At 53.6% G+C, this 55747-nt stretch carries 59 protein-coding genes (2 of these 59 running past the window's edge); 33 read left to right on the forward strand and 26 right to left on the reverse strand.

The window, feature by feature from the left end; all coding sequences use genetic code 11:
• The 3 genes in view from B5D61_RS04310 to B5D61_RS04320 are tightly spaced (at most 51 nt apart) and all read left to right on the forward strand, a layout consistent with a single transcriptional unit that may run on beyond the window.
• Positions 1-141: the end of a response regulator gene (locus B5D61_RS04310; RefSeq protein ID WP_281251746.1), read on the forward strand. It extends 264 nt beyond the left edge of the window; the window shows 141 of its 405 coding nt (coding positions 265-405); the start codon falls outside the window, past its left edge; the stop codon is at positions 139-141.
• A 17-nt stretch (positions 142-158) separates the two neighbouring features.
• Positions 159-560: a PGPGW domain-containing protein gene (locus tag B5D61_RS04315; RefSeq protein WP_078812065.1), complete on the forward strand. Its 402-nt coding sequence runs from the start codon at positions 159-161 to the stop codon at positions 558-560.
• Positions 561-611: 51 nt separating this feature from the next.
• Positions 612-1697 (forward strand): DNA topoisomerase IB, encoded by a 1086-nt coding sequence (locus B5D61_RS04320; protein WP_078812066.1) that lies wholly within the window; start codon positions 612-614, stop codon positions 1695-1697.
• An 18-nt stretch (positions 1698-1715) separates the two neighbouring features.
• On the opposite strand, the gene B5D61_RS04325 is transcribed toward B5D61_RS04320, so the two are convergent.
• Positions 1716-3374, reverse strand: coding sequence for an ABC1 kinase family protein (locus B5D61_RS04325; RefSeq protein WP_078812175.1), 1659 nt, complete (start codon positions 3372-3374; stop codon positions 1716-1718).
• A 95-nt stretch (positions 3375-3469) separates the two neighbouring features.
• Here B5D61_RS04325 and B5D61_RS04330 point away from each other — a divergent pair, with 95 nt between their 5' ends.
• Entirely contained in the window at positions 3470-3796 is a 327-nt protein-coding gene (locus tag B5D61_RS04330) for a cupin domain-containing protein (protein WP_078812067.1), read from the forward strand.
• Positions 3759-5075 carry a phospholipase D-like domain-containing protein gene (locus B5D61_RS04335; protein WP_078812068.1) on the forward strand — a complete coding sequence of 439 codons (1317 nt, stop codon included), beginning with the start codon at positions 3759-3761 and terminating at the stop codon, positions 5073-5075. Before B5D61_RS04330 ends, B5D61_RS04335 begins: the two co-directional genes overlap by 38 nt.
• A gap of 12 nt (positions 5076-5087) precedes the next feature.
• Here the strand turns inward: B5D61_RS04335 and B5D61_RS04340 are convergent, their stop codons facing one another.
• Positions 5088-5816: an endonuclease/exonuclease/phosphatase family protein gene (locus tag B5D61_RS04340; RefSeq protein WP_176159217.1), complete on the reverse strand. Its 729-nt coding sequence runs from the start codon at positions 5814-5816 to the stop codon at positions 5088-5090.
• 53 nt (positions 5817-5869) lie between these two features.
• A complete protein-coding gene (locus B5D61_RS04345) occupies positions 5870-6106 on the reverse strand; it encodes a hypothetical protein (RefSeq protein ID WP_078812070.1) in 237 nt (78 codons plus the stop codon).
• A gap of 192 nt (positions 6107-6298) precedes the next feature.
• Between B5D61_RS04345 and B5D61_RS04350 the strand changes: the two genes are divergently transcribed.
• From B5D61_RS04350 to B5D61_RS04360, 3 genes are all read left to right on the forward strand, one after another.
• A complete protein-coding gene (locus B5D61_RS04350; RefSeq protein WP_078812071.1) occupies positions 6299-6823 on the forward strand; it encodes a DUF4142 domain-containing protein in 525 nt (174 codons plus the stop codon).
• Positions 6824-6932: 109 nt separating this feature from the next.
• A complete protein-coding gene (locus B5D61_RS04355; RefSeq protein ID WP_078812072.1) occupies positions 6933-8624 on the forward strand; it encodes a 4-alpha-glucanotransferase in 1692 nt (563 codons plus the stop codon).
• Positions 8625-8760: 136 nt separating this feature from the next.
• Positions 8761-9987 carry a hybrid sensor histidine kinase/response regulator gene (locus B5D61_RS04360; RefSeq protein WP_078812073.1) on the forward strand — a complete coding sequence of 409 codons (1227 nt, stop codon included), beginning with the start codon at positions 8761-8763 and terminating at the stop codon, positions 9985-9987.
• A 22-nt stretch (positions 9988-10009) separates the two neighbouring features.
• Here B5D61_RS04360 and B5D61_RS04365 read toward each other — a convergent pair whose 3' ends face one another.
• Positions 10010-10978 carry a glutathione S-transferase family protein gene (locus B5D61_RS04365; RefSeq protein ID WP_078812074.1) on the reverse strand — a complete coding sequence of 323 codons (969 nt, stop codon included), beginning with the start codon at positions 10976-10978 and terminating at the stop codon, positions 10010-10012.
• A gap of 18 nt (positions 10979-10996) precedes the next feature.
• Positions 10997-11455: a hypothetical protein gene (locus B5D61_RS04370; protein ID WP_078812075.1), complete on the reverse strand. Its 459-nt coding sequence runs from the start codon at positions 11453-11455 to the stop codon at positions 10997-10999.
• 301 nt (positions 11456-11756) lie between these two features.
• On the opposite strand from B5D61_RS04370, the gene B5D61_RS04375 reads away from it, so the two are divergent.
• Positions 11757-12353 (forward strand): RNA polymerase sigma factor, encoded by a 597-nt coding sequence (locus tag B5D61_RS04375; RefSeq protein ID WP_078812076.1) that lies wholly within the window; start codon positions 11757-11759, stop codon positions 12351-12353.
• Positions 12354-12414: 61 nt separating this feature from the next.
• On the opposite strand, the gene B5D61_RS04380 is transcribed toward B5D61_RS04375, so the two are convergent.
• A complete protein-coding gene (locus tag B5D61_RS04380) occupies positions 12415-13251 on the reverse strand; it encodes a sugar phosphate isomerase/epimerase family protein (protein WP_078812077.1) in 837 nt (278 codons plus the stop codon).
• Complete coding sequence (locus B5D61_RS04385) at positions 13248-14648, reverse strand: hypothetical protein (RefSeq protein WP_078812078.1); 1401 nt, start codon at positions 14646-14648, stop codon at positions 13248-13250. The genes B5D61_RS04380 and B5D61_RS04385 overlap by 4 nt, the downstream gene beginning before the upstream one ends.
• A gap of 297 nt (positions 14649-14945) precedes the next feature.
• Here B5D61_RS04385 and B5D61_RS04390 point away from each other — a divergent pair, with 297 nt between their 5' ends.
• Both B5D61_RS04390 and B5D61_RS04395 read left to right on the forward strand, forming a co-directional pair.
• Positions 14946-16100 carry a hybrid sensor histidine kinase/response regulator gene (locus B5D61_RS04390; protein ID WP_078812079.1) on the forward strand — a complete coding sequence of 385 codons (1155 nt, stop codon included), beginning with the start codon at positions 14946-14948 and terminating at the stop codon, positions 16098-16100.
• An 8-nt stretch (positions 16101-16108) separates the two neighbouring features.
• Entirely contained in the window at positions 16109-17518 is a 1410-nt protein-coding gene (locus B5D61_RS04395) for a sigma-54-dependent transcriptional regulator (protein ID WP_078812080.1), read from the forward strand.
• 61 nt (positions 17519-17579) lie between these two features.
• On the opposite strand, the gene B5D61_RS04400 is transcribed toward B5D61_RS04395, so the two are convergent.
• Positions 17580-18143 carry a DUF892 family protein gene (locus tag B5D61_RS04400; RefSeq protein ID WP_078812081.1) on the reverse strand — a complete coding sequence of 188 codons (564 nt, stop codon included), beginning with the start codon at positions 18141-18143 and terminating at the stop codon, positions 17580-17582.
• Between the two features lie 20 nt (positions 18144-18163).
• Positions 18164-18385 carry a CsbD family protein gene (locus B5D61_RS27050; RefSeq protein WP_425440057.1) on the reverse strand — a complete coding sequence of 74 codons (222 nt, stop codon included), beginning with the start codon at positions 18383-18385 and terminating at the stop codon, positions 18164-18166.
• Between the two features lie 412 nt (positions 18386-18797).
• On the opposite strand from B5D61_RS27050, the gene B5D61_RS04410 reads away from it, so the two are divergent.
• Positions 18798-19361, forward strand: coding sequence for a PA2169 family four-helix-bundle protein (locus B5D61_RS04410; protein WP_176159219.1), 564 nt, complete (start codon positions 18798-18800; stop codon positions 19359-19361).
• 44 nt (positions 19362-19405) lie between these two features.
• Here B5D61_RS04410 and rpoN read toward each other — a convergent pair whose 3' ends face one another.
• Complete coding sequence (gene rpoN, locus B5D61_RS04415; RefSeq protein ID WP_176159220.1) at positions 19406-20809, reverse strand: RNA polymerase factor sigma-54; 1404 nt, start codon at positions 20807-20809, stop codon at positions 19406-19408.
• Positions 20810-21065: 256 nt separating this feature from the next.
• Between rpoN and B5D61_RS04420 the strand changes: the two genes are divergently transcribed.
• The gene (locus B5D61_RS04420; RefSeq protein ID WP_078812085.1) at positions 21066-21911 is read left to right on the forward strand and encodes a transglutaminase-like domain-containing protein; all 846 of its coding nucleotides are present in this window, start codon (positions 21066-21068) and stop codon (positions 21909-21911) included.
• A 32-nt stretch (positions 21912-21943) separates the two neighbouring features.
• A complete protein-coding gene (locus B5D61_RS04425; RefSeq protein ID WP_078812086.1) occupies positions 21944-22864 on the forward strand; it encodes a transglutaminase family protein in 921 nt (306 codons plus the stop codon).
• Between the two features lie 114 nt (positions 22865-22978).
• Here the strand turns inward: B5D61_RS04425 and B5D61_RS04430 are convergent, their stop codons facing one another.
• The 4 genes from B5D61_RS04430 to B5D61_RS04445 all read right to left on the reverse strand — a co-directional run bounded on the left by B5D61_RS04430 (position 22979) and on the right by B5D61_RS04445 (position 27353).
• On the reverse strand, positions 22979-23164 hold the full coding sequence (locus B5D61_RS04430) for a CsbD family protein (RefSeq protein ID WP_078812087.1): 186 nt from the start codon (positions 23162-23164) through the stop codon (positions 22979-22981).
• A gap of 174 nt (positions 23165-23338) precedes the next feature.
• Positions 23339-24652 (reverse strand): hypothetical protein, encoded by a 1314-nt coding sequence (locus B5D61_RS04435; protein ID WP_078812088.1) that lies wholly within the window; start codon positions 24650-24652, stop codon positions 23339-23341.
• A gap of 88 nt (positions 24653-24740) precedes the next feature.
• Positions 24741-25565: a hypothetical protein gene (locus B5D61_RS04440; protein WP_139373058.1), complete on the reverse strand. Its 825-nt coding sequence runs from the start codon at positions 25563-25565 to the stop codon at positions 24741-24743.
• A gap of 210 nt (positions 25566-25775) precedes the next feature.
• Entirely contained in the window at positions 25776-27353 is a 1578-nt protein-coding gene (locus B5D61_RS04445; RefSeq protein WP_078812176.1) for an alkaline phosphatase D family protein, read from the reverse strand.
• A 601-nt stretch (positions 27354-27954) separates the two neighbouring features.
• On the opposite strand from B5D61_RS04445, the gene B5D61_RS04450 reads away from it, so the two are divergent.
• From B5D61_RS04450 to B5D61_RS04510, 13 genes are all read left to right on the forward strand, one after another.
• Entirely contained in the window at positions 27955-28395 is a 441-nt protein-coding gene (locus tag B5D61_RS04450) for a type II secretion system protein (protein ID WP_078812090.1), read from the forward strand.
• Between the two features lie 63 nt (positions 28396-28458).
• Positions 28459-30312, forward strand: coding sequence for a hypothetical protein (locus tag B5D61_RS04455; RefSeq protein WP_078812091.1), 1854 nt, complete (start codon positions 28459-28461; stop codon positions 30310-30312).
• A gap of 9 nt (positions 30313-30321) precedes the next feature.
• Entirely contained in the window at positions 30322-30885 is a 564-nt protein-coding gene (locus B5D61_RS04460; protein WP_078812092.1) for a hypothetical protein, read from the forward strand.
• Positions 30886-30908: 23 nt separating this feature from the next.
• Positions 30909-31505 carry a hypothetical protein gene (locus B5D61_RS04465; protein ID WP_176159221.1) on the forward strand — a complete coding sequence of 199 codons (597 nt, stop codon included), beginning with the start codon at positions 30909-30911 and terminating at the stop codon, positions 31503-31505.
• The gene (locus B5D61_RS04470) at positions 31502-33256 is read left to right on the forward strand and encodes a type II secretion system protein GspD (protein ID WP_078812094.1); all 1755 of its coding nucleotides are present in this window, start codon (positions 31502-31504) and stop codon (positions 33254-33256) included. Before B5D61_RS04465 ends, B5D61_RS04470 begins: the two co-directional genes overlap by 4 nt.
• Positions 33257-33288: 32 nt before the next feature.
• Positions 33289-33873 (forward strand): hypothetical protein, encoded by a 585-nt coding sequence (locus B5D61_RS04475; protein ID WP_078812095.1) that lies wholly within the window; start codon positions 33289-33291, stop codon positions 33871-33873.
• Entirely contained in the window at positions 33870-35561 is a 1692-nt protein-coding gene (locus B5D61_RS04480; protein WP_078812096.1) for a GspE/PulE family protein, read from the forward strand. Before B5D61_RS04475 ends, B5D61_RS04480 begins: the two co-directional genes overlap by 4 nt.
• A gap of 3 nt (positions 35562-35564) precedes the next feature.
• A complete protein-coding gene (locus B5D61_RS04485) occupies positions 35565-36782 on the forward strand; it encodes a type II secretion system F family protein (protein ID WP_078812097.1) in 1218 nt (405 codons plus the stop codon).
• A 22-nt stretch (positions 36783-36804) separates the two neighbouring features.
• Positions 36805-37182: a hypothetical protein gene (locus B5D61_RS04490; RefSeq protein ID WP_139373059.1), complete on the forward strand. Its 378-nt coding sequence runs from the start codon at positions 36805-36807 to the stop codon at positions 37180-37182.
• A 10-nt stretch (positions 37183-37192) separates the two neighbouring features.
• Complete coding sequence (locus B5D61_RS04495) at positions 37193-37615, forward strand: type II secretion system protein (RefSeq protein WP_078812099.1); 423 nt, start codon at positions 37193-37195, stop codon at positions 37613-37615.
• An 18-nt stretch (positions 37616-37633) separates the two neighbouring features.
• Entirely contained in the window at positions 37634-38317 is a 684-nt protein-coding gene (locus B5D61_RS04500) for an ABC transporter ATP-binding protein (RefSeq protein ID WP_078812100.1), read from the forward strand.
• Entirely contained in the window at positions 38314-39093 is a 780-nt protein-coding gene (locus B5D61_RS04505; RefSeq protein WP_078812101.1) for a hypothetical protein, read from the forward strand. Before B5D61_RS04500 ends, B5D61_RS04505 begins: the two co-directional genes overlap by 4 nt.
• Positions 39069-39989, forward strand: a complete 921-nt coding sequence (locus tag B5D61_RS04510; protein WP_139373060.1) for a hypothetical protein — start codon at positions 39069-39071, stop codon at positions 39987-39989. The genes B5D61_RS04505 and B5D61_RS04510 overlap by 25 nt, the downstream gene beginning before the upstream one ends.
• 5 nt (positions 39990-39994) lie before the next feature.
• On the opposite strand, the gene B5D61_RS04515 is transcribed toward B5D61_RS04510, so the two are convergent.
• The 9 genes from B5D61_RS04515 to glpQ form a co-directional block, all read right to left on the reverse strand.
• Positions 39995-41152 carry a type IV pilus twitching motility protein PilT gene (locus tag B5D61_RS04515; protein ID WP_078812103.1) on the reverse strand — a complete coding sequence of 386 codons (1158 nt, stop codon included), beginning with the start codon at positions 41150-41152 and terminating at the stop codon, positions 39995-39997.
• A gap of 19 nt (positions 41153-41171) precedes the next feature.
• On the reverse strand, positions 41172-43130 hold the full coding sequence (locus B5D61_RS04520) for a hypothetical protein (RefSeq protein WP_078812104.1): 1959 nt from the start codon (positions 43128-43130) through the stop codon (positions 41172-41174).
• Positions 43127-43660: a hypothetical protein gene (locus tag B5D61_RS04525; RefSeq protein ID WP_078812105.1), complete on the reverse strand. Its 534-nt coding sequence runs from the start codon at positions 43658-43660 to the stop codon at positions 43127-43129. Before B5D61_RS04525 ends, B5D61_RS04520 begins: the two co-directional genes overlap by 4 nt.
• Positions 43657-44115: a hypothetical protein gene (locus B5D61_RS04530; RefSeq protein WP_078812106.1), complete on the reverse strand. Its 459-nt coding sequence runs from the start codon at positions 44113-44115 to the stop codon at positions 43657-43659. The genes B5D61_RS04525 and B5D61_RS04530 overlap by 4 nt, the downstream gene beginning before the upstream one ends.
• Entirely contained in the window at positions 44112-45200 is a 1089-nt protein-coding gene (locus B5D61_RS04535; RefSeq protein WP_078812107.1) for a hypothetical protein, read from the reverse strand. The genes B5D61_RS04530 and B5D61_RS04535 overlap by 4 nt, the downstream gene beginning before the upstream one ends.
• Positions 45197-45763, reverse strand: a complete 567-nt coding sequence (locus B5D61_RS04540) for a hypothetical protein (protein ID WP_078812108.1) — start codon at positions 45761-45763, stop codon at positions 45197-45199. The genes B5D61_RS04535 and B5D61_RS04540 overlap by 4 nt, the downstream gene beginning before the upstream one ends.
• Positions 45764-45799: 36 nt before the next feature.
• Positions 45800-46372, reverse strand: a complete 573-nt coding sequence (locus B5D61_RS04545; protein ID WP_139373061.1) for a hypothetical protein — start codon at positions 46370-46372, stop codon at positions 45800-45802.
• Between the two features lie 246 nt (positions 46373-46618).
• On the reverse strand, positions 46619-47926 hold the full coding sequence (gene dacB, locus B5D61_RS04550; RefSeq protein ID WP_176159222.1) for a D-alanyl-D-alanine carboxypeptidase/D-alanyl-D-alanine endopeptidase: 1308 nt from the start codon (positions 47924-47926) through the stop codon (positions 46619-46621).
• 121 nt (positions 47927-48047) lie between these two features.
• On the reverse strand, positions 48048-48989 hold the full coding sequence (gene glpQ, locus B5D61_RS04555; protein WP_217698908.1) for a glycerophosphodiester phosphodiesterase: 942 nt from the start codon (positions 48987-48989) through the stop codon (positions 48048-48050).
• Between the two features lie 144 nt (positions 48990-49133).
• Between glpQ and B5D61_RS04560 the strand changes: the two genes are divergently transcribed.
• The 3 genes from B5D61_RS04560 (at position 49134) to B5D61_RS04570 (ending at position 50632) form a co-directional block, all read left to right on the forward strand.
• A complete protein-coding gene (locus B5D61_RS04560) occupies positions 49134-49760 on the forward strand; it encodes a carbohydrate-binding family 9-like protein (protein WP_176159223.1) in 627 nt (208 codons plus the stop codon).
• A gap of 91 nt (positions 49761-49851) precedes the next feature.
• Positions 49852-50328, forward strand: a complete 477-nt coding sequence (locus B5D61_RS04565) for an SRPBCC family protein (RefSeq protein ID WP_078812112.1) — start codon at positions 49852-49854, stop codon at positions 50326-50328.
• Between the two features lie 28 nt (positions 50329-50356).
• Positions 50357-50632, forward strand: coding sequence for a heavy metal-associated domain-containing protein (locus tag B5D61_RS04570; RefSeq protein ID WP_078812113.1), 276 nt, complete (start codon positions 50357-50359; stop codon positions 50630-50632).
• A gap of 12 nt (positions 50633-50644) precedes the next feature.
• Here B5D61_RS04570 and B5D61_RS04575 read toward each other — a convergent pair whose 3' ends face one another.
• Positions 50645-51730, reverse strand: coding sequence for a right-handed parallel beta-helix repeat-containing protein (locus B5D61_RS04575; RefSeq protein WP_176159224.1), 1086 nt, complete (start codon positions 51728-51730; stop codon positions 50645-50647).
• 122 nt (positions 51731-51852) lie between these two features.
• Between B5D61_RS04575 and trpS the strand changes: the two genes are divergently transcribed.
• Genes trpS through B5D61_RS04590 form a run of 3 tightly spaced genes read left to right on the forward strand, consistent with a single transcriptional unit; the run spans position 51853 to position 54671 of the window.
• On the forward strand, positions 51853-52821 hold the full coding sequence (gene trpS, locus B5D61_RS04580) for a tryptophan--tRNA ligase (protein ID WP_078812115.1): 969 nt from the start codon (positions 51853-51855) through the stop codon (positions 52819-52821).
• An 11-nt stretch (positions 52822-52832) separates the two neighbouring features.
• On the forward strand, positions 52833-53678 hold the full coding sequence (locus tag B5D61_RS04585) for a class I SAM-dependent methyltransferase (protein ID WP_078812116.1): 846 nt from the start codon (positions 52833-52835) through the stop codon (positions 53676-53678).
• A gap of 39 nt (positions 53679-53717) precedes the next feature.
• Positions 53718-54671, forward strand: coding sequence for a YheT family hydrolase (locus tag B5D61_RS04590; protein WP_078812117.1), 954 nt, complete (start codon positions 53718-53720; stop codon positions 54669-54671).
• On the opposite strand, the gene B5D61_RS04595 is transcribed toward B5D61_RS04590, so the two are convergent.
• Positions 54649-55362, reverse strand: coding sequence for a hypothetical protein (locus B5D61_RS04595; protein ID WP_078812118.1), 714 nt, complete (start codon positions 55360-55362; stop codon positions 54649-54651). The two genes, B5D61_RS04590 and B5D61_RS04595, sit on opposite strands and share 23 nt — an antisense overlap.
• Positions 55363-55428: 66 nt before the next feature.
• Positions 55429-55747: the 3' portion of a hypothetical protein gene (locus B5D61_RS04600; RefSeq protein ID WP_139373063.1), read on the reverse strand. Its footprint extends 542 nt past the window's final position; the window shows 319 of its 861 coding nt (coding positions 543-861); its start codon lies off the right edge, out of view — the gene reads right to left on this strand; its stop codon occupies positions 55429-55431.

The following is a 55747-nucleotide window of genomic DNA, read 5'->3' on the forward strand; positions in this document are numbered from 1 at the left end:
TATGCCGAGCAAGCTGCTGAATGCGGTGCCAAGGGATATCTCGTCAAAGACTCCTCTCCTGCTGAACTCATGGATGCTTTGGAAACAGTCATCAGTGGAGAGGTTTACTTCAAGCCTTCTCTCAATGCCCAGCAGGGTTGATTCAAAAACTGTTCCCCATGTCCCTCCAATCTCACTGGAATCAACTGAAGAACGGCAGACCGGGGAAGAGGTTCGAGAATTTTTATCAAACACGCCAAAAAGACCGGTGTGATGGCGATACTTGGCGGCGTGTACTTTACGTCACCCTCGGCATTGCTCTCACACTGGTGGGCATCATCATGCTCGGCATGCCCGGGCCCGGTCTTTTAGTCGTGGCATTCGGTTTAGCCTTAGTGGCCAGCGAGTTCCTTTTCATGGCCCGATTACTCGACCGAGCCGAGGTTCTCATCCGTGGATCCGTTCAGGCATTGAAACAGTGGTGGCACAATTGCCTCCCCTACCAGCGTAGCCTGGGCGTAATGGCGGTGGTCATACTGCTCATCGGAATGGTTGGATGTGCTTATAAACTCTGGGTGTAATGGCTCCCTAGCTGGGGACCGTCTTCGCCCAAGCCTCGGTTTGATGGACCCATGAATTCGACCCCGTCAGATGCTATCACGGCAGCTCGCGCAGCCGGTCTCCGATACAGCCAAGATACCCAGCCTGGACTGACGCGACAATCGCGTGATTCAGGTTTCATTTATCTGGATACCCACGGCCACCGATTGAAGGATCAAGAAGCGCTAGAAAGGATTCAGGCCTTGGTGATTCCACCCGCCTGGACCTCTGTATGGATCTGCCCTTATCCAAACGGCCATCTCCAAGCGACTGGCCGCGACTCTCGTGGGCGAAAGCAATACCGTTACCACTCCCAATGGGCCGAACATCGTGATGAAAGTAAGTTCACTCACATGATCGCCTTCGCACGTGCGCTTCCTCGTATTAGAAAACGTGTGGAGAAGGATTTGAGGCAACCAGGGCTCCCCCGCACGAAAGTCTTAGCCGCTATCCTGCAACTTCTTGAGGCCACCCTCATCCGTGTCGGCAACGACGAATATGCTCGGACTAACCGATCCTACGGTCTAACAACTCTTCACAATCATCACGTCAAAGTGAATAGTGGGACCGTGCGGTTCAGTTTCCGCGGAAAAAGTGGCAAGTATCATCAAGTCACTCTAAAGGAACGAAGGCTGGCCGGCATTGTAAAACGGTGTCAAGACATGCCGGGGCAGGAGCTTCTCGCTTATGTGGATGATACCGGACAAGTCCACGATGTCGGTTCTCAAGACGTTAACGATTACCTTCGCGACATTTCAAGGGGCGATTTCTCGGCAAAAGACTATCGGACCTGGGCGGGCACGGTTCTCGCCGCGATAGCACTCCAAGAATTTGAAGAAGTGACGTCTGAGAGTCAGGCCAAGAAAAACATCGTCTCCGCCGTGGAAGCGGTAGCGAAGATGCTAGGTAACACACCTTCTGTTTGTCGAAAATGCTATGTGCACCCAATCATCTTAGAATCGTACTTCGAGGGTCAAACCATCGCCACTCTGAAAGAAACCGTGTCTGGGAAAATCGACCGGTCTCTCTCCAAGCTGAAGCCTGAAGAAGCCGCTGTCCTCGTACTCCTTCAAAAGCGCCTCAAGGCCCACAGGCGTCGCCTGTCTCCTAGGAAATGAATATTCCCCTTAGCCATTTCAGGATTTCATATCTCCTTTCATGATTTGCCATGCCAAGGAAATCCCACCACCACAGGCTAACAAAAAGAGCAGCATGGCAAATCCGGGATAGCCAAAAAGACGGAAACTGGTTTCGACTCTCATCAACATCGAGGCACCCACAATCAATGACGCCAAGATCAGCCCCAGAGTGATCCGGTTAGCCACTTTTTGCAGGCCTGTCATGACAACTTTTTCATCGATCGTGTCCAGATGGATCTTCAGTTTGTTACCGGCCACGACCTCAAGAAATTGATTCAAACGACTGGGCAATTTTTCAATGAGCTCCTTGGCATCCAGCAGCGAATTGAGCAAGTTGCCCAACGACAAACTCTTGAGCGTTTTGGCCTCCATGAGTTGGCTCGCGTTTCTCCGGATAGACTCGTTGGGATCGAAATGTGGATCGAGCGTTCGGCCTACCAAATCGAGATTTAGCAGAGTCTTTCCAAGCATGGTCAACTCTTCGGGAAGGCTTAGTCCCGTGCGAGCTGCCACTTGTGTAACATTCATCACGATTTTACCCACTTGCAGTTCCCGAACCGTGGCTCCCTGTTGCTGGCTCACCAATTCCGATATCTCACGTCGAAATGTGATCTCATCGAAATGCTCTTTCTCCACCCCCATGCCCTGAGCCACTTCTGCAGCGCGATCACTCTGCCCCTCGCTGATCGCTAACAAGAGCTTCAGCAACTGATCCTGCATCTGCGGCCCGATACGAGCGACCATCCCGAAATCGAGCAGAGCCACCTTGCTATTGTCCGCCGTCAGAAAAACATTTCCGGGATGCGGATCTGCGTGAAAGACCCCAACGATCAGAATCTGATGCAGATAAGATCGAAAGACCTCTTCCGCCAGTGCGGTGCCATCCACTTCAAGTCTGACAATCGGATGCAGCTTGGTGATTTTGGTGCCATCAATGTATTCCATCGTCAGCACACGCCCCGTCGAATAATCATCCACAGGAGCCGGGATGACCAAGCGATGAAATTCGGAGAGCTTCTCTCTCATCAAACGCATGGTCTGAGCTTCCAAACGATAATCCAATTCTCGGAGCATCGCTTTACGCAGCTCATTCACGATCTTGGTGAATTCGAAGCGCTTTCCAACTTCTGTATGTTTGTCCAGGAACTCAGCAATCTCAGAAATGGCTTCCAAGTCCGCCGCCACTTGCTCTCTCACGTCCGGTCTTTGAATCTTGACCGCTACTTCTTGCCCACTGCGCAAAACAGCATAATGGACTTGCCCCAGAGAGGCTGCCGCCATCGGTACCGGTTCAAATGAACGAAATGCTTTCGACAGCCGTGCACCGATCTCGACATTGACGATGGCCTCCACCTTCTCAAAAGCAAAAGGCTGGATGTCATCTTGGAGCATGCTTAAAGCCTCCATATAAGAAAGCGGAACGAAATCGCCACGCGTTGAAAGCAGCTGCCCCAGCTTAATAAAAGTGGGTCCCAAAGCCTCCAAGTCCTTGGCCAGTTCTTTGGCACCAGGCGGCACTGGGGGAGGCGGAGCGAAGTCCAGTGGATCATCCACGATGGGCGCGCTTTTGACCAAATCTCCATGGCCATGTTTTATCATCAAAGCGATCACTTGTTTGTATCGCTTAAGGTGTTCGGGATTGAGAGAGAGGATCATGAGAATGGGTTCAGGCATTTAGCAATCGTCTTCGACCCTTTGAATGGACGTGCTGCCGATACGCGCGCCCTCGCAGCGCCTAGCGAATTGTGTGGATGAAACCTCAAAGCATACACCACTTTCAGGATTGGTTCGAGGCACTCCATACCACCGATCTCACCCAAGTCGCCATGATGCGTCTCGATCCCGGCTCAGAGTCTGGCCCAGACTTAGACAGCCATCCGAGCAGTGACCAAGTCCTGCTCGTTATTGAAGGAAGTATCAAAGGAAAAGTCGGAGAGGAGTCCATCATCCTATCGAAAGGCGAATTCATCACGATACCTGCCGACATCCCGCATCGCTTTTACAATGATTCGGATAGTACGGCGCTAACTTTTAACGTGTATGCTCCACCCGCCTATCCCCCTAACAGCCGAGGATGAATCTCTCCACCATCGGCATGGCTTTGCTAAATTCGTCGCTACAGCAGCAATCAGCAGCTTCGTCGCGGTGATCTTCAGTCGTAACTTTTTAGAAACCGAGAAGAAGATCACGCATAACATCGAGACCGACTACAGCGTCAGTGATGGTGCCTTTGTCAGAGCCATGAGCCATCTCTTGGGTCCACCGCTGCTTGAAGGGAATAAAATCACGATTCTTCAAAACGGAGCGGAGGTATTTCCGCGCATGCTTGAGGTCATCCACCAAGCCAAACGATCGATCACCTTCGAGAACTTCGTTTGGGCAGATGGAGATGTGGTAAGGCGATTTTCCAAGGCGTTTGCAGACAGTGCTCGACGAGGCGTCAAAGTCCATTTTTTACAGGATGCAATGGGGTCTGACTGCCTGGATGGGGAATGCATGAAAATCATGAAGGAGGCAGGCGTCGAGGTGGAGATCTTTCGACGATACAACCTGACTCATTTCAACCATCGAACTCACCGCAAAATTTTAGTCGCAGATGGAAAGATCGGTTTTGTGGGAGGCGTCGGCTTTTCCGACCTCTGGGATGGCCACGGGAATCTCCCTGATCATTGGCGAGACACGCAGTATGAAGTTCAGGGCCCCGCTGTTGCTCAACTGCAGCAGGCTTTCTTGGACAACTGGATTCAAATGCGAGCGGAAGTACTTCATGGGGATGATTACTTCCCTGAACTTCTGCCTTGTGGAAATACCATCTGCCAGATCTTCAAAAGCTCAGTCAGTGAAGGTGCTGACAACGCAAGGCTGATGTTTTTGCTGTCCATCGCAGCCGCCCGTAAATCCATCCGAATCGTCAACCCCTACTTCATCCCTGATCGACTGGTGATTCGCTTGCTCAAGGCAGCTTTGGATCGTGGTGTTTCAGTGGAAATCATCGGCCCGAGTGAGCGCATAGACCAACGCGTCGTCCGCTATGTGGGTCGCGCACGTTGGGGGGGCTTATTGCGTCACGGCGCACGCTTCTTCGAGTTTCAACCTGCCCTTCTCCATAGTAAATACTTCGTCGTTGATGAACAGTGGGCTTCCGTTGGATCATGCAACCTGGATGATCGCTCCTTATGTCTCAACGAAGAAGCAAACCTTAACGTTTGGGATCAGAAGTTCGCTCGGCATCACCTGCAAGTCTTTGAAGAAGACAAAGCGAGGTCACACGAAATCACTTGGGAGGAATGGCGAAACCGAAGCCTTTCCGAAAAAATTCTTGGTCACGCGGCCGGCATTTTCAGGTCCCAGCTATGAGCTGAAATTCACTCACTCTTTCGGATGCAACACTAAATCGGCAACGAGAGGCAAGTGATCCGAAGCAACTTGCGTGAGGGGCGTGTTTGGCACGATCACTTTATGGACACTCAATCTGGAATTCATAAAGATGTAGTCCAAACGCGTCACGGGCCATCGAGAGGGGAAAGTAAACCTCGGCCTTCCCCACAAACTCCATCTCTGCACGTCTTTTAATCGTCGGGTGATGGTTCGATATACCAATGAGCCGGGAAGCGCATTGAGATCGCCACAAAAAATGAATGGGTAATGACGAATGCTATCATCCGCCCACTCTTGGCCTAACAAGGCTTGGATCTGGGCCATGCGCTCGCTCCAACTCAATCCCAAGTGGGTATTGAGCAAATGAATGCCTTCGTCTTGAAAATCCAGCTGCACGAGTAAGGCACCCCTTGGCTCAAACGCGAGTCTTGAATTGGATGTGGGCAGTTTCCCTTGAAGAAGCAGTTTCATGGGCAGCCTGCTCAAAACCGCGTCTCCATATTGTTCTGATAAATGGGTGATCGCAGGGTGAAAATGAAATTCCATTTTCAAGTGTTCTGCAAGGTGTCTTGCCTGGTGCACCCCTTTACTTCTTTTTCGCTCCACATCCAGTTCTTGAAGCGCTACCACGTCGGGATTCATAGAAAGGATGACTTCGGCAATTCGACTTTCGTCCAAGCGCCCATCCGTTCCGATGCAGCCATGGACATTGTACGTCATGATACGGAGCTTTCTAGAACCCGTATCATTGACCTGCCCTGGCATCTCGACACTCATCCTTGATGGGGGCTTTCTGAACCATGAGGGTTAGCTTTTTCAGCTTCTTCTTGCGCATTTTGAGGAGGCGTCGCCATCTCCTCCATTTGACGGAGCGCCTTTTCCCGATGCACATTCGTCACCCGATCACGGTTCTCCTCGACAGCAAGATCGGCGGCCAATTGTTCAATCTGGTCCGTGCCCCCCAACTGATCGAGTTGGTCATTCTGAAGATCTTTTTTTTCTGTTTTCATAGATAGTCCTTTAAGAGGCTTCGCGCCCCGGCCTCCATCTGGACGGCAGAGACAATGGACACTGTTTTCAACACAAAGGATACGTCCGCCTTTTCAGAACACGGCGAATCCCTGCAGAAGCGTCCCTCAAGCCAAACATTTTGTCGCTTGGAGGAGACAATTACAAACCAACCCAAAACCGACTGACTAATTATGAAATCTTACAAAATGATCACCCTTCTCGCAGCCTTTGCCAGCCTCGGCTTCTTAGCCAACTCGATCCAGGCAGAAGACGCAAAAAGCACTGTGAATTCCACTGACGAGTCCTTTGTGAAAAGCGCTTCTCAAATGGGCATCGGCGAGGTTCAAGTGGCAAGTCTTGGCGTGCGTAAAGGTGCACGCGCTGACGTCAAAGAACTCGCTGAAAAGATGGTGACTGCGCATACCGCTCTGAATGCAGAAATCTCGGCTTTGGCCAAGAGCAAGAATGTCGCCATCTCGACTGTGACCGATCCAAGCGATACCGAAACACTGAAGGATCTCGAGAACACAGATACCGGAGACAATTTCGATAAGGCTTTCCTCGCCGAGCTGGAGTCAGCCCACAAGGATGCGATCGCGTTGTTTGAAGACGCAGCCAAAGACTCTGCGGATGCTGACGTCAAAAACTTGGCTTCCAAAGCGCTGCCAGAACTGCGCTCTCATCTCGACATGATTCAGGCTGCACAGAAGAAATAGTCTGACTCTGATCTCATACCCGCATTTTTGATACCCGCGCTGGCGGTGACGTGTGCCTTTAGGCTCTTGTCACCGCCATTTGCATAAAACACCCCTGATTGCCATCCCCATGCCGAGTTTATTCGTCCCCAAAAAAGTTGCTGGGTTGCTGGTCCCCGTTTTTGCCATGCGTCGTCATGAGGACATGGGTATTGGTGATACCTTGGGCGTTAAGGAGTCCATAGACTTCTGCGCTGCGCATCACTTTGCCGTGCTCCAACTTTTGCCCGTGCATGAAACTGTGGGGGATCATAGCCCTTACAATCCGATCAGTTCTCGTGCTCTGTCACCCGCTTATCTTACCCTGAATCCAGATTTGGTTCCAGGCCTAACAAAAGAAATCATCGACCGCTTAGCTCCCGAAGCTTGGCTTGCCCAACTACGAGAAGGGCCAGTCAAACATCTGTCCGTACATTCGTTAAAGTTGCTAATCCTGATGGAGGCGTATCAAAGTTTTACGGGCCTGGAATCTAACTCCTCGGACCTTGCGGAGGATTTTGCCAGATTTGAAGAACATGCGGCTTCATGGCTTCCGGGTTACACGCTTTTCAGGATTCTCGTGGAAGAGTATGACGGCAATGCCCACTGGGAGCAGTGGCGCCCTGAGCATCATAGCTTCGCTCAGGCTGAGCAATGGTTTGCCACGCATCCTGAGCATGCGCATTTAGCTCAAAAACGTCGTGGCTTTGCCTTTATTCAATGGGTGGCATGGCGGCAGTGGAGGGATGTCCGAAGCTATGCGGACTCCAAAAATATTCGATTGATGGGCGAGATGTCGTTCGGTGTGTCCAAAAACAGCGCGGACGCATGGCTGTCGCCTGAACTGTTTGACCGAGAGTGGAGCATGGGGACGCGGCCGGTATCTTACTTCGATACCAATAAGGATTCCGAGAGGTGGGGACAAAACTGGGGCCTACCTCCATATCGCTGGGAAAATCATCGCTCGGAAGGATTCCAATGGGTTCGGGAACGGGTTCAGTCCGAAGCTCAGTTCTTCCACATTTGCAGGCTGGATCACCTACGCGGCTATTTCCGAGGCTACATGTTCCCTTGGCAAGGTGGCGCTCAGCACGCCGAGTTTGCCACGCTGAATGAAGAAGAGGCCAAGCTCAAGACACAAGGCCTGCTTCCCCGCTTCGTCCCTGGACCTGATGACGACGAAACAGCAGCTCAAATGAACGATCTTCAGGGTCGCGAAATCATCTCCGTGATGCAGGAAGCGGCTGGCCAGATGGGACTGGTAGCCGAACTCATGGGGATGATGCCCGACTACATGCGGCAAGCTCTCGACGACCTCCAGATGCCCAATCTCACCTTCCCTCTCCTTGAGAAGGATGACTCGGGACACCTGCTGCACCAGAATCATTTTCGCGTTTTGAGTTTAGTGTCTTATGGTAATCACGACCATGCTCCTCTTGCAGCGACTTACGCTCGCTTTCGAGAACCGCCAAGGGAGCCATCCGGCGATTTGGCCAACCTGCTAGCATTTGCAAGATGGGAAGGTGCCCCGCCTGCGGAGCTCAATAGTGAACTGCTCAGTTCACTCCAAAAATCACTTTTTGAGACTCCCTGCTTGCTTGCCGTCCTCATGTGCACAGACTTGATTGGAACGGCTCAGCGATTCAACCTGCCGGGCAGTTATGGCAGCTTGACCTGGTGCGAAAGGATGGAACTTCCGTGGCAAGACATGGAGCGCCATCCACTTTATGGCCCCCGCATTCAGGAGGCCGAAAAATGGCTGATTCACACAGGACGTGCCTGATCGGTTGAGGATTGATAAATTTGCTTTTTCCGCGAGCCACACCCACGCAACGACAGCTTCAGCTTCGATTCCAGAGGAATAAAATCGGCATGCGATAGTCCCCGGCAGCCTTTTTTGACTTCATCGGATTACAACCATGACAGAGGCCCTCCCAATCTCCTCATCCAGCTTTGCTAAAAAGGCTAGCCCAACGGCATCCGCTAATTTGGCTTTGCCCCGTGCATCAATAAAGACGCTTTCCTCGCCGCATGGCGCGCCGCCTCTTGTGCTTGTGGTGGATGATCAGGAGCGCAACCTTCAAATGGTTAAAAAGATGCTGACCAATGACGGCTACCGTGTGATCACGACCTTAAGCGGTGAAAAGGCCATCGAAGCCATCGGCAGTCATTGGCCGGATTTGATCCTGTTGGATGTTGTGATGCCTGACATGGATGGCTTTGAAGTATGCGAGCAGATCAAAAACAATCCAGCGACTCAAAATATCCCCATCATCTTTCTATCGGGCGATACCGGACACCAATCCATCATGAAGGGCTTTGCTAAAGGTGGGGTCGATTACATTTCCAAACCCTTCAACAAATCAGAACTCCTCGCTCGCGTTCGCACCCATGTTGAACTGCACCGGAGTCAGGTGCGCCATATCAAACAGATGCAGGAGCGCCGCCACACGTTGGATCTTATCGCCCATGAGTGGCATAAACCACTTCAACGTCTCTCCATGTTCATGTCAGCCATTCATGCAGACATGAGAGAGGCAGAGCGTCCAGACAGTATGCAAGCTCTGGGCCGGGAGGCCATGAAAGAGACCGAACGCATGATTGTCTCGATTGAAGGCTTTCTCAAGGAGCAATCCGCTCAGTCTGAAGCGTTGCATGAGTCGTTGGCCCCTTGGGGCATTACCACCGACGACCTTAAATCCATGGTCGGTAAATGGTATGTGACGGCGAAACGAAAACTTGTGGACCTCGCTCTCAGCGCTCCGGAGCCTCCCCTACCCGTTGTCGGCTTATCCTTTGCTATCAATCAGATTGTCGATGCCGTCTTGTCAAATGCGGTGAATTTCACGCCCCAGTCTGGGCATATCGAGGTTCGCATCACTCAAGAAGAAGACCGTATCGTCTTGCATGTGATTGACGACGGCCCAGGATTCTCCGAGGAATATCTTCGACGTCAGTTCCAGCCTTTCATGCAGCAAAAAGCAGGGAGTTCCCAACCCTCTTTGGGGGTCGGACTCGCCTCGGCGAAACGCATTGCTGATCGGATCCACGCCACTTTAATGATTGGCAATCATAGCCGTACATCCGGTGGACACGTGAAGGTGAGTTTCCCCTCACGCAATATGGATTTGCCTCCCATTACTTGAATCTAGGCAGGCCAGCCTGGACTCAAGGTAAGACGGTGTTTTCCCAATAAGATCCAAATCTGAGCTCTCTTTCAGAGGGCTCGTCCAGCCAGGTTAGGTCAGGTCCTAACGGCACGATCCGTGTTGGATTGATCTGTTCATGAGTCATGAAGTAGTGTCGTTTGATATGATCAAAATTGACCGTCTGCTGGATCCCGGATTGCTGGTATAAACACCTCACATAACTGCTTAACTGAGGATAACTCTGAATCTGCCGGAGATTGCACTTAAAATGTCCGTGATACACGGCATCAAACCGAATCAACGTGCAGAACAACCGCCAATCCGCTTCCGTCAGGTCATTTCCGAGCAGGAATATATTTCTGGTCAATCTCTCCTCCATCGCCCCCAGGGCAGTGAACAACTCACCCACCGCTTTCTCATAAGCCTGCTGAGTGGTCGCAAATCCCGCCTTATAGACAGCGTTATTAATCCGGTCGTAAATGTAAGACGACAATGTTTTTTGTTCGTCTTCGAGATGAGCCGGAAAGGGATCTGTGAAGCGTCGTTGAAAAGCTCTAAAACCGTCTGCAAACATTCGACAGATATCGTCCTCAGAATTACTCACGATCGATTGCGTCTGAGTATCCCACAGCACAGGCACCGTGTATCGCCCTTCGAATGAAGGGTCTGACTTCAAGTAAGCCTCGGACAGAAATTGAAACCCAGCAGCTTGATCTGCGGAATGTCCCAGCCCGTCTCGAAAAGCCCAGCCGCGATCGTCACGCACGGGATCTGCCACGGTCACCCCAATGGCTTTTTCCAAGCCTAACACCGAGCGAATGATCAGAGTGCGATGTGCCCACGGACAGGCCAATGAAACGTAAAGATGATAGCGGCCTTCTTCCGGTGGAAACTCGCTGCTTCCATCCGCCACGACCCATCTGCGAAAAGCATCTTCCTGACGCCGAAAGCTACCATCCGTGCTTTGTTCAGCAGGAAACTGGGCCATGATTATCAGGCGACGAGTTTAATTGGGGGGGGCCGTTTGCACTTCTGCCGAATGAGAGATCCTCGGTTTCAAGGCGCTCACTTCATAAGGCCACATGGCGTGACATTTACGACAGTAGAACTGCTTTTTGAAAAGGCCCAGATTACTCGCCCACTCTAACAAGAGAGGGGTAATGAGGTATTTCCGAGTGAATTGAGGATACTCGACAGCAAAGGAGCCGCATTCAATGCAACTGAAGATGTGACCGCACACGGGATCATTCAGATCATGAAGATGCTGAATGAAAGCGATGGCCCGAGAGTAGTCGCCGTCGTCAACCTGAACGATGGTAAACGCCTTGGGTTTCGTGAAGAAGACAAAAAGCTGAATGTCCCGCTCATCATGCACGCGGGACTTGATGCCTTGTTCACTGAACCGCGAGGCAAGCCGATGCGCTTCATGCTCGCTGTCCATGGTGGCTAAGTTGATGTAGTTCATGGTGAAGTGAAGTTAATTTCAAAGGTATTCGCAGCTTCGGGTCCTCATGCGCCTGCCGTTTTCTCAAGACGTCCAACGAGCCCTGCAAAACCGATTTATTTTTTCAAGATGCACGATGCAAGGCTTGCATTTCGTCAGTGAATGACAAAACGCGAAACAGCGATCTTCCTTTAACGCGTTGAAAATCAACAAATTTTCAAAATCGAGGCCGGAGGCATGGGGTGTGCAAAAGAGGAAACAGCACCGCATCACACCTCCGATGTGGGAGCGCCTTTCCTCAAACTGACTCGCCTCGCATTTTATGAAAATTACCCCTACCTCCGCTTTCGCCGAAATGGACGACGAAACCCTCATGGCAAATGTGGCTGCAAAAGAACCGAACGCCCTCTGGGTCATCCACAAACGGTATCACTCGATTCTGAAGTCCATCATCATCTCCGTCATTCATGATGAGACCGAAGCTGACGACGTGCTGCAAGAGGTCTTCATCCAGATTTGGACCAATGCCTCCAACTATTCCGTGGAGAAAGGTAAGGCTGCTGGTTGGCTCATCACTTTGGCTCGCCGCCGTGCCATTGATCGTCTCCGCCAACGCCATGCTTATCAACTGGCCACTGAACGGCTGGAAAAGGCCTCAAAGCCCTCCAATGCCTACGAAGTGGAGAGTGCTCACCACGACATCGAGAATCACGACATCCGCGCTTACCTGAACAATCTGCTCGACGTTTTGCCCGTCGCTCAGAAAGAAGTGGTCATCCTGGCCCATCTCCACGGTATGAGTCAGCGCCAGATCGCCTCGAGCACCAGCCTGCCTCTGGGCACGGTTAAAACTCGCCTTGAACTCGGCATGCGTAAGCTGAGTCACTTGGCTTGTGGCTCCCAGCATAAGGTGATGTGATTCATCGTCGATCCAATCATTACCCTCTCAAGACCGGTCCTTGATATTGTATCAGGACCGGTCAGTTGTTTTTACTCACTCCCACCAGATAATCGAAAGCACGCCGAGCTCTAGCCAAGGTATCCGTGATCGACTCATAAGGATTACCCGTGAGTTCCAGAATCATCGATCCTTTGAACTGATGCCCTTTGAGCTCACCTAGCAACCAAGGCCAATCGATGATCCCTTCACCGGGATTGAGATGGGAGTCATAGTCCCCACGGTTATCGTTGGCATGGATCATTTTTAAATGACCGGAGAGCTTGTGCACCACAGTTCCGAGTTCTCTCGCCAAGCAAGCATGCCCGGTATCCAAACACGTGCCGACATTGCACTCCTGGATCTGACCCAACAAATAAAGCATGTCGCTGATATGGCCGAACAACAAGTGCGGCAGCATATTCTCTAGCAGAAGATTGACTCCGAGCTGGTGACACTTCTGCGCCACGACATTGAGAGACTCCGCAGCAACCTCCATGTGCAATAAGAACTCCTCCTGAGGAGGCCTGCCTTCTCTTTCGGGGCCAGGATGCAAAACGACGTTCTTGGCACCCATGGCCGCCGCAGCCTCACATGCGATGCAGAGTTCTTTGACCGCATCTTGGCGGGTGTGATCATTGAGGGAGGTGATATCGATCCTGTCGGCAAATGGGGCATGAAATGAAAACGGATGCAGTTCCAACTCACGCATCCGCTCACCTGCTCGAGCAACCAAGTCATGCTGATGATAATCCAAATGACGCGGATACGAGCAAATTTCAATCTGTCGGAAACCGCTTTCTGCGATACCTTCCAAAACATCAAAAATGCTTCGGTAATAAAAACAGCCTGTGGACAGGCCGATGGGCCATTGATTCATAACATGGGGTGGGTGAGTAGAGTTTGCCTTAACGGAGCTAAGCAGGCGCCCGCATCCGCAGGAGAGTGGCAGAAGCCTTTCTCCCGGGTGGAGATGCAGTTGAAATCGATGAGTTCATCCAGCCCCATGGCTCGGAGTCCCGCGAAGATCCGGGTGTAGAAGTCCGCTCGAATGGCGGCGTTATAATCCATCCAGTCCACTCCCCAGCCGTAAGCTGGGTTTTCGAATTTCGACCGGATGAAACCGGCGATGTGCCTCGGATGCCAGCCTCGCGCCAGTAAGCTCCGCGTGATGAGTTGCATACCTGCGGGCTTAAGCAGTCGATCATTGGGATCCTCGACCAAGGCTCTCATGCAGGGTGGTAAGAGCCCAGGTGGGGTATGGTCATAAGTTTCAGGCCAGCGATCACGTGGATCGTGTTGGTCGGAGTAAAAAAACTCATGAAACCGCCTGAGGGGTGAGGTCAAATACTCATCCACGAGTTTAGCGGTGCCATGTGATTGGTCAGGGATGCGAACGCAGGCGCGTCTTGCGAGGTCGCGGACATCAGCCTCATTTTGACGCACCTGAAGCGCCAAATGGACATCCATCTCGTGCAAGGGCACCACCCGCACTAGGGGGATCTGACTCTTCACTTCAGGATCGTCGGCCAACCCCTGCATCCACGGCTTCAAATAATACGTGAAGGGCTGACGAATCATCCGCGCATACAGAGGATCTCCATATTCAGAAATATCCACGGAGACAATTTCTCGTGTTCCTGTTTTGCCAGGCCCCACATGCACTGCCGTGATCTCGACTGGAATGTCCATGAGGGGTGATGCCTCTTGTTTGATCCGCTGAGCCACATATTCCATCACGAGGGACTGGGCTGCGAATGCAGCCTGAGCACCTTCACTGATCTGGTCCGCGAAAGCACTCGGCACCGCATTGACACATTCCGCGCGCAATTCTGGAGCTGGGTCTAAACCCTCCAGCCGACCAGCCAAGTCTCCTGGCCGCTCGACTCGCCAAACAAAATGATGTCCTTGCCCGGTTAAGATATGAAGAGGCCGGATACCCCAGCCTAGGAGCAGACACTCAATGGTTTTCACCACCGGTTCTTGGATTTCAAAAGCACGAGCGGCATCCACATGTGCAGACGCATGGAAATCGAAATTTACATACTCAATGTCGAGGTGGAAAATGAGCGATCGGGAGTCTGCCAAGGAACGCGCGATATCAAGATCCCGTTCCAAAAACCAATCGAGCTCACGGGGTGGACGAAGCTGGGAACGCTGATACTGATGCCGATCCGAATGCGTCAGATACGCCGCTGAGACCTGATCCAGCGTCTCGCCGCCGAGAAACTCAATCAAGCGTTGCCGAATTGCGTCGTCTCGATAAAAAGGAGTCATCCTTCGAGTATCGTTTTTAGCGAACGCAGCGCGTGTTCACGTTTCAAGTGAGACGGAAATGGGGGCTCGAAAAGTTTTAGTTTGTGCATTTGACGGAGGCCGCTTGCCCTGACACGGACCTTGCACATCGCAAGGTTGATATCGTGCAATTTGCGTGCGCGCATTTCCTCCCCACACTGTCAGTGGGTTATTCTCTCCTTTGCTAGGCCCCTCTTGGGCTCCGCAGCTTGTCGTGGCACAAGCCCTGCAGAGCGAAGCTGAGCGACCGTCACCTCATCCTTCTTTACCCTCCCTCCCATGCCTCATCAATCCTCCAATGATCCAGGTCGCACCATTGTCATGGTAGTGGATGACCAGCCTCAGAATGTGAAGCTGGTGAGTGAACTGCTGACGGTAGCCATGGGTTACCAAGTGTTGAAAGCTACCAGCGGGCAGGAAGCGCTGAGTTTGCTCAAAAAGACTCTGCCTGATCTCATCCTGCTCGATGTACTCATGCCGGAGCAGGATGGCGTGGAAACCTGCAAGATCATCAAGGAGAAACCCGAGTTTGCGGACATCCCGATCATCTTTTTGTCCGCAGCCGATGATAAGAACCTCATCGTTCAGGCTTTGGAAAGTGGTGGTGTGGACTACGTCACGAAGCCATTCAGCCGCGCTGAGTTATTGACCCGCGTGCGCACCCACTTGGCTCTTAAACATGCTCGAGATTCGTTAAAAGCGCTCGCTGAGGATAAGGACGAGCTGCTCGGCATCCTCACTCATGACTTGAAAAATCACCTGGGCGGCATGCAGATGAGCGCTCAATTGCTGCAAGATCGGATGAGTAGCCGCCTGAACGACGAAAAGTTCACTCAACTGGTCGATAACATCCTGCAAAACACAACCCAAATGCTGGCCTTCGTGAAGGAGTTTCTCGCCAACAGCATGGCCGAGCGGGTGATTCAATTCAATGTTGAGCCCGTCAATTTAGCGCAAGCAGCCCATCATGCCGTTCGGCAGTATCAGCTGACAGCGGAGAGAAAAGACATCGAACTGATCTGCCAACTCAACCACGACAGCAGCGCGATTGAGGCCGACCCCAGCGCTCTCAAACAGATCCTGGACAACCTCATCTCCAACGCCATCAAATTTTCGCCTTCGAATCGCAAAATCTATATCACCGTCGCTCCCGTCAAAGGGGATTGCGTGGAGTGCTGCATCCGCGATGAAGGCCCGGGATTTACAGACGAAGACAAGCTCCACATGTTCAGACGTTACGCACGCCTCACCGCACGCCCGACTGCTGGCGAACCCAGCACTGGCCTGGGATTGAGTATTGTCAAAAAGTTGGTCGAAGCCATGAACGGTCACCTCCGCCTCGACTCCACCCTGGGGCAAGGTAGCGCCTTTACGGTCCGCCTACCCAAAGCCCGCAAAACCCCTTCCCGACAGCCCGCCCCCTCTCGCCCCTGATCTGCCTCATGGACTTTCTAGTAATCGACGACGAAAAGAGCATCCGTGATGCCACCTGCATGCTCATTGATGACGAGGGTCATTACGCAGAGCCTGTGATCAACAGCGCTGCAGCCTTGACCCGGCTCAAAGAAGAGAAATACGATGCGATACTTCTCGACCTAAACCTCGGGCCAGAAAATGGTTTGGATCTGCTTGATACCCTGACCAAGCAGTATTCTCACATCCCTGTCGTTATGTTTACGGCCCAAGGCACCGTGAAGACGGCTGTCGAAGCCATTCGCCGAGGTGCCTTGGACTTCTTGGAGAAACCCTTTACGCGGGAAGAGTTTAGAGCCGTTCTCGCGCGCCTCACACGGTTCCGCCAGATGAGCCAGCGAATCGAAACGCTGGAGAAAGAAGTGAAGGAAGTGCGCCAGCAAGGTGGCCCCGATCCTTTGTTCGACTTCGAGACGCCGGCTATGAAATCTGCCATGGAAGTCCTCATGCGCGCTGCCAAAGCGCCTGCCTCCATCATGATTTTGGGTGAAAGCGGCACCGGCAAAAGCGTAGTCGCACGCGCCATCCATCAGCACAGCCATCTCAAGGACAAACCTTTTGTTACCGTAAGCTGTCCTGCCTTGTCTAAAGAGCTTCTGCAGAGCGAGCTCTTTGGCCATGTCAAAGGAGCTTTCACCGGTGCGATCCGAGACACCTGGGGCAAGGTCAAGCAAGCCGAAGGCGGCACTCTATTCCTGGATGAAATCGGTGAGTTGCCACTGGAGATTCAGCCTCAACTGCTTCGCCTTTTACAAGAACGTGAATATGAACGGGTTGGCGAAAGCGTCACACGCAAAGCAGAGGTTCGAGTCATTGCCGCGACTAACCGTGATTTAAAAGAATGCGTGCGTAACCGCACCTTCCGTGAAGATCTGTTCTTCAGGCTTAACGTGATTTCGGTGGAAATGCCGCCCCTCCGACACCGTGCCGATGATGTGGTGCGCATTGCCGAGCATTACACCGATTTCTTTGCCCACCAGTTTGGCCGTAAACTGCATAGTTTATCGGACTCAGCGCGCGCGCGGATTGCCAGCTATAGCTGGCCGGGTAACCTTCGTGAACTCCGAAATGCCATCGAGCGGGCCGTGATTCTGGCAGGTTCCGATAAATTAGAAGCAAGTGATCTGCCGGCAGAAGTTCGCGGGGATATGAGCGGGACTTCCATATCGCATGGAACACCGACTATGTCAGCGGGCGGCGGCTTCGATTTCAGCAGTTGCGAAGGCATGACCTTGCAAGAAATCGAAGATGCCTACATCCGGCGTATCCTGGACACGGCCCCTAGCTTGGCAGAAGCCGCCAACATCCTCGGCATTGATCAAGCCACGCTCTATCGAAAGCGTAAAAAGATGGGTTTGGACGGCAAGGCCCCACGCTAAGGAGATGCGTTAGCGAACCCGCTCAAAGGTAGGGCGGGTTCGCCCAAATAGCCTCCCACTTTTACAAAGCGACCAACGGCGTATGGCCCAGTGAATCGTAGCCAGAGCCAGCGCGAGGATTCACCACATTTACTTTGGGCACTCTCGATGAGTCACACAGCAGGATGATGGAAGCGCTGGTGAGTTCATCATCCATGCCACTTTCTTCCTCTAAGGTTTCAGTCAAGAGTGCGACATCATCGTAATGACCGAGTTGCTCGGCATAAGCACGTGCGCTGCCGTAGCTCGCGATTTCATAGTGCTTCACGCGTTGGCATTTGGCGATGATATCCAGATCTCGCACCACCGCGTCATCGCCTTCCTCGATCTGTAGGTTTTTCCATTCCTGAAGCAAACCATAGATGCCTTCACAGGTCTGGTCCTGAGGGGTGACGCTGTGGTTTCTCAAAACTTCACTCAACCGTCCGAGGTGCTTTTGAGTGAGTTGATAATGGGACTTGAGCGCAGCCTTGAGGTCAGGGCATGAGGCTGCTTTGATGATTCGTGGAAGTGCGTTTTTGATCTGCATTTCCGCACTGCATAAAACTTGAAGTTCATGCAGGTATAAATCCTGTAGCGTTTTCATGTGAGTTCGACACTGGCAGATCACTGCTCTTCGATGATCTTTTCGACTTCCTCACGGCTCTTTCCGAGACGTTTCTGTAACCGACCATACAACTCATCCTCTTTACCCTCCTCGTAGAGCAGGTCGTCCTCGGTGAGCTCCGCATACTTTTGTTTCAACTTGCCCTTGGTTTCATGCCAAGTGCCTTTGAGTTTCAGCTTATTAGCCTCGTAATTTGTCGCATCTTTGACTTCTTTCGTCAGTTCGGTGGCGGATTCTTTGACATCCTTAGCTAGCTCTCGCGCATCCTCTTGAATTTCGGCGCGCTCTTGGCGGTCACAACTGACCAAAGCTAGACTAACAATGAAGATGGGAATGATCGTTTTCATGGCATGGAGTGGGAACCCATGCGGAAGGCATGAGGTTTTACCTCAACCATCTATTGCAAAGTCAATGCCACGCCCCTCTCCACCCACGACTGAATGAACCGGGCTTATATCCCTGTGCATTTTTCACACGGGCTTGCAGGGTGCAATCCGTTATAAATAAGACAGGGGAGTGAGTTGGGCACGGCCTATGCAGAAGGGTTTGATGAAACACACTCAAGGATTCCAAGCGCAGAGTGCTCTCAAAGTAACGCTGCCTGGGACTTTGCTAATCATAACCCACCCCGCTATGAACATTGATATTCTCGATTGGCCAGGAAGCCAGGGAGACACCCAAAAGATTCCGTTGCATCAGCTTCCGTCCTCGCCCCCTGCCATTTCTTCCAGGTATTCTGAGACCACCACCGAGACCTTCGGAAAGCTGATTCAGCTCACTCATGATGGCGAACAAGGCTTCCTCTACGCAGCTCAACACGTCTATGACCGAGGGCTCAGGGACGAATTACACAAATTTGCCCGGGAACGCCGGAGCATCACTGCAGAACTGATCCATTTTCTCGATGAGGAAGGATGCGAAGCACCTCTCTTGCACAGTTCCACACGTGCTTCACTCCACCGCACTTGGATGCATGTTCGCACCTTATTAACCGATCACGATGACCAGTCTATTTTGGATGAAGTGGAACGTGGTGAAGCCGAGGCCGTCCAAGCCTTTCAAGGCGCGTTGACGCAAACTCCAGCGCTGACGCACCCCGCGCACGTCCTAACAGGCAGCGTCTACCAGAAAATCCAACGGGCGCACACCCGTATTCGAAGCTTGCGCGACAGCGGAATCTATCAGCATACACCGTGATGCAGTTGGCCCGTTGCACCGTTGGATCGTGTGTCATTCTTTTCTCACGATCCGCGGCGCAAAGCACTGGGCAAAATGCCCAATCGATCCCGGTATTTGACCACCGTGCGCCGCGACAATCGGATCCCACGTTCCGCAAACTGAGCTGCGATCTCTTTATCATTGAGAGGCTGATCCCGGTTTTCGGCTTGAATGATCTCCTTCAAGACAGCCTCGACGGTGCGTCCACTGACGGATTCTCCGCTGTCCGTAGCCATGCCTGAGGAGAAAAAGTAGCGCAGCTCAAAAACTCCATGCGGTGTATTAGCATACTTGCCTGCAACAGTGCGGCTGACCGTGCTCTCGTGAACGCCAATTTCGGAGGCAATATCCCCCATCGTCATAGGTTTTAACGCCGCAGAGCCCTGCTCGAAAAACTCTTCTTGTCTAGAGACAATATGCTCCGCCACTTTCTGAATCGTTTGTTGGCGCTGCTGGAGCATGTCGATGAAAAAACGACCGCGTTTGATGTGATCCCGGATGAATTCACGAACATCTTTTTTACCTCCAGCCTCTGCCATCATGCTTTTATAAAACGAACTGATGCGTAGCGAGGGCGTGACCTCACGATGCATGAGGACCACCCAACGACCGTCCTGCTTTTCAATGGTCAACTCAGGCTGCACATGAAATCCGATGGCCGGAGTTTCATCAAAATCTCGTGCCGGTCTCGGATTGAGCAAGGTAATGCGCTCAGTCGCTGCTTGCACATCCTCGACTTCCACATCAAAGTGCGCGGCGATTTCTTCAAACTTGCGTCTGGATAGGGCCGTGAAGCATTCATCCAAAATGTGATACTCCAGTGTTTTCGACCGGTTTTCCCGCTCGAGCTGGACCATCAGACACTGACGTAAGTCCACGGCTCCTAAGCCGGGAGGATCGAGGGTAAGCAACATCTCCTGCGCAAACTCCAGATCCTCCAAGGGGCGATCCTCTTCCACAGCGATATCTGCCAAAGGTTTCTTTAACCAACCGTTATCATTCAGATGGCCGAGGAGGAGCAAAATATCCGCCTTTTCTTCATCATCGAATCGCATACCGAGCAGTTGCCCCGTCACATGTTCAGCTAAGGTGACGGGTTTGGTAATTGACTCCATCAGAAACTGGCGGCGCTCTTCTTCATCTGGAGTGCTGGTGGCCACCGTAGGCGTTGGCCTCCACTCATCATCCATTCGCACGAGTCGGCGGAGTTCATCGTCCCAAGCCTCATCAGAGCTGTCATCCGCAGAGGATTCGACTTGGGTATCCACCCCGTTTTCTAATTCGAGAACAGGGTTTTGCTGCATTTCCTGACGGACCAGCAATTCGAGCTCATGAGTCGGAGTTTGCAGAACGGTCAGCTTCTGGCGCAACTCCAGCGAGAGATGCTGAGAGAGTTCATGAGTTTGCAGAAGAGCGGGGGAGGACACGGTGGATCGAGCTGTTAACGCACGGCCAAACCATAGCAGGCAAGCGATGCAATGAACATCCTTCATTTGCATAAACTATGCCTGTTCGAAGACAGCGAAGGGCCCTTTCATTCACGAGGAATGACGCAGGTGGAACGAAATTTTCGCAGGATGCAAGGCTCCACCTGTGCAAGGTGCAATCACAAGCTTACCCCCCGCGTTGCGGATGCAGGTTCGGCACGCCTCGTGCAGAGTATTCGTGAGCACCCCATAAAACATGACTTTCAAAATCATCACTGAGCTCGACTATTCCACCCAAGGCCAGCTCAGCTTTCTTCTCAACATCCGTGCGCAACGGAATAGCCAGCAAAGAGTTTTAGAAGAGCGGTTCACCCTAATTCCCCAAATGCCCCATTTGGAAAAAACGGATGAAGTGACGGGAAATCGCTTTGATTTGATCACGGCGGACTTACCCGGCCTCTACCACATCCGCTACGAAGCAGTGGTCGAAAACAAACCTGTTCATGTTTCAGCGTCTGATTTGGCCGAAACGGAAGTCCAAGACTTGCAGCTTGATGTCCTCGGCTGCTTGTATGCCAGTCGGTATTGCCAGTCGGATCGCTTGGGCAACCTCGCTGCTCAGCAATTCGGCCATCTCGAAACGCCATTGAAAAAGGTGCAGGCGGTCATGGCCTGGATTGCCGAACACATTGCTTACGTCAGTGGTTCCACCAATGCCAGCACCTCCGCCGTGGATTCTCTGGTGGAGCGCCGCGGGGTATGTCGGGACTTTGCCCATCTCGGTATTGCCATGTGCCGGGCACTCAATATCCCGGCCCGCTATTTCACCGGCTATGCCCATGACCTCCAGCCTCCAGACTTCCACGCCTGCTTTGAGACATGGATTGATCACCGTTGGCTGCTCTGGGATGCCACTGGGCTTGCTTCTCCAGATGCTGTCGTGCGCATAGGCACGGGACGGGATGCTGCAGATGTATCGGTTTGCACCTCATTTGGCCCCCTTATGTTGGAACGCCAGTCGGTGAGCTGTCAGGTTATTGACCCCGATTATCAGAAGATGACCCCCGAACAACTCGAGCACGTCTTCATCTCTCATTCGTAGTTTTGAAGAGGATCTATTTCGGTTGAGCTGCCATGAGACGTTATTACATCGAGCATCGCACCATCTATCGCTACTCAGAGCCGGTGCGTTTTGGCCTGCATCGCCTTGTGCTTCGGCCCAGAGAAGGACATGATGTGACCGTCGTGAAGCACCAATTGGAGATTCAACCCAGCGCTCGCTTATTCTGGCTCACAGATCTCTTTGGAAACAGCATTGCGATAGCCGAAATACCTGAGCCAGCCACTTCTTTGGAAATCGTCAATAAAGTGATCATCGAGAGAGTCGGAGGGCCTTCAGATGAAGCTCCGCCACTCATTACACGGGAGTCAAAAATCACTCTCCCTGTGGCCTACCCACAAATGGAACAATCCGTGGTGAGCGGCTATATTCATGCCGTTTACCCCGAAGAACAGTCAGGTGTTCATGAATGGGCCGCCCAGCAAATAAAAGGTGAAGTTGCTGACATGTCTGCTTACGAAATCGTAGCTCATCTGAACCGCTGTATCCACACTCAGATCCGCTATCGACGCCGGGAAGAGAGAGGGGTGCAGTCACCGGCTACGACGTTGTCGTTTTCCGCCGGCTCCTGTCGAGACATGGCCAATCTCTTGATGGAGGCCTGCCGCTCTCTCGGCTTGGCAGCCCGGTTTGCCAGTGGCTACTTGGATGCAGCAGCGGCCAATGCCGGACGGGGCTCGACCCACGCCTGGGTTGAAGTGTACCTACCTGACAATGGGTGGTGCGGTTTTGATCCGACAGTCGGAGGCCCGATTTCGCCCAAACACGTTACGCTTGGGGTCAGTTCGCATCCTCGGGGTGTGATGCCCATCAGCGGCATTTACGATGGCTCTCCAGGCTGCTACCTCGGAATGGATGTGGCGGTGACCATCCGTCAAAGTTACGACGATGACAAGCTGGTGGAGGGTAATCGTTCTATCGTCTGCTTATCCTAAACTTCTCGTTTGAATCCATCAGGCATTAAAAATGCCGCCACCGTTCCGAGGGGAACAGCGGCGGCCAAATCGAGGCATATGGAAACCTAAAAGGCTCCAGCCGGGCGGGAAGGTTTAGACCTCCTCGATGAAACGACGAATGTCTTCTTTAGTCTCACCTGTCCGTTGCTGGATCCGGCCCAAAAGTTCATCTTCTTTGCCCTCTTGGAAAATCAGATCGTTATCGGTCAGTTGACCATACTTTTGTTTGAGTTTGCCTTTGGCTTCATTCCAACTGCCTTTAAGTTTAAGTGTAGTCATAATTTGTTAGAAGGGTTATGTCGGTGGGTTTCAATCACCTTGATTCTCCTTCTGCGTAAACCATGCCACACGTGATAATGCTCCTCTCCCCTTGGCAGTATCCGAAGATAAACGACATATGGCGGCGATACGCACGATAGCGGCCTTGCCGATTGCATGAGATGAAACCTCGTTTTACGATGCAATGCAGGGCAGCATCATCGCATCCCGCATGCCATGCAGGATTTTCTTGTCCGCAGGGCATACCGTGGCCAAGACTCCCCCCAGGTGCGTTTCTTCCGTGCCCTGCGGCACAAAATAATAGGGACACAAACGAACCCGCGATTTCATCGCCCTAGTGGCTTGAGTTGCTTCATCCCAAGCCGCATGGTTGACGACGCGAGCCCGATGGAAGCGCTGCATGACATAGGGATTTGTGGGGAAGCTGCCCAGAGCTTCATCCAAGGCCGCTGCCCACTGCTCCTGGGAGAGATCATGCCCGATCGATACGCTGCGCGACCCCCAACCCACTTCTGAGAACCCACTGATTTTCAGGACCAGTTCCCTCTGCTTGCTACCAAAACGCTTTGCCTCATGCCAGGACTGGATGTTCAAACCAGGGTAAACAGCAAACGGAGGGAGCGCAGTCGGGTCCACCACCCACCCCTCGGGAATGCACTTCTTCAGCAATTCCAGATGCTCAGCACTGAGCACTTTTTCCCACCAAGTTCGTAGATGTGGCGACCAGAAGAGAACCAGCCACAGCTTCTCTTCCAAGAAGGCTTTGAGGGGGGGAGTAAACTGGATTTCTCCCTCCTGAGCCATTTTGAGCATCTCTGTGGAGAGATCCACATTATCGAGATCAAACAACTCAAAGAACCGGTAGATGCTGGAACCTGCCATTTCACGCGGAGTGAGGTTCCAGGGATTCATGACACTACGAGGGAATCCCCCACTGCGTTCATTCAACTTCTCGACCAGCCAATGCATCTCCGGCTGATAATCACCAGACTCACGAGACACCAAGATGTCTTCCTGCGGGAAAGCCGCCGCGAACCCATCCACCATCCCATGGCTGCCTCCGATGACGGGCTGTCCCATGGCAGCATAGGTTTCGTTTAGCCATCCGGTCAGGCCGATCCCCCCGGGCAGTGAATCCAATTCAGAGATGCACACCCCATTTTCCGTGAGCACCAGATCTGGTCGCAGAACGCCCGGTAGATCCTCCCGCCAACGAGATTGGCGGCCGAGCTGAACCACTGAGTCCGGCTTCCCTTGATCCAGCAAAGCAGCGACCCATCTCAGATCGGGCGTCTCAATGCTCTCAAAGTAGAGCTGATTGCAAGCACGCTGGAAGGCACGCAGCGCTGGGCCGAGTGCCGAAATCAACTCTACAGTGGCTGCATCCAGCACAAATGGATCAGGCGATAATACCCACTCCTTATCACGAAACAGCCCCTCTTCAGGAATATTTTGGCGGACATGGGCGATGCGTTCGGCGGGAGACATGGAGACTGAAAAGCGAGGCGTTTCTCCACAACTGGAGCACTTCCTTTACGTTTCAAAATGGATTCCCGTCAGAAATCCAGGGTACCGCTCACTTCAAGGTGAGCTCAGCCATGACTTCCCGCAGTTGCTCATGCGTCCGCGCCACCATGCTTTGGGTCGGAGGTCCCACATTTTTGTCATTCCAGACCTTCTCGAGTTCGGTCAAAACCTGAATGACAGGCTGCACGAGACTGGAACGCCGGGTGTCATCCCCGAGAGTGGCAAAATCCTGCCGTAAATCCGCGAGAAGAGCTGGCGAACCAATGCAAAGAGGCCGTTTATCGACATCCGGAATCTCAACGACTAATTTCGAGACAATCTCAAGCGAACGCATCCAAGCTCCGATATCCACGAGCACGGCGAGGTCATCGTCCATCTGCTCTCGGAGCATACGCATCACCTCCTGATGGCCGTCCACAATCTCTTGTCGAAGCTCTTTCCATTCATCGGTCTCTGCCATCTTGGCTTGGGCCATGAGCCGCGGTTTCATCCGCTCACCCAGCCCCAGCATCCGGCAATAGGTCACAATGTCCTGGTTATTATTTCGGAATTGCTGCGAATCTCCAGCCTCCCAAATCAAAAAAGTTTCACCAATTAAGCTGCCCAGGGTAAAAGCAGCCTTGTTACGGTCAGCCGTTGGAGACGGCGGCTGAGGGCGATACATCGTCCTCCAACGGGCCTTGGTGTGCTGCCCCGCCATTTCCAAGAAATCAGCAGGTGTTTGATCCTCAGTCCAAAAAATCACGCGGGCAACGAAATCCCCAGCACTGGCAGCAATCGAGTTATTCGGCTCGGAAACCTGCCCCCGCGCATCTCCTTTGCAGACGGCGACAATCGCCGTGCCTAGGACAAGCACGTTCAGAATTTTGGTCACGGTAGTTGAGGTTGGAGCAGGTGAGATGCCGGAAAATGCGCCTTCGTTCAAAGAAAATGCGTCTTTACCGACAAGCAGCTTACTCAAAACTTACGAATTCGACAGGAAACCGGATTTGTCCAGATCACATCTCGATCGGTTGAGTGGACAAATGAATCAGGGAAAAGCTAAAAACTTTGCTCAATTCCGGCCAAATCATCGCTTTTTTGATTATCCTTTCTGCAAACCCGCCTTACCTGCTTCAACCGCGAAAGAGGCGCGTGTGAGCAGCGGAGCTCCAGGTTTGGACACGTATGGCACTGCCTGATAATCCGTTTTCCAGTCATTGGGAGTGACCTCACAACGAACGTATCCACGCTCCGCGCTGTGAAACTTCACAAAGGGATTTTCTGAATAAGTGGGCTCCAGATTTTTGGGCTCCAACGCTCCATCTCCCCCTGAGCTTATCGAGGTGCCCACGAACTCGGAGGCCACCACTTCGGAGTCCAGATCATCAAAATCTGCGATCAAGTCGTTCGCCCAATTGCTATGAATATCCCCGGTTAGGATCACCGGATTTGTGACCCGCTGTTCGTGAAGGTATTTCAAAACCCGTCGGCGTTCCTTTTCATAGCCAGGCCATTGATCCATGCTGTAACCCACCTCACTTCCTGCCGCACGATCCACCCGAGCCATCATCACTTGTTGAGCCAAAACATTCCAGGTAGAAGCCGATTTGCCGAGATTTTCAAACAACCAATCCCGCTGGATCGGTCCCATCATAGTGCTGTCTGGATTGAGCGCCTGCTCACACTGAGGTTTCTTTCCATCTCCACAGGGCTGATCACTGCGATACTGACGTGTATCCAGCATGTGAAAATCAGCCAAACGACCATACCCGACCTTGCGATAGAGCAACATGTCAGGGCCCTTGGGCATGGCTGAACGCCTGAGTGGCATGTGCTCATAATAGGCCTGATAGGCGGCGGCGCGGCGCTTCAGAAAGCTCTCACGGCTAACATCATGTTCTTCAGAGACATCACCCGCACAGTTGTTGTCAAATTCATGGTCATCCCATGTCACGAGCCAAGGCACCAAGGCATGCATTCCCTGCAAAGCGGGATCGCATTTGTATTGAGCATGACGGTTGCGATAGGTGTCGATCGATGTGCTTTCAGGACCGGTGTGTTTGCGCACGCGTTTATCGATGCCCGCATACTCGTAAATGTAATCGCCCAAGTGGACGACAACATCGAGATCTTCCCTCATCATGTGCTCATAAGCCGTGAACAACCCCGTTTCAAAATGCTGGCACGAGGCGAATGCGAAGCGCAGTTTTTCCGGGATAACTTCTACCGCCGGGAAGGTGCGAGTTCGGCCTTTAGGACTCGACTCACCGCCCACTCGAAATTGATACCAGTACCAACGGTCAGGTTTAAGACCCTCCACTTCCACATGAACGGAGTGCCCCCATTCAGGAGTCGCTACAATCGTGCCCTGACGAACCACCTTCGACAACGCTTCATCCTCTGCGACAACCCAGGATACCTTCACCGGCATCGCTTCCATACCTCCACCTTCTAACGGTTTAGGTGCTAACCGCGTCCAAAGCACAAACCCATCTGGAGCGGGATCACCAGAAGCCACCCCAAGCGTGAATGGATAGCCCGAGAACTTAGGCGCTGAGGTTACCACCCCATAGACACGTTCACAGGTGAAAGCGGCCAAAGCCAAGGAGGCTGACCCTTTGATGAATGACCGCCGAGAGGATGCGTGGGATGAAACAACGGGGTAGAGTGGAGACCGCATGGGAAGGTAAGAAGAACGCTCCCACGTGAAGACTTCCGTCATCAAGGCGATGATATTGATTCTTTCCGATTCGCCACAGCGAAGGCAGAGGCCCTTCCTCGGGTGAAGTGAAAGTATCCCAGAACTCCATGAACGATGCATCCCATGCCCCAGGACAAATTTGAACTCGTCATCTAAATAACGCTGCTTGGCTGACGAGAGTCTTGAGCGATAATAACAAACGGTTAGGCGTGCTTCAAGATTGCCGGGAGGTTCGTCAAGCGTCCCGCTTACACTCTATTTCGCCAGGAACGGGAGTGGCCGCCTGAATGGGCAACCGATTTTCATCGCAGGGAAACGGCCTCAATGTTTTTGACGAGTTTTACAGGAAAAGGGGCAAACGAATTTTTCGTCTTAAAAATAACGAATTTCAGATTGACACCATCAGCTGGACTTTTCTCAAGTTTGAATTCGGAAAAGAATATTGTTAGGCTATTAACTTAGCTCGGACATAGTCAGAAACTAGAATGCTGTAGTTGAATAAGAATTGCCCAGTTTTTTCTTTGCATTTTTGATAAAAGTATGGAAATTATAGTTCGGATTCAAAAAATCCGACTCAATTATGAAAATCGACACCCGCCTCCTTCACACTCGTCTCGCCAAGCGCGTTCGTCACTCTGGCATGACTCTCATTGAAATCAGCCTTGTGATCGCCCTGCTTTTGGGTCTGATCGCTGTGGTTTTCCTCGGAATCGGCAGCTACCGCCAGGGAGCTGATAAAGCGAAATGTAAAATGCAATTAGCGGCCGTGCAGAAAGCTGTTCGCTCCGGGGCTAACATGCAAAACCTCGCTGTGGGGGATGCCCTGGTTTCGACCACCGCCGTCTTCGGGACAGGTCTGTTGATGGAAAACGCTCCTGTCTGCCCCTCCGGTGGAACTTATGCTTGGACCGATGATGTGCCTGCCGTTGGCACCCCCTTCGGCAACTGCGATTACACTGGTTCAGGGACATCCACAACTCACGTCTTGGATGTCGCAGGTGGAGAAACTGCAGACTGGTAAGGCGAATTCCAGCCCAGCCAGTTCCCGCTCCTCCGCACTCCGTCCTGATAGCCTCCCCGAGCCATGCTGAATATTACGGATCCCTGCGAGCTGAAGGCGGCTGACATCTATCGTCAGGCGCAGACAGTCGCTTCCAAAACAAGCCGTGGCACAGATGGACATTGGTACAAAGTGCCGGAGGAGCTGCCTTGGCAGTGGCACCTTTGGTTTGATGGTGGTCGAGAAGTCTGTTCCGCCACTTTTTCAAAACAGCATCACCTGTGGCGGCCTGGACCTGTTCTGCCGCTTGCCAATCTGACGACCGGAGAGGGCGTCAGCGAAGTGCTCGGCGAATTGATGTCGAGCCAGTATTTCAAAGATCCACCCAAAGCCTTGGGAGTGATTCTCCATGTGGCGGATGAGTTCTCCCTCGCAGAGATCTCCCAGACTGGGGAAACCTCGGGCGAGACCGCCGAGGATTTTCAAATCCTCCGCTACAATTTGGTCGATGATCCCCGTGAAGTCCTGGCAGACCGGGAGGTCTCCACGGAAGCCAATTCATGGCGACTGTTGCCTTTCAATGGAGCTTCCGCAGGTCAGGCTCGCTGTGCCGCCGTCACTTTGTCCCGAGCCCGTGAAAGCTTTTTACAGCACTTGCTGGCCTGTGCAGAAGGGCTGCGCATGCCCGTGCGCGTTGCCGTAACGAGTGCGGCCGTCGAGAGCTTGGCGGCGATTCCCTTGTTGAAGCCAGATTTGGCAGGAGGCTGCCTGATCGCCTTCTCTTTCTACAAGTTTACCGCTGTATTTGCCCTCGGTGCGAACGGAGAGCTGCAGACCGCCCGCAGCCTTGCCCATCGCGGGGGCTCCTCCGTGCCGACAGGCTTTGGAGATATCCTTTGGAACATGGCTTTGGGTGCCGAACTGGATACGCCTAAAGTCTTGCTCGTTTCCGCTCAGCCTCAGGTGTTGCAATCCACCTCCCAAGAGTTGGAACTCTACTCACTCAGTCGGCAGCCCATTCAATTCGAAACACTCTCTTTATCCGAACATCCAGCACTCACAGACATCCCCGGCCATCGCCCCGAGTTTCTCACCTATGACGGCACCGCGATTGAGCAGTTGCGCACCGGGCAGTCTCCCCTGACTCAGACGGAGACCTTCCGTTCCCTTTGGTCCACTTGGGCTCGTCAGAGCTTTATGGATACCGGGAAACTGGATAACCTCTATCCCACGCAGCGGGATTTAAGGCTCCTGCGGTTTTCCTCTTGGCTGATCTATCTCATGGTTTTCAGCCTGATCACCACCAGTGGTTACGGCACTTACGCTCTGTTTTCCGCCATGAATCATCCTTCATGGAATCTTACGCCAGAAGATATGCAGAAGACCCAGGCCAAGCATAATCTGCTGCTGGAGGAAAAACGACAGATCGATATCACGTCACGTCTACTACAGCCGCGCTCAAGCGGCTGGGTGACGCTGGAATTCATCCTGCAGTTGTTTCCTGAAGACTCGGGGGTTCGGCTGGAAAACTTTCAATACAGCGCTGAAGCAGCACGCCAGATCGCCACCTCCCGGAAGAGCAAAGGAAAAGGACCCAAAGCAGATGCCGTCGGTATCACCCGCACCTGGACATTGAAAGGTCTGGTCAAACCCAAGGCTCTTGAGCTCCTCAATACTCTCAATAGCCAACGAGGACTGAGCAGCTTTTTCGACCGCATCGCTGATACGACGGGAGACGAGTCTTACCGCACCAGCCCTACCCGCCAACTGACGGTGAGCTTAACACAAAGCCGGAATCCACGCTTCAACGCGGAGGCAGCACCCGGGGACCTTTCTCGAGACGCCACACTCGCCTTCCCCTTCAATTTCGAGGCCATCATCACTCAGACGATGTCTGAGAAGGATCCTTTGGCCATGCCTCTCGATAAACCCTTTTGAGCTTGGCCTATGAGTGCTTACACCCAGCCCATCTTACGTTTCGGGCTCATCACCCCTGCCGCCTTCAATATTCTTTTATTGGCAGGTGCCATCGCCGGGGTCATGAAGCTGACTTCGATCCGGACTGAGAAAGAAGAACGTTATCGGGAGCAGACCATGCGGCTGGCTGCCATGAAAAAACTGGAGACCGACATCGCTCCCAAACGCAAAACATTCGACGATCAAAAAGCGATTCTGAAAGCCGATCCTGGGCAGTTGTTTACCCGCATATTGGATGCGATGCTGCCGAAATACAAAGGCATCGAACTTGAGCGCAGTGCCCTGGTGTTTCCATTGGATCAAGGTCGCTTTGGCAGGCAAGTCCTCACCGACGCCTCCCGGGTGAAAAGCAGCTTCCAAGGCGGATTTGGCCCCATGCAGGAAGCCCTGCTGCAAGTGGAGTCTCTGATGCCTCAAGCCATGCTTGAAGAGATGAAAATCAGCCGCAAAGCCGACCTGCTCATCAGCCAGCGTGAGTACCTGGTGCTCGATATGACCCACACCTGCTGGAAAGCCTCGGAGGACAAAAAATGAATCGCTTCTTTCGAATCCTCCTCGTGCTTTTTCTCGTTGGCCTCCCCCATGTGGCCCCTGCTCAGGCCAGCAAAAGCACGACCAAAAGCAAGCCTGCTCCCGTTCGCGGAAGTCTGTTTATTGGCAATGACAAAAGCCCCTGGTTACCCCGCACAACCTTGCTTCCGACCGCTGCCTCGATCGAAACGCGAGCTCAGAAGCTCAGCAGCCGCCAGCGTAATCTCGACGCCTTCGGCCTCTCCACTTTCCCACGCGAAGACGATGCGCCGATCATTGAAGAAGACGTCTATCGCGCCACCCCCAAGATCACCCTCAATCAAGCCTTGCAGACCCTCAAGATCAACGGGGTCAACTTACAGCGTCGCCAGTTCCTCATCGGGGGCCGCCAAGCTGAAGAAGGTGATGTCATTGAACTCTCCTTCAAAAACGAAATTTTCCAGGCCCAAGTCGTGGAAGTCAACGCCACAGAACTGCATTTCCGAGATCTCCAGCGCGATGAAACCGGCGTGCTGAAACACACCATCATCCCTCAGCTCAACATCGAGCCTCTCCAGAAGGTGGTGTCGCAATTCGAAAGCCGGATGACTCCCATGGAACCTTCCACTCCCGACAAGCCATGAGCCCGATCTCCTCACGTTCCCTTTGCCTGCTAGGCCTCGGCCTAAGCTTGGTCCACGGCCATGCTCAAGATGAACCTGCGGCCGCCCCCCCTGCGGTGACGACTCCTCCTGAATCCGTTGAAGTCTCAACACGACTGAGCGGTCTAGCTAGTTTACCAACCCAACCGGAAGAAGGATACTGGATCGACAACGCTCCCATCAATGAGGTGTTTCAGTATCTGGCCCGTAGCTCCGATTTGCAGTATTTTTATAACAATGAGCTGAATAGCCCTCAATACAGCGTCACCGGTCATTTGAAGTTGGATGATCCGCGTCAACAGATGGAAGACCTCGCTCTGGCCAACGGTCTCTTCGTTTACCAGCAACGGTCAACCATCAGCTTGATGACCGAGACACAGCTCGCAAGGCTGCCTGTGGATATCATGAGCTACCAGCTCAAGTACCTTCGGGGCGCCCCCTTGAATCGCAGTGCTGTCGGCAAATCCGATTCAGGCGGGGAATCTGAAGGTGGTGGCGGCGGATCTGGAGGAACCGTCGGCTCTTCAGATTTTGAAAAGTTAAAGGCGATCATCCGGCCCATGCTCACCCCTCAAATCGGTCAAATCGAATTCGAGGAAAAAACCAACACGCTTTTGGTTAGTGATAACTCGATCAAGCTGGAGCGTGTGCGGAAACTTCTCGATGAAATCGACAAGGCCAAACCCCAGATCATGGTCAATGTAAGAGTCCTGCGCATCCGTCGCAATCAGGGACGCCATGTCGGTGTGGATTGGAGTCGCTCTCTGGGGGAAGACGGCACGAGTCTCACTGTCACCCAGAACTTGAACGCCTTGTTCAATCTTCCAAACGTAAGCACGTTGACCAAATCCGGTGATGTGAACAATCCTCTCACCGAAATCGAGCAGACTAACACACCCGGAGCTGGCTTGGTGTTTGGGAGCGTCCAGGTGCAGGCCATTTTGCGAGCCTTGGAAGCGGCGGACCTCGTCACCCAGGAGGCTTGCCCCACCATCATCACAGAGGATAACGAGCAGGGCTTGATCTCCATTGTGGATCGTTTCCCAGTTATCACCTCGGATATCAGCAACACTGCTGCCGGCCAAAACATTACCGATAAAGTCCGTTATAAGATCGACTCCGAAGATCCAAGTGCGACCGAAGAACCGGAAAAGAACCGCGAAATTGGGGTCACCCTGTCTGTCACTCCGACGCTTCTTCCAGATGGCACGGTACGGATGAAGCTGCGCCCTCGAGTGGCTAAAATCGTTGAACTCATCCAAGGCCGCACCAGCAATGTCTTTCCTCGTGTGAGTGAATCCACCGTGGAAGCCATCAGCCGCATCCCTGCCGGGCAATCGTTGTTCTTGGGCGGATTTTACGACTACAGCAACAGCGACGGTAGCAACAAGGTGCCGATCTTGGGCACCATTCCATTGGTCGGAAAGCTGTTCAGCTCTGACACTAAAAAATTGGAACAGGTGAGCCTTGTTTTCGTCATCACTCCCCGTGTTTATGATGCCTCCAGCACAGGCGCTATTTCGGAGACGAATTGGCATGTACGGGAGTATTCGGGCATGCAGCCCGAAGACATTGGAGATGCCTCACTTCTTCTGCCCAAAGCAGACTGGCCTAACAGCAGCCCTCATGATAAGAACCCAGTCCGGTCCACACAGACATCCGCCTCACCAGCGGGCTCTAAACCTTCTTGGGTGAAACGGCTCTTCAGCAAAAAGAACACGGAGGTCGAGTGACTACCCCCTCTATCCCAAGTCCCCTTGCGTCCATGACGGAATCACTTACCGGTTTCCCTCTACCTGCCAAAATCGACCGCAGCAGCCTTCGGCCGGTTTTGGAACGCATCGCGCAGACGAGCACCAAGCATCTGCTTGAGGGTGGCTATCTTTCAGATACCGAGTCAGGTCCTATCCTGCCTGCTTATGGTCAAGCATTAGCTTCCTCCTCTCCTCCTGCGGATTTTCTCAGCTTTGTGGCGGAAACGCAGGCTTCCAAGCATTCGGTCACGGTTGAGGGCGAAATCTCTCGCATGCAGAAGTTGCTGCGCTCACGCTTGAATGACCGGGTACATTATTGGAGCTTCGGACCATTACCGGGCCGCGCATCTGCACTGTATGAACATTGCCCGGGATTAAAGGCCGTCTGCTCAACGCTTGGATGCCCTGCCACCTTGGCGGGTGAGACCAGCATCGTGCATGTCGCGTCCATCAATCCCGTAGCCGCACTCGTCGCTTCCTTCTGGATCAGTCACGAGCTCAACCGTGCTGCTGACGGTGATGCACCCTTCGTGTTTTCTTTCCTCACGGATCTGCCGATCTGGCAGACGTTGATGCAAAACCACTTTGACTCATGAACCTCAATCTGGGCATCGAGTTCAACGAAACCATTCAACGGCTGATCATCAGCCAGTTGAGGACCTCCACTTCCACCGATGAGATTCTCTCCGATGAGGCTCTGGTGAGGAAGTGCTCGAAGACACGCATCCTCGGTGCTGTAGGGCGTGCTTCGGGATTACCAGCTTTCCCTCAGATTCGTGAAATGGCGGATGCGGAATTTGTCGGCTATTGTGATCCGGTCGTTCTCTCACGAGGGATGTTTGTTCCTCTGCGCCGTAGCGCCCAGCAGATCTTGCTCGCTGTGGCGAATCCCTGGGACTACCGGGCAGATGACTACTGCGCCAGCCGGTTTCCGGAAGATGATGTTTTAAAAGTCGTTACGCTAGCTTCCGAAGTCTCCTCCATTATCGAAGGCTCCTCCAGTTCATCAGGACCTAGCCGCGCTGAGTTGGAAGCCGTCGAGGTCGAAGAGTTCTCCAACGAATGCCCCGACTTCGATGTGACCCGTCAGTATGACGAGCCTATCGCTCAACTCGTGTCCAGCATGGTGAGTGATGCCATCAAGCAACACGCCTCAGACATCCACATCAAAACAGAGAAGACCAACTTCCAATATTGTTTCCGGGTAGATGGCGATCTCGGTCAGCGCGTGGACATGCCGATCAAGCTGAGAGATCGCGTGGATGCCTTTTTGCTGAATCTCATGCGCCTCGCTCCCGAAGAGCGCAGCAAGCGGCCCGGCATTTCAGGTCGCTTCACAGCCAGCTACTATGGTCGTGCCGTCGGTGTCCGTTATGAGAGGCATCGCACTTATCGAGGTTATCACGTCACCATGCGTCTTTTGGATAAGACGCATCTGGAAGCAAGGCTGGGCATGGGCACGTTAGCCTTCGATGAAGAGACTTTGTTTGAGTTGGATAAGGCCATGGCGGTTCCTTCAGGTATCATCGTGATGTCAGGGCCTACAGGGTCAGGAAAATCCACCACGCTGAATGCCATGCTGCGTGAACTCAATCACCCGGAAGATAACATTCTAACCCTGGAAAACCCCGTGGAAGATGAGATCCCCGGCGTGACCCATTGTGACCTGAGAGATTCGACGGAATTTAAACCCATGATCGCCAGTTTCATGCGGTCCGATCCAGATGTGATTCTGATGGGTGAGGTGCGGGATCGTGAATCAGCAGAGTTGGCTATTGAAGCAGCGATTACGGGCCACAAGGTGCTGACCACCATTCACACGCCGCGCGCTTCTCAGATCATCGAGCGCTTTCAGCAACTTGGGATTGAGCGTTGGAAAATCGCCCAGACGCTCAAGGCCGCCTGCGCTCAACGCTTGGTCAAGCTGCTCTGCACAGCCTGCCGTGAAAAGCGTGACGGCATTGCCGAACGTGACATCCGCCTATTTCATCTAGACCCAGCATGGGCTCAACGGCCCGTCTATGTCCACCGCAAAGAAGGCTGTCCTGAATGCAAAGGACGTGGCTACTCTGGACGTACAGCCATTTTAGAGATTCTCCCCATCAGCCCCCGCATGGGAGACAAACTGGCCAAAGGTGAGATCACCCCCTTTGAGCTCGAGCAAGAGGTGCAGCGGGAATGTGGCCTACCTTCGCTCCGTGATAATGGGTTGAAACTCATGGCCGATGGCAAAACGGACCTCGATGCCCTGAAAAAGGTCTTGGACCTCACTTACGAAACCTAAGCCATGAACGCGTTTCAAGTTACCCTGCGAAACATCAAGCGGCCAGATCAATCCAAGGTCTTGCAACTGGAAGCGCCCAACCGCGAGCAGGCAGCGCTCCTCGCCGCCAAGCCGGGGTTTCGTGTCGCATTGGTCAAGTCTCTGGCGGGAGCTCCCAAAAACGGCACTTCGAAACGAGCCATTCCTCGCAAGGAATTGATCAAATTGTTCCGTGGGTTGGCTTCCATGCTGAAGGCGAATATCAGCACGGCAGATGCCTTGCTTTATTATGCTCAGGGGCTGCCCGATCCAGAACTGCAATCATCGCTGATGAACATCCGAAACCGCCTTGAAGCGGGGCTGCCTGTCCATGTGGCATTTGCTAAAGAGCAAAAATTTGACAGCACCATCATCACCATCGTCGAAGCCGGAGCCGACGCAGGTCAGCTCGGGGAGGCCTTCAGTTCCTTGGCACGACGGATCAAGATTGAGCTGATGTTTGCCAGCAAACTCCGGACCGCTCTGCTGGTGCCCTCGATCATCATTCTCTTCCAAATCGGACTCTTCATTTACTCTCAAGTCCACGTGGTGGCCAAAGTGGAGGAAACCCTGAAAAGCGTTCGTCAAGAGCCCGATCCCATTTCCGTCTTCATCTTTTCTGTCAGTCATGTGGTACAGAAAACATGGCCGTTTTTCGTCATCGCCCTCACCGCGTTTATCGTGGCGATCTTCCGTTCACCGGCTTTCCGCCAAACCTTGCTGATCCTTGGGATGAAGCATTGGCTGCTGTTGCGCAAGCTGGTCATGGGCCTCCGCCAGAGTGCGTATATCGGCACGCTACAGATGCTCTATGCCAATGGCATCAACCTCGCTCGTTCCTCGGCCTTGAGTGCCCGGGTGATGCAAGGTACTCCCTTGTATCCCGACTTCATCAAAGCCTCTCAAGTCTATGAATCCTCAGGGGTCCCCTTTGCCGAAGCTCTCAAACGCAATACCAACTTGGACCCACAGGTGGTGCATATGATTGGCATCGGAGAACGCTCCGCCTCTCTGCCTCAACAGCTCGAATTGCTCCGAGATATTTATGAGGAAGATACAGCCGCCATCATGGCCGACTTCACTCAAGTGATCAATTTCATCACCTTGGCCATGGCCGTGGTGCTCATCGGCTTTGTTTTCACTGGGTCCATGCTGCCGATCTTCCTGATGGGTCCTCGGATGATGCAATCCGGCAACATGTGATGTTTTCCAGCGTCTGACACTCATGAAATCGTTACCACTTACTGTTAGTCTCATCTTGGGTGGCCTTGCTCTCGTTCAGGCAGACCCAGCCCCCAAACTGGTGCCCCGTCCGATTCCTGGGCTAGAGACACTCCAACCTACCCCGGAGCCCAGCGTGAACCCGCAACGCTCAGCTTTTCCGCCTGTCACCACGCCTACACCCGTGATCAAGACTGGCAATCCAGATCAAGCGCGTGTGGTCTTTATCCATCGGCGCTCAACGCTGCCCCCTGAGTTGATCAAGGATCTGCCTGTTCGTGATCAGAAAACCGCGGACTCCTTTCAACTCCAGGTGAAACAAGGGCCGGTCAAAATCATTCCCAAAGAACGGGTCGCTGAGCTGGCAAAAGCCCAAGACTAACCGCCGCTGTATGCACTGCATTCCTCTCCGCCAAGGTCTGTGTTCCCGGTCTCACCGAGCGGGGTTTACCCTCATTGAGATCAGCCTCGTGATTGGGCTTATGATCGGCCTAGCGCTGTTCACAGGCATGAACATCTCTGCCATTCAGGACTGGCAGAAGGGTAAAGATGCCGCGCTTGCTCTAGAGGCAGTGTTTGCTGCCCAGCGGGCCTATATGGCAGATCATCCCACAGCAGACATTGAGGTAGTAACCCGAATCGAATTGGAAGCCTACCTTCCCACCGGCTGGACGACGATGCCAACCGTCCGCTCTCTGGATGACGGCACACTTACCATCGACCATTCCGTCATGCCCCCTCAGTTACTGTCGGGAACGACCGTTTATGATCCTTCCGGCAGCGGAACTGATGGACTTTGGGACATAGGGAAGTGAAAGTACTTTATTCACTGCATGGCTCCCGCCCCCTGTTTACATCTTCAAGAAGGCTCTCGATTCGGTTATCGAGTGGGCTTGCCTTGGAACCGCCGCCCTCACTGTTTAGTGGAGATCCCTGATCCTGTGCAGGCTCATCCCGGTCTGCACCTCCTCGTAGCACCGAACGGTTCCGGGAAAACGACTTTCCTACGCACGCTCGCGGGACTGATCCCGCCTTTAGCCGGGGCCGTCACCCTGCAAGCGCAGGTGCACTACTTCGCCGATGAACTGCGGGCAGATCCCGAAATGAAGCCCCTCACTTTTTTCCGTTCCTGGTTCAAAGGTGATTCACTCGCTAGCGTGGAAAAGCTGGCTAACTCCCTTCGGCTCGATCTCAAATGCCCGATCGGCAAGCTCTCACGGGGCAATCGGCAAAAGGTTTTGTTGATCATGGCAGAAGTCAAAGCCGCGCAGAGTTCCGCCAGTCTGTTGCTGATGGATGAACCTCTCACCGGTTTAGACGCCGAAACCCGCGAGCAAGTCACCCAACTCTGGGCAGAGACTCGCTCCAGCACCGTGCGTCTGGTGGTGATGCATGAACTGGAATGTGTGCGCCAAGCCGACTCCCTTTTCACCATCGTGCGCGGCAAGCTCCGACATGCCACCGAGCGCACAGGCAGCACCTGGATGGACACTTATCACACTCTGCAGCAATCATGAGTTCCCTGAAAAATTGGCCTCTGTTTCGCCTCAGTCTGGCGGCACTCATGGGACGCGGTAGTTGTTGGCTCCTTTTGGTTGGGGCCTTGCTTTTCGTCTGGATCGCCCCCCTGCTGACCCCTTGGGAAGAAAACCCTCAGATTTTACAACCCGCACGGGCCCAAGCGGCATGGGTGTATGCCTGGATCGCCCTCTTCACTTGGTTGCCGTTTCAAGCCTCAGCCCTGGGTCATCGGCTACGCACGGAAGGAATGCTCGAGCATATGCGGGCGGGAGGCACCAGCAAGGTCAGCCAGTGCTTTCAGCTCAGCGCATCCATCTGGATCTGGATGGTGGCCGTGGTGATCCTCGCCTCCTTGGTCTGCCTCACTTTGACCCTGCCTAAACGACCTGAAGAGGCAAAAATGTGGGCGGTCTTGGTGCTCCAATATGGAACTCTCTTCAGCCTTTGTGCCGCGCCGCTGCTCCTACTGGCGGTGGCTCTCGGAACACGCACAGCAGAGGTCATTGCGTTTCTGGTGCCCACCGGACTTTTGTTCATGGGGCTATTCGGTGCCGCTTGGTTAGCGCCTGTCTTGGGAGGCTCCGCCTCCGATGTCTTGAAATCTCTTTGGTTAGCTCTTCCTCACTATCATCTGGCGGATCTCACGCCTCGGTTGGTCTTCAAGATGGGCCCCTTATCCAATGCCGATTTCTCTGTGTCCGCTCTTATCTTAGGCCTGCAAGGCAGCGCTTTAACCATCCTAGGATTATGTCTCTTCCGCACACGTTCCTGAGCTTCCTTCTAGCAGCGGGTTTGTGGTGTGGAGGACATGCGTTAATCCGCTTCAAGCCCCACGGCAAAACGCTTGATACCCCTCCGCTGTTCGCTCTGCCACGCAGTGCTTACGGAAGCCTCATGGCCAGGCTGATCCGAGACTCGCTTTACAGCTACTGGCATGGTGGAGAAAGCGCGGCACCCATGCATCAACCTGCGGCGTCCTCTTCAGCTCCACCCCCGATGCCGGCGCCTGGTCGCTTTGCCCGAAAAGGTCTGCGGCCCCCGCCACCGGTGCAAGCCGCAGAACCAGCCGCTTCTTCATGGGCTGAAGCACAAGTTCAAAAAATAACCGCATTAGAGAAAGCACGCACCAAACGCAACAGTGCCTTTCCTCTCTCAACAGCGCACCAGCGTTATCTGAATGCGGCTGGAGATGTTCGCCTCCGTCTGGCCTATCAGCTTGACCCTGGAGATGCCACTCTCTATGAGGTTTTTCACTACCATTTGGGGTCCCATCTGCCTCCTGAAGCCATCGGCCCAGCTTTGACTGAGCTAGCCCATCAAGCAATGAACTATGGGTTACGTCGCGATGCAGGTCTCTCGGATTGCCTCACAGGCGCGGGAGCTGCCATCAATTTACTCAACGATCAGCTCCGTCCTGAAAATCATAACCGCAATCCTGAGGTCATTGAAAACTCGTGGAAAACTCTTGAGCAATGCCTCAAGCGCTATGGAGATCTCGAAGAAAAAGCCCAAAAGGAAGGCTGGTGGGAGGGCATCCCGCCAATACGCCGCCAAGAGCTGGACGAACATGCCAACCTCCTGAGGCGCATCCGCGACATGATCCAGCGCACTCTCGCAAGGCCGAAGATCCCGAATGCCTCCAACGGCCCTCTCCCTGTGCAAAACTGATGGGATCAACCTGCCAACAGGTTGGCATTGAAGATGTCCTCTGAGATCGCCCCTCCGCGGTAGTGATTCATCAGACACTGATTCCAACGCAAATTCCCTTTGTAGCGAAGAGCATCCTCCAAGGAAGTGGCGCTACCATCATAGGCACGCATGCCCGCTGAAACCGCCTCGTTGGTATTCTGGAGATACTCTGTGACCAGGACACGACCATTGAACCCGGTTAACAAGCCCTGTGACAAAACGAAGGTGAGAGTCTCGCTCAAGCGGTGTAAAATCCCAGATTGTTGCTCCTTGGGGAAGAACTCCAAAATACGGTCGATCGTTTTCACCGCGCCACGAGTATGCAGGGTCGACAAGACAAAGTGACCCGTCTGAGCCGCCTCGATACACGTCTCCATGGTTTCGCGATCTCGGATTTCCCCGATCAAAATGATGTTCGGGGTTTTACGCAGCACCTCTTTCAATCCACTCTGATAGCTCAGTGTGTGCCTGCCCACCTCCTGCTGGGTGACCAACGAAGGCGCAGGAATGAGCACCCCAGGCTGATTGGGATCAGCCATCGTACTGTCGTATCGATACTCGATGGGATCTTCCACGGTGACGATATGTTTTGGAAAGTGACGGCGCACCCAATCTAGAATCGCGGCCAGGGTCGTGGACTTTCCTGAACCCGTGGGGCCGGTAATAAGCCCCAGACCAAATCTGCGCTGCACAAGATCCCTCAAACTATCTGAGATGAGAGGATCGATGCCTAACGTTTCGAGCTGTGAAATCTTGGCTCGCAACCAACGACAGGTAATACCCAAGCCATGTTCACTCAAGTGCACCTGTACACGCATACGGACTGGCGAACCCAAAGCTCCTTCCTCACAGCTAAAATCAATCACCCGGCGGGAGCGCACCAATTCCCACATCCGATCCCCAGTGGCCGACACTGAGTTGTCCGCCCAGATTTCATGGGACTGGCGGGTAAACAGGCCTTCGGCGATTTTTCCCACGGCTTCTGCACTTTGCAGGCCAAAAGATTCAGCGATCTCAAGACCACGGTTCGTGTGGAGATAGATCAGCCCGTCCGTGCGGATTTGTACATCTGAAATTTCTCGGCCAGGGAAGGCCACCGCGAGTTGCCCTAAAATATCAGCAGGAGAAGCAGCAGAACACATGGTATAACAAAAGAGGTTATTATTCTTGAGGAATTTCTTCGATCACCACCAGCCAATTCATGGTGTGAATGGGCGGCAGTTCCGCAGGGCTGCGCAGAGGAGCCAGCTCAGCGGAAATGCTATCCGTGTGCACGGCATCGTCGCTGCCGGACTTCATATCGAGAGGCTGCCACGGTGTGGCGGTTCCGCCCGTCGCCAAACTGCCCAGTTGCCCGCGATGGTCGATGGGGCGATTGAAGCCAGTCGTTCCGACCCGCAGCTCTGAGGCAAAGATCGACAGGGCTGGATAAAAGGTGGCCGCAGCATCCAAACCCGAGCCAACAGGAGCAGAAGCAAGAGATACGGCATTCAAGTCATCTCCCACATACACACGCAGCGGGCCGACCACCGATATCCCTGCCGTGTAATCGCTGAGATCCTTCCCCTTGCGAATGATAACACACATATCTTCAGCTGCGGGAGGATCTGACAAAGCTCGTACTTTGAGAGGATTAAGCGACGTATCGACGCCAAAGTAGAGACTCCGATTCACATCGACAGACGCACCTCCTTGACCCAACAGCCACTGTTTTAAGTGTGCAGGATGAAAGGTCAGACAGGATCGACTGTTATTCGTCAATTCCGTCTGAAACGGCATCTCAGGGCCTCCAGGTTCAAAGTAGGTCGGCCAATTGCTACCTCGGGTCAAATTGACTTCAACGACGCCTCCTGCCGTTCCCTGAAATCGCACTCGGATCGCCGTGGGAGTCTGGTCTTCATAACTCACCATGTCGGTGGCCTCCACCGTGATCTGACATCGTTCAGCCCCCGCCAGATAATCGTCCCAGGCATTCAATGTAACTCCGGCAGCGGCCCGCCTTAAATAGTTGCTGCCCGTCGGAAGCGGAAGAAAAGTCAATCGACCGGAATTGGCGGACAAAGCGACCGGCAAGACATCAGATTCCTGTTCGGCTTGCAAACGCTCGCGCTCTCCCAGTTCATCAAAGTCAGCACCAATCGTAATGCCACCGAGTTGTAGATCGCGAGTCAGGTCGATACCACTCTTCCCCGCCAATCGCTCAGCGCCGAAAGCATCATCGCCATCCACTCGCATCTGGTCGGCATAAACCGAGCCTTGGATGCTGACCGTGGCGGCATTCCACGCCGTTCCATCTTGATGCTGACCGATGGCGGCGAAGGTAGCTGCTTCAATCGGCATTTGGCTGGGCACTTCATACAAGGAGAGGATGTAGTGCCTTGAGATGCTGCTTTCTCGATTGCCATAATTGACGGTGAAAGCCCACCAGTTACGCTTGGCCACAAAAGGTTGTCCGGGCTTGGCATAGCCAAATCTTATGTTCGGATAGGGAATGAGATTGAAGGTCGGATACTTCAATATGTCTGCCAGTAAACCTGCGTCTTGACTGCTGTAGCGTTTCTGGTCGGAGATGATCGGTCGGAGAGCATCTGCCGCTTGCAAGGCAGCGCTGGCTTCCAGGAGAGGAGGCACTTTTCCCGCAAAGGCCGGCTGCGCAAAGAGTGGCGCGAAGGCTGTCGTGCCTGGAGTGACCTCATCAGCGACTCCTTCCAATGAAGTGATCCAACTTTGCACTTCCCCCGCCTCATGATCCCCCACATTAGCACTTCGTTTCCCCGCTAAGCCCAATGCCGCCACCAATTCCGGTGTCATGCGGTCCGATGCGGAAGAGAGGGTCACCGACTCACGAAAAATGTCACGCCAGGCGTAGCTGTCACCTTCGGCAAGGTTAGCTTTCAGACAGGCGATCGCCTTATTGGGGAAAACGACAACCATGGCCCTAAGAAGAGCTTCTTCGCGTTGCTGATAATCCACACGAAGTTGTGTGTCCGAGGCTTGATCTCGGTTCATGAGGGTTTGCTTGAAGAGCATCAGCAGGCTGAAGACCAGCATCATGGACATCGCCGTCACCAAAGGCATGGCGGCGAAACCGAAACGGCGTTGGCGGTGGTGTAGATTCATCGAGCTCCTCCGCAGTAACTGATTTCCTCACCATTCGGACCTGTGAGATTCGCGATTAAAATTCCTTCATCCGCACGGAAAGTCACGTTTCCCACTCCTTGGCAGATCAGCCAAGAAGTTGTCGTACCATCTTCTTGCGGCACGTGAAAGCGTAGGCTCACTCCGGTGGTGCCTACCTCTGTCGCAATGATTCGCTCCTCGACGTCTTGTGTGGCGCCTTTAAAGAAGAGTCGGACCGCACCACCATCTGTTAAAACAGGGGGAGTTCCGCCTCGAGCCGCCTCCAAATCTGTGTAGATGAAATAATGATCCGCCTGTTGAAAAATACGTCCCAGGATGTTGCCAATCTTGGGGGCTTCTTCGGCTAAAAACGATTGTTTTTGAGCCAACCCCATGAAGGTCAGATGCTGCTGCAGCATGGCCACGAGAGTGCTCCCTAGCATCACCATCAAACCAAGCGCCAAGGACATCTCCATCAAGGTAAATCCGGAGAACCGACGGCGAGAAGAAATGGAGGAGAAAGCCTTCATTGGACACGCAGGGTGGAGCGACTCTTCGTGTAACTTTTATCACCGATCTCGTAGATGAGCGCTGAATGCAGGCGCCAAACATCTAGGGTCAGGTCGGCATTCTGCGCCGTTTCAGCGGTGCGGCACCGCTTGAGGACCGCCGTGACGGGGCGACCTCCAGCGAGACGTCCAATCGTCACCGTTTGCTCACTGGCACTGCCTTGATCCGCCAGCTCTGGCCAAGGTGAATTTTCCGCCTCCACTTGGGCAAAGGGCAGTCGATTGGCCAAGGCTGACTCACGGCTCAGATACGCATCGGTAAGAGTCTGCATCACCGTCCATTGATTCCCTGAAATGGCCAGAAGTGATGAACGCATCATCAACAACGCCAAAAAAGTCGTGACCCCCAAGGCCACCGAGAGCTCGATCAGCAGACTGCCCCCACGTTGAGGATGTCTATGCAGAACCTTTTTCATGGCCCGCCCCCCCGTTCTGTCGTGCTGATTTGCCCGCGGGTGCTGATCACGCGGTCCACCTCGAAAGTCACATGATATAACCTCTCCGGCGCGCGATTGAAAAACGGCGTATGAGTGATCACCTCCAGAGTGTAGATGCCGTCCTCAGAGGTATAGTTGGATAGGTCATCCACAGAGATGGAAAAAGTCTGGGGCACATTGGTCGGCTCAACGGCTTGATCGGGGTTGTAGAACCGCCCGAATCTCCGCTCTGTTCCTGCCACCAGCGTTCCCTCGGTGCCCAGCTTTTCTGTTCCTTTGTAAACTTGGAGATAGGTCCTGGAATCTGGGTAGATGTCTTTGAGCGAAACCACCAAGGCTGGAATACGGTCAATGAACACTTGATCGGCTTCGATACTGGAAACTGTGGCGGAAGCCACGGGCCAGACTTCAACTTTTGGCTGCAGCAAGATCGTATCCGGAATCTGGTAGGAAGCATACCGAACGATGGTGAAGGTCTGCTCGCCGTTACCGGAGGAGAGCGTGGGTGACGTCAACTGATGATACAGAGGATTGAAGCTGTATTCACCATTCTCAAGATTCGCGTCCTCCAATAAATAGGCGGGTTGATTGAGTGACGAGTAAGTCTCCGCATCGAAGTTGCGTCCGTTAACCGCGAGATAGACACAGCGCTCAGATGTGTTCGCACTGTCATCGACGAGACCATTCACTTTGATGTCCACGGAAAAGGGTCGATCTGCTCGCGTCCTTTTGACGTAGGTCGATGAATTGGGATCACCTCGCACATAGTCATCTTCCGTGGCGATGGAAATGGTGACTTCAGGATTGTAGGTGCTGATGAACTTCGTATCGAGCAGGTAAATGTTGCTATCCCAGGCGGTGCCTCGCGCAAAGAGTTCATAGAGAGCGCCTCCTTCTCCCACAGGCAATGGGGAGACGTAGGCCCCGCCGCTACCCGTCATCGGAGTATCGTAAACCTGGCCTGTCGTCACATCTGTTTGCCTGACCCAAGCTTCTGGATCCTGGGCACTCAAAGAGGTGACCAAGCATGCCCAGATCCAAAGCATCCATGCCTGCATTTTCATGGCTTGGTTCTCACCTCCTGTTCTGGGGCAGGTTCTAAAACCGTGATCGGTCCGCCTTTATAGACCGCCACTAGCGCACGGGGGTGTTTGGCTACACTGAGGAAAAGCGCTTTCGCAGCTTTCTCGTCTCCACGGCTCATTTCCAGAGAGACTTCTTTAGCTTCCAGCCATGCCGTGTTTTTTTTGAGAAAATTAGGCCAAAAGGTAAATTCACCCGTGGGCTGAGCAACGATATGCGCCCTGTGTTCAGCGGGTAAATGAAGGATGGAACCCACCGGGATGAGCGTGAAATAGTCGCCATCCGTGAGGATAATAGAGCGGCTCCACAAGGTACTCTGAACAGCCGGAGCCTTGCTTGTCAGCGGCTTCGTCTGTGTGGCAAGTTGAGCCTTCAGATTGGGCACTCCAGCCGCATTTAGCCTCAGACGTTCCTCGGATATCACCTCATGAGCTGGAGCTTTCTCTTGAGCAGGAGGCTCGGCTTGCAACACCGCTCCCGAGAGCATCCAACTCAATACCACAAGGCCGCATTTAGCGGTCAAAGCGGTTGTTGCCGTCTTCATAGGAACAAGAAATCTCGCACACTTCTCAGTCGAAATTTACTCTCTCACGATTGTCACCGTTCCTTCGGGATTCGGGCTTCCTTCGAGCACATAGGAGCCTGCAGGGAAATACAACGAGCCACTGGGCACCGGAGGATCTTTCTGATACTCACCCACGATGTTAAAGATGCCGTTAGGCTTGTGCGCATTACCCTCTCCTTTCCAGAGCAGTTCGATCGTGATGGGTGTCGATGTTGCTTTAAAGACAGCGGTTGGCGAAATCATCAAACGCTTCAGAGGAGCCGTGTTGTAGTCCTGAATATCTCTGAACTCGAGTTGCCCGGCCCGCTCTGAACTTCCGCCCCCGGAAACACTCGCTTTGAGGTGGAATTGCCCCCCGTTACCCTGAGTGCCTGACGATCCGGGTGCCCCCAAGGTATCTCCTTTAGCTTCAATTCCCGAAAAGATGAATTTGTAGGAGTTCGTTAATTGATAGTCGATCTTGAACGGAACCCTGGTCGCAATGCGGGTTCCTGCGGCGACTCCTGGCGCCCCGAGAAGGATATCAGCTTTGGAAAGCTGAGCTGTACCACACAGTGCGAGTCCAACTGTCAAAATCTTGATATTCATGGCAACTATAATCTGAGAATTGAGAGTTTTTCGGAGCATCACCTAGACCATTGAACAAAATTTTATCTCAATTTTGATAAAACACAATGGAATTTATTTAAAATACGAATTATCTGACGCGAAAGAAGGTGTGTCTGATCAAACTCTGCGGAGAATTTGTCAGTCTTTCAGAGTGAAATTTCTCAAAAAAGAGAAATCCGTGTTAAGAAGCTCATTGAATCCATAGGATTCACCTGCCAATATTTTTTAGAGTTTCACAACCGCTCTCAGCAACTCATCCCGTAACTCGGCAACGACTTGACCCTCTTGGAAATGGTTCACCATGAGTGCAAAGCTCCATTCTTTCTCTGAACTGGTTCGGATCAGTCCCGTATAACAACGGATTCCTGACATCGCCCCACCTTTCCAGCGAAGTGTGCCATCCGGACTGGCCAGCAATGACTGACGATAGGCTTCTCCATGAGGCCCTGACACAGTCAGCGACTGCAGCCTCGCCAGATCCATGGGGCGAATGAAATCTGCACGTGCAAGCCCACAACCATCTTCCATGCGCAACCCTTCAAAAACCAGGCCTCGCGCCAGCCAGTGTTCTCTGATCACTTCGTCCGAGGCTTTATTTTGAGAAAGGCCTAACAAACGATATAGACACTCGGTTTCATGATTGTCTGAAGTCGTATGAATGCTGGTGATGATCTCAATCAGAGGAGGTGACTCGTGATCTAACAACACGATCTGAGTCTCTGATGCAGCTTTAGGACTAACCGCTTCAGCTTCACCATCCACAGCAATCCCAGCCTGCTGTAGCAATGCCTTCAAATGATGCGCCGTGAAGCGCACGGGATCAGGGACCGCACCTGTCACGGTGAATTCACGCGTGCTTTGGGGCACCGTCCCGCGCAAGAACATGATCCCCGTGCGTTCCCCGCCATGGATCACAACACCGTCCCCAGACCCTGCCGAAGCCGTGATCACTTCAGAGATCCATTCAAGACCTGGGACTTCGGGCATCACTCCCAGAAACTCCGCCGACGCACCGACCTCTCTCCCCGAGCGAAAACGAGCCGTAAAACGGTTGTGCTCAAGATTCAGCCCGGCCACAGGGCTTCCATAACCATTGCCGATATCTCCCCAATTCCAAAAGTCATCGAAGATGGATCCAGCAAACAAACGGCCATCGCCAAGAATGCGGCCTTGGATTCGGGTCAAGCCTTTACCCTGGAGCTGCTGCACCCAGTTCTCTAAATCCTCCAATGACAACATCGGATCACCTCCACCGACGATGATCAGATCCCCAGCCAATACACCCTCCTCAATCGGGCTAGTTGCCTGCAAGGTCGTTTTGATCCGATAGTCTGGCCCCCACATCTCTAAAGCGGTCGCCGTGGTCACCGTCTTGAGCGTTGAGGCCGGGATGAAGGATATCCCGTCATGGTGACCGAACAACCTTCGGCCTTGATCATCCATCAAGCAAAAGCCAATCGCTGCACTCGCAAGATCAGGACTATGGCTAGCCCGAGAAAGGATCTCTTCCAAGTCCTGGTAAGGACTGGCCACGGATGGCGTGGGATGAGGCTGAGGGCAAAGCCATGGTCTTGAGCCCCAGTAAAGGACTAAGCCGATGACGACCAGCCATAAAAAAACAAAGGCAATTCGTTTCACAACATCACTGTGGCACTCAATCTCGTTCCAGCCATCGCAAGACGACGTCTGGGAAATCCGTGAACAAACCATCCACCTTGGCTTGGTTAAAAAGGAGCTCCATCAGATCGTCTGCGGAGGTGGCAAATTTGGGCAACTCATCCACGCGCAAAGTGTAGGGATGCACTTTCAAACCTGCCGCGTGAGCTTTTGCCACGAGGTCCGTCACCTGGCGGTTGTTATCCACGATGCTGCTGATGGCAGGCCCGATGCCATCCGCCACTTGCTTCAACTCTGCGAGACCTTGTGGAGAACGTAGGTAATCAAAATCGGTGCCATCACTGCCTTTGCCTCCGCCACCCATCAACATGATCAGCCTTCCCTGCCATCCAAGCTCCTGACGAATACGCTTCACTTCCGCATATTCGAAGCATTGTACATAACAGAGATCGTCGCGTGAGTTGTAACCGTATTTCTGCAAGATCGGCAGAACAATCCGGCTGATGTCATGCCCCTCCAGGCGATGCCATGCAGGCTGTTTGATTTCCGGATAGATGCCGACTTTGCGCCCGGTGCTTTGATTCAAACCCTGAATCATCTGGAGTTCCTCCTCCAGGGTAGGAATCTGAAAGTGCGAGCGCCCTAAAGGGAAACGGTTGGGGAAAACCGGTTTCCCCGTCTTGGCATTGAATCGCTCCGTAACACGAAGCTGCTTTAACTCAGCCAAGGTAAAATCGAGGGCGTAGTAACGCCCATCGTCACGAGCACGACCAGGAAACCGAGAAGCCACATCACTGATGGTATCCACATGAATGTCATGGAGGACCACCGGCACATCGTCTTTTGTGAGCACAACGTCCTGCTCGAGATAAGGAGCGCCCATCGCATAAGCCATCGCTTTTGCCTCAAGTGTATGCTCAGGAAGATAGCCACTGGCACCGCGATGCGCGATAACCATCGGTGAAGGTTCGGCGGCCATAAGTGGAAGCGTGAGGAGCAAGGCAAGGAATCTCATGAAGGTAAAGAGCGGCAGGCATCGCAATGCCCCAAAGGCAGAAACATGAAACGTCATGCTGACAGAGTCCTCAGACTGCCGTCAATAGGATTGCAGACTCCGCCCACCATGACCGCTTCCTCTGAACTCCTTCGTTACCATGTTCACCCTACGCCAACAGGCGTGGACTGGTCGAGAGCCGCCTGCCTCAGCCAATTTTCCTTTCCGTGGGAAAGCACCTCACCACCTCAGACTGAATTTCGAGCCTTGTGGGACGATGCATACTTCTATTTTCGCTTTGATTGCGAAGATGCCGATCTGGTTTTGCCGGATGGCCCCACCCTGAAAGAGCGAGTTCTGGGTTCAGATCGTGTGGAGATCTTCTTCACCCCTGAGCTCACTCTCAACCCCTACTACGCCCTCGAAATGAACCCCCGCGGGGAAGCCTTGGCGTATTCTGCACGCTACTACCGCCAGTATGATTGGGAATGGAGCTGCCCGGGGTTAGACCTGACGGCATGCCTTCAGAGTGGCGGCTACCGCGTGGAGGGGAAGTTGCCCATGCATTGGTTACGCGAGAGCGGTGTTCTCAAACGGGAAGCAAATGAATTCTACGCAGGGGTTTATCGGGCTGAGTTTTCCCATCGAGCTGACGGTAGTGTCCACGCGGGTTGGATGCCTTGGGTCAATCCCGGAACGGAAAAACCTGACTTCCACGTGCCGAGTTCGTTTGGCCTCTTCACGCTGTGCTCTTGATGGAAAACAGCACGGCCATCAAGGCTGTCCCTGGCGAACACTCAGTACATTTCTTCCCAATCGGGATTCACTCCAACCCTTGTGTATTGCCATGGAAACCATCGAAAAATCAATCGAAGTGAACTGCCCCGTGCGTTCGGTGTACGACCAATGGACGCAGTTCGAAAGCTTCCCTCTTTTCATGGAGGGGATCAAAGCCGTCCGCCAACTGGATGATCGCCACCTTGAGTGGCACGCCGAAATCGCAGGCCGTGGCAAGGCCTGGGAGGCCGAGATCATTGAGCAGGAGCCAGATCAACGAATCGCGTGGCGCAGCACCAGCGGCACCACCAACAATGGCGTCGTCAGCTTCGAAGCCGTCGATCCTGAACACACACGTGTCACCCTCACCATGAATTACGAACCCGAAGGCACGGCCGAGAAGATCGGGGATGCCCTGGGAGTCGTCTCACTTCGTGTTGCTGGTGATCTTAAACGCTTCAAACAATGCATTGAAAAGCGCACCACCCCGCCCCAAGGCTGGCGAGGCGAAGTCGCAGATGGCCAAGTGAACCCACCTGTGGTCTGATCTTCTCCTTTTTGACCGCCCTCTCATCATGAGCACACAGCCAACACCCGTTGATTTGAAGGAACTGGATTTAGTGATCTTCAACATGACCGAAGCGGATGCCGAAAAGCGGGTCCAGGCAGTCCTTCAACAGATCGGCGGCATTGAGGCCGCACGCATCATTTCCGAGGGAGCCTGGGTCCACTACAATCCGATGCGTGTGTCGAAAGAAACTATTTGCGAAGCGCTGGCTCAAGCCGGATTTCGCACCAGCCTCTTCCAGGATTCTCTCAGCGGCGAAGCCAAAAATGTGTCGCAGCAATAGCGTCCGTCGGCTTCAGAAAAAATCTCTGCCGTAAATGCCCGATTGCTCCTCCACGGGTAACTTGGGCTTGGATTGATGGGGGGAATCCGTGGCTAGCCACAAATTCCCTTCAAATCGAAATGTCTCGGGAGCGGTCCCGCCTCCGATATTGATGTCCGTTGCGACTTGAGATCGCTTGAACCGGATTTTATTGTTCTTGATGCTGACGTTTCGGCACGCAGCAAAGCGTGCCTCTCGGGTCTCCTGGAGAATGCGGAAGATCCACTTCTCAGGAAACAAGATCGTGTTGTCCGTAAACTCCGCCCCATCAACCCCGACGAAAGCCGCGGCGCAGGGACTGCCCTCGATCACATTGTGACGAACAATGATCGACTTCGCTTCATGGAGTGCGCCCTGCGGACGAAAGAATGCCAACCCTGTAGAACCGCCAATGTTCAGAGGGCGCTGCCCAGCATTTTTAAAATGGCATTTTTCCACCACCACTTCCGAGGTGCCACCCTTCAATTGGATACCGGCACTCGCTGAAAAACCGTCTTTGCCTACGAACTGGCATTCCGAGATCACCGACCGATGGCAGCCGACGAAGTCAATGCCCTGCCCACCCCACCCCTGAAGGGTGCAACGATGGATGGTTAGCCCGGTGAGCCCCGAGCATTTGATGCCGTCAAAGTTACCCTGCGGACCAATATCTTGGACATCCAACCCCTCCAATGTGATGCCCGCCACAGGCTGATCGAGCAGGCCCCCATCGTCGAGATTGAACCCGTTATTCGTCTGGCCGCTGACACGTAGATTCCGCACGGTCAGACCTGGACAGCGACTGAACTGCCAGGCGTTACCACCCCCACGAAAATGCGGAGGCTCTTCCGTATTGAGCGCCTCAATGACCAGATTTTCGATGCCCTTCACGTGGTTGCCGCCAGGATAATCCCCAGGCGCGATCTTGAGCACCGTGCCAGATTCCAGACGGGACAGGGCTGCTCTCAGCTCTGCGGGATTCTTCACCACAACCGTTTCCGCGATCGCAATCCCGCCCCCTGCGCTTGCAACCCAAAGTAAGACTTGGAAAAAAGGCCGGATCCAGGGCGAGAACTTCATGGTCTTGATAAAAAGCACTTCGTGAGGCGCTTCCTTCATCCTCGCAAATTTCTCCCGCGAACGGGTGGGAAATTCCAGCTCGCCCTTGAATCCCACCGCATCGCCAGCCATCTCTACGGGCTATGCGTATCCTTTCCGGCCTCCAACCCAGCGGGCGTCTCCACATCGGCAACTATTTCGGCATGATGGAGGCAGCTCTGAAGCTGCAGTACGAAGGCGAGGCATTTTACTTCATCGCGGATTACCACTCGATGACCTCCATCCACGATGGAAAGGCCCTGCGCGGCAACGTGCGCGACTTGGCCATCGATTTCCTGGCTTGTGGTCTGGATCCGGAGAAGTGCGTATTTTTCCGCCAAAGCGATGTGCCCGAGCACACCGAACTCTCCTGGATCCTTAGCACCGTCACCCCTATGGGGCTGCTGGAGCGCTGCCACAGCTACAAGGACAAAGTGGCCAATGGCATCAGTGCCAGCCATGGCCTGTTTGCTTATCCGGTCCTCATGGCGGCGGACATCCTCATCTATGACGCTGATGTGGTGCCAGTAGGTAAGGACCAAAAGCAGCACGTGGAAGTCACGCGGGATATCGCGATCAAAATGAACGAGACCTTCGGTCAAGGCCTGCTGAAGCTCCCCAACCCGCGCATCCGTGAGGAAACAGCGGTCGTGCTCGGCACCGATGGCCGCAAGATGAGCAAAAGCTACGGAAACACCATCCAGCTCTTCGAAGAGCCCGGAAAGCTGAAGAAAGCCATCATGGGCATCCCCACGGACTCCACCCCGGTCGAGTCCCCAAAACCCACCGAGAACAGCAGCATCTTGGCGCTTTATAAACTGGTGGCCTCCGAGGCGGACTACAATGCCATGGTCGCTGATTTCGAAGCCGGCGGTAAAGGCTATGGCGACTTCAAAAAGCGCCTGCTCCAGGGTATCACCGATTACTTTGCTCCCTTCCGCGAGAAGCGCGCGGAACTGGTCGCTAACCCCGAGTATGTAAACAAAGTGCTCGCTGAGGGAGCCGAAAAAGCCCGCGCCGTCGCTCGCAAGACTCTGGGTCGCGTGCGTCAGGCCGTTGGCCTGGGTGACTAATCTTTATCGCGATGAGCAACGGATACGAACTCCTCGACAGCGGCGGTTTTCAAAAACTGGAGCGCTTTGGCCAAGTCGTGCTTTCCCGGCCCTGTGCGCAGGCGGTTTGGAAAACCACACTGTCTCCCGTCGCATGGCAAAAGGCGACAGCCACCTTCTTCCGCGACGGCGGCAATCAGTGGCGGGGACGGGATCGTCTGCCGACCACCTGGGACATTGATGTGGATGGCACTCGCTTCCAGCTCAGCAGCACGGACTTCGGTCACCTGGGCATTTTCCCCGAGCAGCGCGATCAGTGGAAACGCATCCGCGAAGTCTGTGCTGCCTACCGCAAGAAGCACAACCGCGCCCCCCGCGTGCTCAATCTCTTCGCCTACTCCGGCGGCAGCACCCTGGCCGCAGCGCACGGTGGAGCCGAAGTGTGTCATGTGGATGCCTCTAAAGGCATGGTGGATTGGGCCCGCAAAAACGCCAATCTCAACGGACTCGATGACAAACCCATCCGCTGGATTGTGGATGATGTGACCAAGTTTCTGGAGCGTGAGTTGCGGCGCGAACGCTACTACGACCTGATTATCCTCGATCCGCCCAGCTACGGCCGCGGTGCCAAGGGGGAGATCTTCAAGATCGAAAACGACCTGCCGCCCTTGCTCGCTCTCATCGGCAAACTGATCTCGGATCAGCCCCTGGGTGTCCTGCTTTCCTGCCACACTCCTGAGCTCACCCCGATTTCCCTGCACCACTTGTTATTCCAGCAATTCCGCAGCGGCAGCCTGGAGCATGGCGAGATGCAGCTTCGTGGCGCCAGCGATGTTCTTCCCGTGCCCAGCGGCAGTTTTTGCTGGTGGCTGGCCTAACCGTAGCTCGATATTTCGGCACGAGAATCGAGTTCCATCATGCCAGTCCTCACCTCCAGCTACCGGGCTCCACGCTACTTGCGCAGCGGACACGTGCAGACCGTCCTGCCGGTCTTCCTCCCGCGGGCCAAACCGCCTGCCCCGAAGCATCAGCGGCTGGAACTGCCTGACGGAGATTTCGTGGATTTACGCTGGTTTCATGCCGGGCACCGTCGTCTCGCCATCCTTTCTCACGGTCTCGAAGGTTCAGCGGAGGCGGTTTATATTCGCAGCATGACAGCGGCTCTACTCCACGCCGGATGGAATGTGCTGGCTTGGAATTATCGAGGCTGTGGGGGAGTTGAAAACCGCCTACCTCGATCCTATCACAGTGGCGAGTCGAACGACCTCCGAGCGGTCATCGAACACGCTTCGGATGCCTATCCTCAAATCGCGCTGATCGGTTTCAGCTTGGGGGGAAACATCACCTTGAAATGCGTGAGCGAGCAAGCGCCTCACCCACAGATCGTCGCAGCGGTGGCCATCTCCGCTCCGGTGGATCTAGCCTCTAGCGCACGAGTGCTGGATGAACGAACAGACAATCGCATCTACCTGAAACGCTTCTTGAATACCCTTGTCGAGAAGATGGAAACCAAGGCCCGACGATTCCCTGCCGATATCCCAACGCAGGGCATTCGGCTCATTCGCACGATCAAGGAATTCGATGATCGTTTCACCGCACCGCTGCACGGTTTTCTGGATGCCGATGACTACTGGGCCCGGGCGAGCTCCCTGCCCCATCTTTCCCGATTAAGCATTCCTGCCCTTCTGCTGAATGCCCTGAATGACCCCCTGCTGGCCCCACCTTCATTCCCGCAGGATCTGGCGTTCCAAAGCGAGTTTTTGTATCTCGAAGCCCCGGCAGAAGGTGGCCATGTCGGCTTTCTGGATCACCGCTTACGTGGCTGGCATGAAAAGCGTGTGATTGAGTTCATCGATGCTTTGGCCTCATAAGAAAGGCGACGACGGCGAGCCATATGACCACGAACGCACATGCAGCCGCAAAGAGGCTGGCAGGCACAAAAAGAACGCCAATGGACATGCCTTTTTGAACCTTGACTTCAGTGACTTGAAACTTTCCTTCTTCGGCTTCCGAAAGAGGCATAGGTGTGATTTTAAAAGGCCGACTCGTTTCTCCTGGGAAGATCACCTGCGGGCGCCGCTCCTCATTGCCTTCCTCACTGTTGAGCAGGATCAGGCTGACGTTCGCAGCCTTTCCAAAGGCGAGTTTGAAGTTGTCAGAACCTGCAGGCACCTGCCCCTTCGCTGTGGCTAGAAGATGCGTTTCCACCGTGTCCAGTTTAACTGGCTCATTGGTCGCACCATCCATGGCCACAAATTCAGCCTCAGGCAGTGCCAAGGACTGATCACTGAAGATCAGGCCCACATTTGCCTTCAGATACTCCGTCGCCTGTTGATAGGTCGCCTTTTTCTGTTCTTCGCTCTGGTTCAGAAACCAATCGGCCGTGACCGGCGGCAGTGAGGTGGGCTGATCACTCAAAAAAACCCGTGGATCCAGATTGAGCCTCAACACAAAGCTGTGATCCCGAGCGAACTCCGCCTCAATGGTCATGTTCGGCACCACGTGAGCCTGAACCGGTAAGAACAGGCCCAGGAAGCTGAGGACGAAAAGGCAGACGCGCATCACAAGCGGGCAACTTTGATGGTGAAAACTCCCCCGTCAAATCATGCCCGCTGTCTGTCGATATCCTCACTTAAAAGACAAAGTCTTGCCGTTCCTCTGATACTGCAATGAGGTCGCTCCTGCGATGAGAATATCTCCCTGGATCACCGTAATGTCGCGGTTTTTACCCGCTTTGGGCTTGGATGAATTGGCATTCAGCAGATGGACTTGCACACTGACAGGGGAACGGATGGGGATCTCCGACTCGGCTCGCCCGAAGGTGCAGCCATCGAAGACACAATTCTTGGTCATTAGCAAAAAGCTCTCAGGAACCTTGCAACGAACGAAGCGGCAGTTCTCGATTTTCATCCACTCATGGGTCAGCTCCTCGGCGATATCCTCGCGA

Origin of the sequence: Prosthecobacter debontii (assembly GCF_900167535.1) — a bacterium.
GTDB lineage: Bacteria > Verrucomicrobiota > Verrucomicrobiia > Verrucomicrobiales > Verrucomicrobiaceae > Prosthecobacter > Prosthecobacter debontii.

What these genes read in the sequence shown, in the direction of transcription:
- B5D61_RS04435 (WP_078812088.1), bottom strand. Translation starts at nt 24,652, where the DNA reads ATGTCTCCCGCCGAACGCATCGCCCATGTCCGCCAAAATATTCCTGAA.
- B5D61_RS04495 (WP_078812099.1), top strand. Translation starts at nt 37,193, where the DNA reads ATGCACTGCATTCCTCTCCGCCAAGGTCTGTGTTCCCGGTCTCACCGA.
- B5D61_RS04515 (WP_078812103.1), bottom strand. Translation starts at nt 41,152, where the DNA reads ATGTGTTCTGCTGCTTCTCCTGCTGATATTTTAGGGCAACTCGCGGTG.
- B5D61_RS04430 (WP_078812087.1), bottom strand. Translation starts at nt 23,164, where the DNA reads ATGACTACACTTAAACTTAAAGGCAGTTGGAATGAAGCCAAAGGCAAA.
- B5D61_RS04575 (WP_176159224.1), bottom strand. Translation starts at nt 51,730, where the DNA reads ATGAAGTTCTCGCCCTGGATCCGGCCTTTTTTCCAAGTCTTACTTTGG.
- B5D61_RS04560 (WP_176159223.1), top strand. Translation starts at nt 49,134, where the DNA reads ATGACCGCTTCCTCTGAACTCCTTCGTTACCATGTTCACCCTACGCCA.
- B5D61_RS04330 (WP_078812067.1), top strand. Translation starts at nt 3,470, where the DNA reads ATGAAACCTCAAAGCATACACCACTTTCAGGATTGGTTCGAGGCACTC.
- B5D61_RS04320 (WP_078812066.1), top strand. Translation starts at nt 612, where the DNA reads ATGAATTCGACCCCGTCAGATGCTATCACGGCAGCTCGCGCAGCCGGT.
- B5D61_RS04350 (WP_078812071.1), top strand. Translation starts at nt 6,299, where the DNA reads ATGAAATCTTACAAAATGATCACCCTTCTCGCAGCCTTTGCCAGCCTC.
- B5D61_RS04445 (WP_078812176.1), bottom strand. Translation starts at nt 27,353, where the DNA reads ATGCGGTCTCCACTCTACCCCGTTGTTTCATCCCACGCATCCTCTCGG.
- B5D61_RS04315 (WP_078812065.1), top strand. Translation starts at nt 159, where the DNA reads ATGTCCCTCCAATCTCACTGGAATCAACTGAAGAACGGCAGACCGGGG.
- B5D61_RS04490 (WP_139373059.1), top strand. Translation starts at nt 36,805, where the DNA reads ATGAAATCGTTACCACTTACTGTTAGTCTCATCTTGGGTGGCCTTGCT.
- B5D61_RS04395 (WP_078812080.1), top strand. Translation starts at nt 16,109, where the DNA reads ATGGACTTTCTAGTAATCGACGACGAAAAGAGCATCCGTGATGCCACC.
- B5D61_RS04370 (WP_078812075.1), bottom strand. Translation starts at nt 11,455, where the DNA reads ATGAACTACATCAACTTAGCCACCATGGACAGCGAGCATGAAGCGCAT.
- B5D61_RS04510 (WP_139373060.1), top strand. Translation starts at nt 39,069, where the DNA reads ATGTCTCTTCCGCACACGTTCCTGAGCTTCCTTCTAGCAGCGGGTTTG.
- B5D61_RS04455 (WP_078812091.1), top strand. Translation starts at nt 28,459, where the DNA reads ATGCTGAATATTACGGATCCCTGCGAGCTGAAGGCGGCTGACATCTAT.
- B5D61_RS04475 (WP_078812095.1), top strand. Translation starts at nt 33,289, where the DNA reads ATGACGGAATCACTTACCGGTTTCCCTCTACCTGCCAAAATCGACCGC.
- B5D61_RS04325 (WP_078812175.1), bottom strand. Translation starts at nt 3,374, where the DNA reads ATGATCCTCTCTCTCAATCCCGAACACCTTAAGCGATACAAACAAGTG.
- B5D61_RS04535 (WP_078812107.1), bottom strand. Translation starts at nt 45,200, where the DNA reads ATGAAAATGCAGGCATGGATGCTTTGGATCTGGGCATGCTTGGTCACC.
- B5D61_RS04500 (WP_078812100.1), top strand. Translation starts at nt 37,634, where the DNA reads ATGGCTCCCGCCCCCTGTTTACATCTTCAAGAAGGCTCTCGATTCGGT.
- trpS (WP_078812115.1), top strand. Translation starts at nt 51,853, where the DNA reads ATGCGTATCCTTTCCGGCCTCCAACCCAGCGGGCGTCTCCACATCGGC.
- B5D61_RS04345 (WP_078812070.1), bottom strand. Translation starts at nt 6,106, where the DNA reads ATGAAAACAGAAAAAAAAGATCTTCAGAATGACCAACTCGATCAGTTG.
- B5D61_RS04340 (WP_176159217.1), bottom strand. Translation starts at nt 5,816, where the DNA reads ATGACGTACAATGTCCATGGCTGCATCGGAACGGATGGGCGCTTGGAC.
- B5D61_RS04460 (WP_078812092.1), top strand. Translation starts at nt 30,322, where the DNA reads ATGAGTGCTTACACCCAGCCCATCTTACGTTTCGGGCTCATCACCCCT.
- B5D61_RS04485 (WP_078812097.1), top strand. Translation starts at nt 35,565, where the DNA reads ATGAACGCGTTTCAAGTTACCCTGCGAAACATCAAGCGGCCAGATCAA.
- B5D61_RS04470 (WP_078812094.1), top strand. Translation starts at nt 31,502, where the DNA reads ATGAGCCCGATCTCCTCACGTTCCCTTTGCCTGCTAGGCCTCGGCCTA.
- B5D61_RS04585 (WP_078812116.1), top strand. Translation starts at nt 52,833, where the DNA reads ATGAGCAACGGATACGAACTCCTCGACAGCGGCGGTTTTCAAAAACTG.
- B5D61_RS04530 (WP_078812106.1), bottom strand. Translation starts at nt 44,115, where the DNA reads ATGAAAAAGGTTCTGCATAGACATCCTCAACGTGGGGGCAGTCTGCTG.
- B5D61_RS04420 (WP_078812085.1), top strand. Translation starts at nt 21,066, where the DNA reads ATGACTTTCAAAATCATCACTGAGCTCGACTATTCCACCCAAGGCCAG.
- B5D61_RS04335 (WP_078812068.1), top strand. Translation starts at nt 3,759, where the DNA reads ATGCTCCACCCGCCTATCCCCCTAACAGCCGAGGATGAATCTCTCCAC.
- B5D61_RS04380 (WP_078812077.1), bottom strand. Translation starts at nt 13,251, where the DNA reads ATGAATCAATGGCCCATCGGCCTGTCCACAGGCTGTTTTTATTACCGA.
- B5D61_RS04375 (WP_078812076.1), top strand. Translation starts at nt 11,757, where the DNA reads ATGAAAATTACCCCTACCTCCGCTTTCGCCGAAATGGACGACGAAACC.
- B5D61_RS04425 (WP_078812086.1), top strand. Translation starts at nt 21,944, where the DNA reads ATGAGACGTTATTACATCGAGCATCGCACCATCTATCGCTACTCAGAG.
- B5D61_RS04565 (WP_078812112.1), top strand. Translation starts at nt 49,852, where the DNA reads ATGGAAACCATCGAAAAATCAATCGAAGTGAACTGCCCCGTGCGTTCG.
- B5D61_RS04520 (WP_078812104.1), bottom strand. Translation starts at nt 43,130, where the DNA reads ATGAATCTACACCACCGCCAACGCCGTTTCGGTTTCGCCGCCATGCCT.
- B5D61_RS04505 (WP_078812101.1), top strand. Translation starts at nt 38,314, where the DNA reads ATGAGTTCCCTGAAAAATTGGCCTCTGTTTCGCCTCAGTCTGGCGGCA.
- B5D61_RS04410 (WP_176159219.1), top strand. Translation starts at nt 18,798, where the DNA reads ATGAACATTGATATTCTCGATTGGCCAGGAAGCCAGGGAGACACCCAA.
- B5D61_RS04390 (WP_078812079.1), top strand. Translation starts at nt 14,946, where the DNA reads ATGCCTCATCAATCCTCCAATGATCCAGGTCGCACCATTGTCATGGTA.
- glpQ (WP_217698908.1), bottom strand. Translation starts at nt 48,989, where the DNA reads ATGGCCGCCGAACCTTCACCGATGGTTATCGCGCATCGCGGTGCCAGT.
- B5D61_RS04595 (WP_078812118.1), bottom strand. Translation starts at nt 55,362, where the DNA reads ATGCGCGTCTGCCTTTTCGTCCTCAGCTTCCTGGGCCTGTTCTTACCG.
- B5D61_RS04480 (WP_078812096.1), top strand. Translation starts at nt 33,870, where the DNA reads ATGAACCTCAATCTGGGCATCGAGTTCAACGAAACCATTCAACGGCTG.
- B5D61_RS04400 (WP_078812081.1), bottom strand. Translation starts at nt 18,143, where the DNA reads ATGAAAACGCTACAGGATTTATACCTGCATGAACTTCAAGTTTTATGC.
- B5D61_RS04385 (WP_078812078.1), bottom strand. Translation starts at nt 14,648, where the DNA reads ATGACTCCTTTTTATCGAGACGACGCAATTCGGCAACGCTTGATTGAG.
- B5D61_RS04355 (WP_078812072.1), top strand. Translation starts at nt 6,933, where the DNA reads ATGCCGAGTTTATTCGTCCCCAAAAAAGTTGCTGGGTTGCTGGTCCCC.
- B5D61_RS04570 (WP_078812113.1), top strand. Translation starts at nt 50,357, where the DNA reads ATGAGCACACAGCCAACACCCGTTGATTTGAAGGAACTGGATTTAGTG.
- B5D61_RS04365 (WP_078812074.1), bottom strand. Translation starts at nt 10,978, where the DNA reads ATGGCCCAGTTTCCTGCTGAACAAAGCACGGATGGTAGCTTTCGGCGT.
- B5D61_RS04360 (WP_078812073.1), top strand. Translation starts at nt 8,761, where the DNA reads ATGACAGAGGCCCTCCCAATCTCCTCATCCAGCTTTGCTAAAAAGGCT.
- B5D61_RS04525 (WP_078812105.1), bottom strand. Translation starts at nt 43,660, where the DNA reads ATGAAGGCTTTCTCCTCCATTTCTTCTCGCCGTCGGTTCTCCGGATTT.
- B5D61_RS04540 (WP_078812108.1), bottom strand. Translation starts at nt 45,763, where the DNA reads ATGAAGACGGCAACAACCGCTTTGACCGCTAAATGCGGCCTTGTGGTA.
- B5D61_RS04590 (WP_078812117.1), top strand. Translation starts at nt 53,718, where the DNA reads ATGCCAGTCCTCACCTCCAGCTACCGGGCTCCACGCTACTTGCGCAGC.
- B5D61_RS04450 (WP_078812090.1), top strand. Translation starts at nt 27,955, where the DNA reads ATGAAAATCGACACCCGCCTCCTTCACACTCGTCTCGCCAAGCGCGTT.
- B5D61_RS04545 (WP_139373061.1), bottom strand. Translation starts at nt 46,372, where the DNA reads ATGAATATCAAGATTTTGACAGTTGGACTCGCACTGTGTGGTACAGCT.